Source organism: Ensifer sp. CCNWLY38, assembly GCF_037120565.1.
Lineage (GTDB): Bacteria > Pseudomonadota > Alphaproteobacteria > Rhizobiales > Rhizobiaceae > Ensifer > Ensifer adhaerens_H.
In genome coordinates this window covers 729652-786404 of sequence record NZ_JBBBBO010000001.1, presented here as the reverse complement: position 1 = coordinate 786404, position 56753 = coordinate 729652, and the positions used below count along the sequence as shown (strand labels likewise).

Sequence of the window (56753 nt, the reverse complement as noted above, 5' to 3'; positions counted from 1 at the left end):
GTTGATCGTCGTCGCGCGCACGTCGAGCGCGCCGCGGAAGATGTAGGGGAAGCCGAGCACGTTGTTGACTTGGTTCGGATAGTCCGAGCGGCCGGTGGCGACGATCGCGTCATCGCGGATACGGGCGACTTCCTCGGGCGTGATTTCCGGATCCGGGTTGGCCATCGCGAAGATGATCGGCCGCGCTGCCATCGAGCGCACCATGTCCTCGGAAAGCGCGCCCTTGGCGGAAAGGCCGAAGACGACGTCGGCGCCTTCGAGCGCCTCGGCGAGCGTGCGGCGGTCGGTCTTGACCGCATGCGCCGACTTCCATTGGTTCATGCCCTCGGTGCGACCCTCGAAGATCACGCCTTTGGTGTCGCAAAGGATGATGTTTTCCGAGTTGAAGCCCATCGACTTGATGAGCTCGATGCAGGCGATGGCAGCCGCACCCGCGCCGTTGCAGACGAGCTTCGTCGTCTTGAAGTCGCGGCCGGTCAAAGCGAGCGCGTTGATCAGGCCTGCTGCGGCGATGATCGCGGTGCCGTGCTGGTCGTCGTGGAACACCGGGATGTCCATGACCTCGCGCAGCTTCTGCTCGATGATGAAACAGTCCGGCGCCTTGATGTCTTCAAGATTGATGCCGCCGAAGGATGGCCCAAGGAAGCGCACGCAGTTGATGAACTCGTCGACGTTCTCGGTATCGACTTCGAGGTCGATCGAATCGACGTCGGCAAAGCGCTTGAACAGCACCGCCTTGCCTTCCATGACCGGCTTGGAGGCAAGCGCCCCGAGGTTGCCGAGGCCGAGGATGGCGGTGCCGTTCGAGATGACGGCGACCATGTTGCCACGCGTCGTGTAGTCATAGGCGGTGTTGGGGTCCTCGGCGATGGCCTTCACCGGCACCGCGACACCCGGCGAATAGGCAAGCGACAGGTCGCGCTGGGTCGCCATGGCCTTGGTGGGGGAAATCTCCAGCTTTCCGGGACGACCCTGCGAGTGAAAATCGAGCGCTTCTTGCGCGGTGACGCTCGTCATTGTGCGATCGGTCTTGTCGGTGGCCGGCATGTTTCCTCTATCCTCCTGTGGGCGAGCCTTGCGGCGCGCCTCTTTATGGTTGTCGTCTACAATTGCTTGGGGATAGTGTGCCATCTCTTTTTTCGGAACAATCATGAATTTCGTGACAGACCATTCGAACCGCGCCGGGGAGGTGTTGTCCGCAGCCGAACTGGCGACGGAGGAGAGCCGTTCCACCGCAACGCCGATGATGGAACAGTTCATCGAGATCAAGGCGAACAACCCGGATTCGCTGCTGTTCTACCGCATGGGCGACTTCTACGAGCTGTTCTTCCAGGACGCGGTCGAGGCCTCGCGCGCACTCGGCATCACGCTGACGAAGCGCGGCCAGCACATGGGACAGGAAATTCCGATGTGCGGCGTGCCGGTGCATGCCGCCGACGATTACCTGCAGAAGCTGATCGGGCTCGGCTTCCGTGTCGCCGTCTGCGAGCAGGTCGAGGACCCGGCGGAAGCGAAGAAGCGCGGCAGCAAATCGGTGGTGCGCCGCGACGTGGTGCGCCTGGTGACGCCGGGCACGATCACCGAAGAGAAGCTGCTGTCGCCGTCGGAGACCAACTATCTGATGGCGCTGGCGCGCATCAAGAGCGGCTCCGAACCCGCTTATGCGCTTGCCTGGATCGATATCTCCACGGGCATCTTCCGGCTGGCCGAGACCGGCGAAAGCCGTTTGCTTGCCGATATCCTGCGCATCGAGCCGCGCGAACTGATCCTTGCAGATACCGTCTTCCATGATCCGGAACTAAGGCCCGTCTTCGACGTGCTCGGCCGCGTTGCCGTGCCGCAGCCGGCGGTCTTGTTCGACAGCGCCACGGCGGAAGGGCGCATCAGCCGCTACTTCGGCGTCAAGACGCTTGATGGCTTCGGCACGTTTTCCCGTGCGGAACTCGCAGCCGCTTCCGCGGCGATCTCCTATGTCGAGAAGACCCAGCTTGCCGAACGCCCGGCACTCGGCACGCCGGAGCGCGAAAGTGCCGCCTCGACCTTGTTCATCGATCCGGCGACCCGCGGCAATCTCGAACTGGTGAAGACGCTGTCCGGCGCGCGCGAGGGCACGCTGCTGAAGGCGCTCGACCGCACCGTGACAAGCGGCGGCGCCCGCCTACTTGCCGAGCGGCTGATGTCGCCGCTGACCGATCCGGACCGTATCAACCAGAGGCTCGACTCGATCGAGATTTTGGCGGACCAGCCGTCCTTTGCCGGCGACCTGCGCGATGCGCTACGTCGCGCGCCGGATATGCCGCGCGCCCTGTCGCGGCTGGCGCTCGGCCGTGGTGGCCCTCGCGATCTCGGCGCAATTCAGGCCGGCTTGCATGCATCCGCGTCCATTTCACGGCTGATGGCCGCAGGAACGCTCTCGGACGAACTGAAAGAGGCGCGCGCCGCGATCGATGCGCTTCCTGCCGGCCTGCTCGGCCTGCTCGATGCCACCCTTGGCGAGGAATTGCCGCTGCTGAAGCGTGACGGCGGTTTCGTATGCGAAGGTGCCAATGCCGAGCTCGACGAAGTCCGGGCGCTGCGTGACCAGTCGCGCCGGGTGATCGCCGGGCTGCAGCTGCAATATTCCGAAGAGACCGGCATCAAGTCGCTGAAGATCAAGCACAACAACGTGCTTGGCTATTTCATCGAGGTCACCGCAGGCAATGCCGGCTCGATGACCGATACGGATGCCGGCCGCGCGCGCTTCATCCATCGCCAGACCATGGCCAATGCCATGCGCTTCACCACGACGGAGCTGGCCGAACTCGAAAGCAAGATTGCCAACGCCGCCGACCGGGCACTATCGATCGAGATCGAGGCTTTCGACCAGATGACGGCCGAGGTCGTCGCCGCTGCCGAAACGCTCAAGGCGGCGGCATTGGCGCTTGCGACCGTCGATGTATCGGTCGGCCTTGCCGTGCTCGCCGAGGAGCAGGCCTATGCACGCCCCACCGTCGACCGCTCGCGCATGTTCGCGATCGACGGCGGACGCCATCCTGTCGTCGAGCAGGCGCTGAAGCGCCAGGCAAGCAATGCCTTCGTCGCCAATGGCTGCGATCTCTCACCGCCGGAGGGCGAGGAGGGCGGCGCGATCTGGCTGCTCACCGGTCCCAACATGGGCGGTAAATCGACCTTCCTGCGCCAGAATGCGCTGATCGCGATCATGGCGCAGATGGGCACTTTCGTTCCCGCCGCGAGCGCCCATATCGGCATCGTCGACCGGCTCTTCTCCCGCGTCGGCGCTTCCGACGATCTGGCGCGCGGCCGCTCGACCTTCATGGTCGAGATGGTCGAGACGGCGGCGATTCTCAACCAGGCGACCGACCGCTCGCTGGTAATCCTCGACGAGATCGGTCGCGGCACGGCCACCTTCGACGGCCTGTCGATCGCCTGGGCGGCGGTCGAGCACCTGCATGAGGCGAACCGCTGCCGCGGCCTCTTCGCCACCCATTTCCACGAACTGACGGTGCTTTCGGAAAAGCTCGGCCGTCTCTCGAACGCGACCATGCGCGTCAAGGAATGGCATGGGGACGTGATCTTCCTGCACGAGGTGGGGCCGGGCGCTGCCGACCGCTCCTACGGCATCCAGGTTGCTCGTCTCGCCGGCCTGCCGGCCTCGGTCGTCGCGCGCGCCAAGGATGTGCTCGCCAAGCTTGAGGATGCCGACCGCAAGAATCCGGCGAGCCAGTTGATCGACGATCTGCCGCTCTTCCAGGTGGCGATCCGCCGCGAAGAGGCCAAGCCCGCCGGAAACTCCAGGGTTGACGAGGCGCTGAAGGCGCTCAACCCCGACGACATGACGCCGCGCGAGGCGCTCGACGCCCTCTATGCGCTGAAGAAGGAGCTGAGCGCCGCCAAGGCGGGATGAGCAAAAGTGTGTGCGGTTTTCCGCCCGCATCCCGCCAACCGTTGGCTAAGGCGGCGCGCGCCTTTTTCCTGTGCAGCGGTCGGTAAAAAGGCTATACAGCGCCGCGCGCCTTTGCCGGCGCGGCGATCGAAATGCTGTGTGGTCTTGGTTCGGCCTCGGTCGTAAGGATCATGCAGGAGCGCTCGATCGCGAGCGACCACGCAACCAGTCGGACAGGACGCCCCTCGGCACTACATGGGCAGACAAGACATTTCCTTTCCCGAAATCCTCGACGTCGCGGCACTCCGGGCGAAATGCGACTTCATCGCTTCGGCCCATGCCGAACAGCGCGAGCCGATGCGCCAGGCGCTGCTCGCCGCCTTCAAGCAGGCAAACATCGCCGGCCGGGCCAAGGCGCGCGAGTTGTTCAACGCCGACGGTGCAGGCATTCTCTGCGCCGAGCGCATCTCCTGGCTGCAGGATCAGTTGATCACCGTGCTGCACGATTTCGTGCTGAACGAGATCTTCGACGCCGCCAATGCGCCGCCGGCCTCGCGCATCGCGGTGGCTGCGGTCGGCGGTTATGGCCGCGGCACGCTGGCTCCGGGCTCGGACATCGATCTTCTGTTCCTGCTGCCGGTCAAGAAGACCGTGTGGGCGGAGCCGGCGATCGAGTTCATGCTCTATATCCTCTGGGATCTGGGCTTCAAGGTCGGCCACGCCACCCGCACTGTCGACGAATGCATTCGGCTCTCGCGCGCCGACATGACCATCCGCACCGCCATTCTCGAGACGCGCTACATCTGCGGCTCCGAGACGCTGAGCGCCGAACTTGAAACCCGCTTCGACCATGAGATCGTGCGCAACACCGGCCCGGAGTTCATCGCGGCCAAACTTGCCGAGCGCGACGAGCGCCACCGCAAGGCCGGCGACACGCGCTATCTCGTCGAGCCGAACGTCAAGGAAGGCAAGGGCGGGCTTCGCGACCTGCACACGCTGTTCTGGATCGCCAAATATTTCTACCGCCTCAAGGACACCGCCGATCTCGTCAAGCTCGGCGTCCTGTCGCGGCAGGAGTACCAACTCTTCCAGAAGGCTGAGGATTTCCTCTGGGCCGTGCGCTGCCACATGCATTTCCTGACCGGAAAGGCGGAGGAACGGCTGTCCTTCGACATCCAGCGCGAGATCGCCGAAGCGCTGGGCTACCACGACCATCCGGGGCTTTCCGCCGTCGAGCGCTTCATGAAGCACTTCTTCCTGGTGGCGAAGGACGTCGGCGATCTGACGCGCATCTTCTGCGCCGCGCTCGAAGACCAGCAGGCGAAGGATGCCCCTGGTATATCCGGCATTATCGGCCGCTTCACCCATCGTAGCCGCAAGATCGCCGGCACGCTCGATTTCGTCGATGACGGCGGTCGCATTGCGCTCGCAAGCCCCGATGTCTTCAAGCGCGATCCGGTCAACCTGCTGCGTTTCTTCCACATCGCCGATATCAACGGGCTCGAGTTCCATCCGGCGGCCCTGCGCCAGGTGACGCGGTCGCTGGGGCTGATCAAGCCGGCGCTGCGCGAAAACGAGGAGGCAAACCGTCTCTTCCTGTCGATCCTCACCTCGCGCCGCAAGCCGGAACTCATCCTCAGGCGCATGAACGAGGCGGGCGTGCTCGGCCGTTTCATTCCGGATTTCGGCAAGATCGTCTCGATGATGCAGTTCAACATGTATCATCACTATACGGTGGACGAGCATCTGCTGCGCACCGTCGACGTGCTCTCGCGCATCGAGGGCGGCATCGAGGAGGAGGCCCATCCGCTGGTCGCCAAGCTGATGCCGGGGATCGAGGAGCGCGAGGCGCTCTACGTCGCTGTGCTGCTGCACGATATCGCCAAGGGCAGGCCCGAGAATCACTCGACCGCCGGCGCAAAGGTTGCGCGCAAGCTCTGCCCGCGCTTCGGGCTGTCGCCAAAGCAGACCGAACTCGTGGCCTGGCTCATCGAGGAGCATCTGTTGATGTCGATGGTCGCCCAGACGCGCGACCTCAACGACCGCAAGACCATCGTCGACTTCGCCGAACGGGTGCAGTCGCTCGACCGGCTGAAGATGCTGCTGGTCCTGACCGTTTGCGATATCCGGGCCGTCGGTCCGGGCGTCTGGAACGGCTGGAAGGGGCAGCTGTTGCGCACGCTGTATTACGAGACCGAGCTGCTGCTGTCGGGCGGCTTCTCGGAACTGTCGCGCAAGGAGCGCGCTGCGCATGCCGCGATCATGCTCGGCGAGGCGTTGACGGACTGGTCCGAGAAGCAGCGCGACGACTATGTGCGCCTGCATTATCAGCCCTATCTCCTGACCGTCGCGCTTGAGGATCAAGTGCGCCACGCGCGCTTCATCCGCGAAGCGGACGCCGCCGACAAGGCGCTGGCGACGATGGTGCGCACCCACCAGTTCCATGCGATCACCGAAATCACCGTGCTTTCGCCCGACCATCCGCGTCTCCTGACCGTGATCGCCGGCGCCTGCGCTGCCGCCGGTGCCAACATCGTCGACGCCCAGATCTTCACGACCTCTGACGGACGGGCACTGGACACGATCCTGATCAACCGCGAGTTCGCCGTCGACGGGGATGAGATGCGGCGAGCGGGCAGCATCGGCAAGCTGATCGAGGACGTGCTTGCCGGCCGAAAGCGCCTGCCCGAAGTGATTGCCAGCCGGACGAAGGTGAAGAAGCGCACCAAGGCGTTTACCGTGACGCCGGAAGTGACGATCAGCAACACATTGTCGAACAAGTTTACGGTGATCGAGGTCGAGGGTCTCGACCGTCCGGGCCTGCTCTCCGAAATCACCGCGGTGCTTTCCGATCTCTCGCTCGATATCGCCTCGGCGCACATCACCACCTTCGGTGAGAAGGTGATCGACACCTTCTACGTCACCGACCTCGTCGGTCAGAAGGTGACGAGCGAGAACCGTCAGATGAACATTGCCGCCCGCCTCAAGGCCGTCATGGCCGGTGAGGGTGACGAAGCCCGCGACCGCATGCCCTCCGGCATCATCGCGCCGCCACCGGGTGTCTCCTCCGCTCAAAGAACGACAAAAGCCGAAACATGAGTCTGGTCAAGAAATTTGCAACCGTCGGCGGCGCGACGCTCGGAAGCCGGCTCTTCGGCTTCATCCGCGAAACCTTCATGGCCGCCGCCCTCGGCACCGGCCCGGTCGCCGATGCCTTCAACACGGCCTTCCGCTTGCCGAACACCTTCCGCCGACTGTTTGCCGAAGGGGCCTTCAACTCCGCCTTCGTGCCGCTCTTTGCCAAGGAGATCGAGGCGAACGGCATGGAGGGCGCGCGGCGCTTTTCCGAGGAAGTCTTCGGCGTTCTCTTCACTGTCCTGTTGTTCCTGACGATCGCGATGGAACTGACGATGCCCTTCATCGTCAGCAACCTGATCGCCCCCGGTTTTGCCGACGATCCGGAAAAGCTCGGCAATACCATCGTCTTTGCAGGCATCATGTTCCCTTATCTCGCCTGCATGTCGCTGGCGGCGATGATGGGCGGCATGCTGAACTCGCTGCATCGCTTCTTCGCGGCAGCGATTGCGCCGGTGTTCCTCAATATCATCCTGATCGGGGTGCTGGCCTACGCCTGGTATGCCGGGCAGGACCCGGTGGCAGTCGGCTACGCGCTGTCCTGGGGGGTCATGGCGGCGGGTCTGGTGCAGCTTGCGATCGTCTGGATCGCCGTGCGCGACGCCGGCATCAAGATCGGCCTCCGCCGGCCGAGGATGACCGCCAGTGTCAGGCGCCTGCTGGTGCTGGCCCTGCCGGCGGCGATCACCGGCGGCATCACCCAGATCAACCTCCTGATCAATACCAATATCGCTTCGGCGAGCGAAGGCGCGGTCTCGTCGCTGGTCTACGCTGACCGCATCTACCAGCTTCCGCTTGGCGTCGTCGGCATCGCGGTGGCAACCGTGTTGCTGCCGGAACTTGCCCGGGCGTTGCGCTCCGGCAATGTCAACGAAGCGTCGAACCTGCAGAACCGCTCGGTCGAGTTCACGTTGTTCCTGACGCTTCCGGCGGCAGCAGCACTTCTGGTCATGTCCGAGCCGATCGTTCGGCTGCTCTTCGAGCGCGGCAAGTTCTCGCCGGAATCGACCGTCATCGTCGGTCACATCCTGGCAATTTACGGTCTCGGCCTGCCGGCATTCGTGCTGATCAAGGCCTTCATTCCCGGCTTCTTCGCGCGCGAGGATACCCGCACGCCGATGATCTTCGCCGCCATTTCCGTCGTCGCGAACGTCTCCCTGGCGCTGACCCTGTTTCCGCGGCTCGGCGCAAGCGGTATCGCCACCGCCGAGATCGTAGCCGGGTGGGTCAACGCCGTCCTGCTCTTCGCAACGCTCGTCTGGCGCGGCCATTGGGGCAGGGACATCCCGTTGCTGACCCGCATTCCGCGCCTCGTCATCGCGGCGGCCGGTATGGCTGCGGCGCTGTATTTCGCGATCGACTGGTTCGCCTTCGAGCTCTCTTCCGCCGCGCCGCTGGTGACGCGGGCAGTAACCCTGCTCGGTCTGGTCACGGCGGCGATGGTGATCTACTTCGCGCTCGCCTTCGGTCTCGGCGGCGCCAGCCTCGGCATGATCCGCCGCAGCATCAAACGCAACGCCAAAGCACCGGCAGAACCCGCTGCAGCACCGGAGGCGAGTGACTGATGCGCCAGACGATCGCACGCATTGCACTGGTCGTGCCGGATTACGATGCCGGCATCGCCTTCTATTGCGGCAAGCTCGGCTTCGACCTCGTGGAAGACACGAGGCTCGACGACAGCAAGCGCTGGGTCGTCGTCCGTCCCAGGGGCGCGGTCGAGACTTCGCTGCTGCTTGCCAAGGCCGACGGCGAACGCCAGCAGGCGGCGATCGGCAACCAGACCGGCGGCCGCGTCGGCTTCTTCCTCTTCACCGACGATTTCGCTCGCGACCATGCGGCGATGCTGGCCGAGGGCGTCGCCTTTCTGGAGGCGCCGCGTCACGAGCCCTATGGCGTCGTTGCCGTCTTCAGCGACCCGTTCGGCAACCATTGGGATCTGCTGCAACCGGCAGTGTGAATGCGCCTCTCGCAACCCCTTGATTGCCTCTCATCCCGCGTGCATAAGCCAAGCCGTTAGCAACATGGGCGACAAAAAGCCCTGGGGCCCTCCACCAGCCTATTGAGGACGACATGAACGAATTCAAGCCGCTCGTATTTTCCGGCGTTCAGCCGACGGGCAACCTCCATCTCGGCAACTATCTCGGCGCGATCCGCAAGTTCGTGGCGCTGCAGGAAAACAACGACTGCATCTATTGCGTCGTTGACCTGCACTCGATCACCGCTCAGCTCGTGCATGAGGACCTGAAGGGGCAGATCCGCTCGATCGCCGCTGCCTTCATCGCTTCGGGCATCGATCCGAAGAAGCATATCGTCTTCAATCAGTCGGCGGTGCCGCAGCACGCCGAACTCGCCTGGATCTTCAATTGCGTCGCCCGCATCGGCTGGATGAGCCGCATGACGCAGTTCAAGGACAAGGCCGGCAAGGACCGCGAGAACGCCTCGCTCGGTCTGCTCGCCTATCCGAGCCTGATGGCGGCCGACATTCTCGTCTATCGCGCCACCCATGTTCCTGTCGGAGACGACCAGAAGCAGCATCTGGAGCTGACGCGCGACATCGCCCAGAAGTTCAACATCGACTTCATGGAGCACATCCGCGGCCGCGGCTACGGCGTCGACATCGTCGTCGGCGAGGAGCCGATCCACGCCTACTTCCCGCCGGTCGAGCCGCTGATCGGCGGCGCCACGACGCGCGTCATGTCGCTGCGCGACGGCACCAAGAAGATGTCGAAGTCCGATCCGTCCGACCTGTCGCGCATCAACCTGATGGACGATGCCGAGACGATCTCGAAGAAGATCCGCAAGGCCAAGACCGACCCCGACGCGCTACCAAGCGAACTCGACGGCCTGAAGGGACGCCCGGAAGCGGAAAACCTCGTCGGCATCTATGCGGCGCTGTCGGACAAGACCAAGGAGCAGGTGCTCGCCGAATTCGGCGGGCAGCAGTTCTCGGTCTTCAAGCCGGCGCTCGTCGATCTCGCGGTCGAGGTTCTTTCGCCGATCACTGGCGAAATGCGCCGCCTGATGGGCGACACCGCCCATATCGATGCCATTCTGCGGGATGGCGGCGAGCGTGCGCGGACGCGTGCGGAAAAAACGATGCGCGAAGTGCGCGAGATCATCGGCTTCCTGCAGTAAGTCGGCTGGGTCCGGGCAATCCCGGACCCAGATTCACTTCGGTGTTCGGCCCTCACCGGTCGAAGGGAAGACGGACGGAGAACCTCGGGCACTTTTCCGTGTCCCGCTCCGAAACGCCAAAATGAGACCTTGCGGCGGCTCGCCCGGGATGTAATGTTCACCCTATGGTCTCGACCCGACTCTCTCGACTTGAAGGTCACCGCCGCAAGTTCATGGCGGTGATAGACGATACCCCGGAATGCGGGCGCGCCGTGCACTATGCGGGCATGCGCGCCAAGAACTCCAATGGCGGTCTCGTCCTGCTCTATGTGATCGCCGATGGCGACTTCCAGCAATGGCTGGGGGTCGAGGAAATCATGCGTGCGGAAGCGCGCGAGGAAGCCGAGGCGACCCTCGCCAAGGTGGCCCAGTCGGTCCGCGAGCGGATCGGCATCGAGCCTGAGATCGTTATCCGCGAGGGAACCGCCACGGAGCAGATCCATGCGGCGATCGAAGAGGACCGCGACATCGCCATTCTGGTGCTCGCCGCCGGATCGGCAAAAGAGGGCCCGGGCCCCCTGGTGTCGTCGATCGCGGGCAAGGCAGCCGCCTTCCCGATCCCCGTCACGGTCATCCCCGATGCCCTGACGGACGAGGAGATCGACGCGCTCAGCTGACCTGCGTCGCTTCATGGGGTAAGCGGGATGCGGGCGGAAAACCGCTCACACTTTTCCTCATCCCGCTTTATGTACTCTTGCGACCAGAGGGCCATGCCCCTATATTCTTTTGAATTATTCTAAAGAGCTGGGCGAATGACGCTCCCGGCGAACGGAGACAGACATGTTCATTCAGACCGAAGCCACGCCGAACCCGGCAACGCTGAAGTTTTTGCCGGGCAAGGTTGTTATGGAAAACGGCACTGCCGAGTTCCGCGACGAGGAAGAAGCACGCGCCGGCTCGCCGCTGGCGGCACGGCTGTTTTCGATCCCGGGCGTCACCGGCGTCTATTTCGGCTACGATTTCATCACCGTCAGCAAGGAAAACCAGGAGTGGCAGCACCTCAAGCCAGCGATCCTCGGTTCGATCATGGAGCATTTCATGTCGGGCCAGGCGATCATGGCTGGCAGCGGCCGCGCCGAGCAGTCGGATCAGGAAGACGAGTTCTTCGACGAGGGTGACGAGACGATCGTTGCCACCATCAAGGAGCTTCTGGAAACCCGCGTGCGCCCGGCCGTTGCACAGGACGGTGGCGACATCACCTTCCGAGGCTTCAAGGACGGCACCGTTTTCCTCAACATGAAGGGCGCCTGCTCGGGCTGCCCGTCGTCCACCGCGACGCTGAAACATGGTGTGCAGAACCTGCTGCGCCATTTCGTTCCCGAGGTGCAAGCCGTCGAGGCCGTCTAATACCGGGCGCCGTCCGGCGCGCAGGTCTGCGTATTGATTTTGCCGCAAAGCCCTTCGGCTTTGCGGCTCGTGGCGTCTCAAAGATCACAGCGTTGAAATGATTGTACTTGCGATCGACACGTCCGGTTCCGGCTGCTCCGCCGCCGTCTATGACAGCGAAGCGGCTGCCGTGCTCGGCCGCTCCGGTGCCGATCTCGGCAAGGGCCACGCCGAGCGGCTGATGGAATTCGTCGACGAGGCGCTGGCCGCGGCTGGCCGATCGCTTGCCGATATCGACCGCATCGCGGTCACCGTCGGTCCGGGCTCGTTCACCGGCATTCGTGTCGGCGTGGCCGCCGCTCGTGGCCTGGCGCTGGCGCTCGGCAAGTCTGCGGTCGGCGTCTCGACGCTCGCGGTCCTGGCAGAAGGCATACGTGCTGCAGCGCCCGGGAGGGACATCCTCGTGGCCATCGATGCCAAGCGGGACGAAGTTTATGTCCAGGCTTTCGGCGCGACCGGTGCTGCCATAAGTGAGCCCGAAGCGCTCTGTGTCGAGGTGGCGCGCGAGCGCTTCTCCGGCTTTGATGGCGTCATCGGCGGTTCCGGCGCGGCTCTCGTTGTCCAGGATGCCCCTGCCAAGCCCCCCGAACTCATCGATGTTGCCTTCGTCGCCGCGCTCGGCGCCGCGGCTGATCCAGCCTCGGCCAAGCCGCGACCGCTATATCTCCGAGGCCCCGACGCCAAGCCGCAGGCGGGCTTCGCGATTGCCCGAGCGTAGACCGAGATGAGCTTTACCGATTATTTCACCCGCCGCACCGAGTTCGACATCTTCCCTCTGGAGGAGGCCGACTTGCTTGCTGCTGCGGCGCTGCATCGCCAGCGGTTCGCGTCGCCGTGGAGCGATGGTGAGATCCACGCGCTGCTGATGCAGGAGACGGTGTTCGGTTTTGTCGCCCGGCAAACCAATGGCAGCTTCCGTCCGGCCTTTGGCGGTTTCGTCCTGTCGCGCGCCGTCGCCGGCGAGGCCGAAATCCTGACGATCGGCGTCGAGCCCCGTTATGCCCGCTCCGGTCTCGGCTGGCGGCTGATGCAGGCGGCAATGCGCGAGGCCCTGGTCAAGGGCTCCGAGGCATTGTTCCTCGAAGTGGACGAGACCAATCAACCGGCGATCGGGCTTTACCGTAAGCTCGGCTTCAACAAGGTCGGCGAACGCCGCGCCTATTACCAGGACAAGGCCGGTCAGCGGACCGCCGCGCTTGTCATGCGGCTCGATCTTCGCTAGTCCCAAGCGCCGATTAGCGCGGGGTGAGGAAAAGTGTATGCGGTTTTCCGCCCGCATCCCGCGCTAACTTTTCAAGGATGCGCGCGGGAACTCTTTCCGGATGATCAATTGGCTACGGATTGCGATCTTCGCAGCGCTTCTGGCGCTGGTTTCGCTCGTTCTGATGCCGATCCAGATCGTCTGTCTCTGGCTTGATCTGAAACCCCGGCGCCATCTCCCGCGATACTGGCATCGGCTAGCCTGCTACCTTCTCGGCATCAAGGTGCGTGTTCATGGCACGGCGGATCGGCGGCCGCCGCTGCTGATTTGCGCCAATCATGCTTCCTGGAAAGACATTCTGGTGCTCTCCTCGATCGCCGACGTCGTCTTCGTCGCCAAGTCCGAGGTGAAGGGCTGGCCGGTCTTCGGCCACCTCGCACGATTGCAGGCGTCGATCTTCGTCGAGCGCGAGCAGAAACGCTCGACCGGCAAGCAGGTGAGCGAAATCGGTCAGCGCATGGCGTCGGGCGAGATCGTCGTGCTCTTTCCGGAGGGAACGACCTCGGATGGCAACCGCCTGCTGGAGATCAAGACCTCGCTTTTCGGTGCCGCCGCGTCCGCCGTGCCGCATTCGCCGACCGGGCTCGTGCATGTCCAGCCGGTGGCTATCTCCTATACGGGCATCCATGGCATGCCGATGGGCCGCTTCAACCGGCCGATTGCCGCATGGCCGGGCGACACCGAACTGGTGCCGCACCTGCTCGGCATCCTGCGCGAAGGGGCGATCGAGGTTGACGTCGATTTCGGTGAAGCCATCGACTACGATCGGCACACCAATCGCAAGGAAGTGAGCCGCAAAGTCGAGCAGCGCATCCGCGGCATGCTGTCGGACCGGTTGCGCGGACGGGCCTGACGCCTACCGGCAAAGGCAGTAGTGCCGAAAATACTTCAACTTCGGGCCGCTTTGCACTAAGTAAGCCGCCATGACCCAGGATACAGCCCTTCTGTCGACAACGCCCGTAACGGGCGACGAACGCGCGCCGGCCCGCAAGGTCTTCGTCAAGACCTATGGCTGCCAGATGAACGTCTATGATTCCGACCGCATGTCGGATGCCTTGTCGCGCGATGGCTATGTCTCGACCGACGTGCTGGAGGATGCCGACTTCGTGCTCCTCAACACCTGTCATATCAGGGAGAAGGCGGCGGAGAAGGTCTATTCCGAGCTTGGCCGCCTGCGCGACCTGAAGAAGGCGAAGGCCAAGGAAGGCCGCGAGATGGTGATCGGCGTCGCCGGCTGCGTCGCACAGGCCGAAGGCGACGAGATCCTCAGGCGTGCGCCGGCGGTCGATCTGGTGATCGGCCCAACCACCTATCACCGCCTGCCGGAAGCACTGAAGCGTGCCCGCGGCGGCGAGCGCGTCGTCCAGACGGACTATGCCGTCGAGGACAAGTTCGAACACCTGCCGGCGCCCGACAAGGCGAGGACCCGCGCCCGCGGCGTCACGGCCTTCCTGACGGTGCAGGAGGGTTGCGACAAGTTCTGCACTTTCTGTGTCGTGCCCTATACGCGCGGCTCGGAAGTCTCGCGCCCGGTTGCGCAGATCGTCTCTGAAGCGGAAAAGCTGGTCGATGGCGGCGTCCGCGAAATCACCCTGCTCGGCCAGAACGTCAACGCCTGGCACGGCGTCGGACCCGATGGCCGCGAATGGGGGCTTGGCGACCTGCTCACGCGTCTCGGCGAGATCGAAGGCCTTGCCCGGCTCCGCTACACGACGAGCCACCCGCGCGACATGGACGACAGCCTGATCGAAGCGCATCGCTCGATGGCGAAGTTGATGCCTTACCTGCACCTGCCCGTGCAGTCCGGCTCCGACCGCATCCTGAAGGCGATGAACCGGAGGCACACCGCGGCCGAATATCTGGCGCTGATCGAGCGTATCCGCGCGGTCCAGCCGGACCTCGCCCTGTCGGGCGATTTCATCGTCGGCTTCCCGGGCGAGACCGACGAGGACTTCGAAGACACCATGCACCTGGTCGAGGCCGTGGGTTATGCACAGGCATTTTCGTTCAAATATTCGACACGTCCCGGTACGCCCGGCGCCGAGCTCGGCGACCAGGTTCCCGAGGACGTAAAAGCCAAGCGCTTGGAAAAATTGCAGGCTTTGCTGTTTTCGCAGCAGCGCGCCTTCGCCGAATCCTGTGTCGGTCGCGAAATCGACCTGCTCTTGGAGAAGGAAGGACGCATGCCGGGCCAGCTCGTCGGGCGTTCCCCTTGGCTGCAGCCCGTGAATGTTGATGCAAAAGCATCGCAAATCGGTGACATTATCAAGGTGCGAATCATCAAGGCCGGGCCGAACAGCCTGTTTGCGGAGATGATCGGGTAAGGACCGAACACAAGGAGCCTGAACCGCTTGAACGGACACGAACTGATCTCTTCATCATCGCGCCAGTCGAAAACAACTGCGACAGACGCCAATCACTTCGTGCTCACGTTCGAGAACAACCGGTTCGCCAGCGAACTCTTCGGGCAGTTCGACCAGAATCTGAAGCTCCTCGAAGAGCGGCTCCGGATCGAAGCGCACCCGCGCGGTAATTCCGTTGCGATCTCAGGTGATGTCGTCGCCACCAATCAGGCGCGGCGCGCTCTCGATTTTCTCTATGGACGGTTGCAGAGCGGCGGATCGATCGATACGTCGGATGTGGAAGGCGCGATCCGGATGGCGGTCGCTGCCGACGATCAGCTACAATTGCCGACCATGGAGAAAAAAGCCAAATTGACGATGGCGCAGATTTCGACGCGCAAGAAGACGATCGTCGCCCGCACGCCGACGCAGGATGCCTATATCCGCGCGCTCGAGCGTTCCGAGCTCGTCTTCGGTGTCGGTCCGGCTGGTACCGGCAAGACCTATCTTGCCGTCGCCCACGCCGCACAGCTGCTGGAGCGCGGCGCCGTCGACCGCATCGTGCTTTCGCGCCCTGCCGTCGAGGCGGGCGAGCGCCTGGGCTTCCTGCCCGGCGACATGAAGGAGAAGGTCGACCCCTATCTCCGGCCGCTCTACGACGCGCTCTATGACATGATGCCGGGCGACAAGGTCGAACGGGCGATTACCGCCGGCGTCATCGAAATCGCGCCGCTCGCCTTCATGCGCGGCCGCACCCTCGCCAATGCTGCCGTCATCCTCGACGAGGCGCAGAACACGACATCGATGCAGATGAAGATGTTCCTGACGCGTCTCGGCGAAAACGGCCGCATGATCGTCACCGGCGATCCGAGCCAGGTCGACCTGCCGCGCGGCGTCAAGTCGGGCCTGGTCGAGGCCCTCCAGATCCTGAGGGGCGTCGAGGGCGTTTCGGTGGTCCGCTTCAAGGATGTCGACGTCGTTCGTCATCCGATGGTGGCGCGTATCGTCAGGGCTTACGAGTCCCACACGGCCGTTCACGACGAAAGCGAGCAGAGCGACCGCTGATCGGCGGTCGTTGCGATCATGACGGCATTGGACATCCAGATCAGTGTGGAAGAAGGCAATTGGCCCGAGGAAGAGGCCTTGCTTGCCTTCTCAACGCCCGTGCTCGAAGCGGCTGCAGCCTATCTCGCGGCCGAAGAGAAGCAGCCGCTGCCGAAGATGCCGCCGGAACTTTCCCTTGTCTTCACCGACGACGCTTCCATGCGGGTGATCAACGCCGAATGGCGCAACCAGGACAAGCCGACCAACGTGCTGTCCTTCCCCGCTTTCCCGGTGAAACCGGGCGCGATGCCGGGACCGATGCTGGGTGACATCATCGTCGCCCGCGAGACGCTCGAGCGCGAAGCCGTGGAACTCGAGAAATCCTTCGATGCGCATCTGACGCATCTTCTCGTGCATGGATTCCTGCATCTTTTCGGTTATGATCATATGGAAGATGACGAAGCCGAAAGAATGGAGAGCCTGGAGACTCGCATTTTGGCGCGTCTTGGCTTATCTGACCCCTACGGGGATCGTACCCCGGATTAACAGTTTGGACCGATGAGCGATTACAAAACACAGCCCGTCGCGCTGGCGACCGAGGAGGCAGAAGCCTCCGGAGAGGCGGAGGCGGGCAGTAGTAGCACCGCCACTCGACACGAGGGCACGAAATCCACTTCTACCTTCTGGAGCCGGGCCGCGCGCCTGCTGCGCGGCGCAAGTCCGTCGAGCCTGCGCGAGGATCTTGCCGACGCGCTTCAGACCGATGCCGACAGCAACACGGCCTTCTCGCCCGGCGAACGGGCGATGCTCAACAATATCCTGCGCTTTCGCGAGATCCGGGTCGAGGACGTCATGGTCCCGCGTGCCGACATCGAAGCGGTCGACCAGAGCATCACCATCGGCGAGCTGATGGTGATCTTCGAGGAGTCCGGCCGCTCGCGCATGCCGGTCTATAACGAAGGCCTCGATGATCCCCGCGGCATGGTGCACATCCGCGACCTGCTTTCCTACGTCACCAAGCAGGCCCGCAACCGGCGCCGCAACGGCAAGGCGCCGGCTGCCGTGACGGCCACGGGTGAAAAGACCGAGAAGGCGCCCCGATCGCCGAAGGCGAGCTTCGACCTCTCCCGCGTCGATCTCGGCAAGTCGCTGGAAGAGGCGGGCATCGTCCGCCAGCTCCTGTTCGTGCCGCCTTCGATGCTGGCTTCGGACCTGATGCAGCGCATGCAGGCCGCCCGTATCCAGATGGCGCTCGTCATCGACGAGTACGGCGGCACCGATGGTCTCGTTTCGCTCGAAGACATCGTCGAGATGGTCGTTGGCGATATCGAGGACGAGCACGACGATGACGAAGTCATGTTCGCCCGCACCTCGGACGATGTTTTCCTCGCCGACGCTCGCGTCGAGCTGGAAGAGATCGCCGCGGCGATCGGCCCCGATTTTGACGTGCGTGAGCAACTCGAAGACGTCGATACGCTCGGCGGCCTGATCTTCGCCTCGCTCGGCCGCATTCCGGTGCGCGGCGAAGTCGTCCAGGCCATTCCGGGCTTCGAGTTCCAGATCCTCGACGCCGACCCGCGCCGCGTGAAACGCGTTCGCATCATGCGCAAGCGTCCGCCGGCTCGCCGTCGCCCGTTGCGGCCCGAGGGTGAAACCGCTCCGGAGACGGTTATGGTCAATCGTGCCAACGGCGCAGCACCTTCCGAAGCAGCGGCCGACGAGCAATAATCGTTCGGCCCCCGTGCACGTTTCCATGTGCGCGGGGCAGAGTGCGCGGGGCAGATGCCCCGCCATCCGCTTGACGTCTCCCGGCTTGAACGAGTTCGTGAGGACCCGTGGCCTATTGCCGACCCAAGCCGCAGCACATGCCTTCCGCATCCAAATCCGCCCCTGAAGGGGACAAGCAGCCGGTTTTTTGGAACACTGGCGCCGATTGATTCGGTTGTTGTTTCGCTCCGGCGCCGCGGCTAGCGGCCGGGATCGACTGGAGGCTGCATGGTAAGACTGGCTGGCAGGGTGATGCTTCTCTCCGGTTTCCCGAGGGTATTGCTCGCGTTCTTTGCGGGGCTTCTCGCGGTTCTGGCGCAACCGCCCTTCGGCATCTTCGCCTTTGCTTTCGTCGCTTTCCCGATCCTCGTCTGGCTGCTCGACGGCGCGACCGGAAATCCGGATGGCGGCATCGTCAGGCGGCTCTGGCCGGCGGCGGCGATCGGCTGGTGTTTCGGCTTCGGTTACTTCCTCGGCGGTCTCTGGTGGCTCGGCAACGCGCTTCTGGTGGAGGCCGACGACTTCGCCTGGGCGTTGCCGCTCGCTGTCGTCGGTCTCCCGGCCTTCCTGGCGCTCTTTTATGCACTCGCGACGCTGATCGCGCGCCTATTCTGGTCCGATGGTGTCGGGCGGATCGCGGCGCTTGCGCTGGCCTTCGGCCTTTGCGAGTGGCTGCGCAGCTTCCTCTTCAGCGGGTTTCCCTGGAATGCCATCGGCTATGCGGCGATGCCGATGCCGCTGATGATGCAGTCTGCAAGCGTCGTCAATCTTGCGACCATCAACATGCTGGCGGTCTTCGTCTTCGCGGCACCCGCACTCATTGCCACCGGCAGGGGGAGCCGGATTGGCCTTGCGGCCGCACTCGTGCTCCTCACGGCTCACGTCGGCTTCGGTTTCTATCGCCTGGCACAGCCGGCGCCCGCTGCGGCCAAGCCGCCGCTGACGGTCCGTCTCGTCCAGCCGGTGATCGATCAGGCGAAAAAGCTCGACGACCGCGAGCGTGCGGCGGTCTTCGAGGAACATCTTTCGCTCACCACCGCCGCGCCCGAAAACGGCGGCAAACGCCCGGACATCGTCGTCTGGCCCGAGACGTCGATCCCGTTCATCCTCACCGACAATCCGGATGCCCTGGCGCGCATCGCCGAGGTGCTCGACGACGATCAGATCCTCATCGCCGGTGCGGTGCGCGCCGAGGACGCGGGCGCCGGCCTGCCGCCGCGCTACTACAACTCGATCTATGTCATCGATGGCCGCGGTCAGATCCTTGGCGCCGCCGACAAGGTGCATCTCGTCCCGTTTGGCGAGTATCTGCCGTTCGAGGAGGTGCTGTCGTCCTGGGGCCTGAGCTCCGTCGCCGCTTCGATGCCAGGCGGGTTTTCGGCGGCTAAAAGCCGATCGCTGCTGACACTGCCCGGCGGCAGGACGCTCTATCCGCTGGTCTGCTACGAGGCGATCTTCCCCGACGAGATCGACGGGGCTGCGCGCGGCGCGGATGCGCTTCTCAACATCACCAACGATGCCTGGTTCGGCGACACGCCCGGTCCGCGCCAGCATTTCCATCAGGCTCAACTGCGCGCCATCGAAACCGGAACACCTCTTATCCGCGCAGCCAACAGCGGTATATCAGCAATTGTTGATGCACGTGGGGTTTTAATGGTAGGATTGTCCTACAATTATAGGGGAGTGGTCGACACACTTCTGCCGGGAAAGATGCCTACGCCTTTGGACGACGCTATGCGAAGCCGAATCTTCGGGCTGAGTGCACTCTTCCTCCTTCTGGTTGCAGTGTTTTCGCGTGTTGGTTTTAATATTAGGAAGAATTGACCTAAAACCCCTAAAATTGCATAGTGGTCCGCACCATCGTCCTTGTTGTGGCGGCTTTGTCGTATCACCGTGGCGGTCGCCTCGGTGAGCGTCGCTTCATGCCGGGCGGTGGATCAAACGAAACAGCGTGTTTGGGAACGCAGATATGATTGAAAACAAAAAGAAGCCGAACCCGATCGACATTCATGTCGGCAGTCGGATTCGTCTTCGCCGCACGATGCTTGGCATGAGCCAGGAGAAGCTCGGCGAAAGTCTGGGGATCACCTTTCAGCAGATTCAGAAGTACGAGAAGGGCACGAACCGCGTCGGCGCGAGCCGGTTGCAGAACATCTCGGGCATTCTGAACGTTCCGGTTTCCTTCTTCTTCGAAGATGCCCCGGGCGATAGCGGTACCGGTCAGCCCGGCATGGCAGAAGCGTCCAGTTCCAACTACGTTGTCGATTTCCTGTCGTCCTCCGAGGGGCTGCAACTCAACCGCGCTTTCGTCAAGATCACCGATCCGAAGGTTCGCCGCCGCCTCGTCGATCTCGTCAAGGCTCTCGCTGCGGAAGCAGAAAGCGAATAGTTCCAACGTTCCCCGTCGGGACTTGAAAACAAAGCGGCCTTTGTGCCGCTTTTTTCATGCGCGCTTTTCTCCGGGCGCGCCAAAGTGATTGGCCCTGATAGTGATATAAAGATATATTTATGTCGTTGTGCGCTTGTTTTTCGGGCGCAAAACCACTAACACCATGCCAGCGCTTTTTCTTCATTGAGGGGACTTCCCGCATGCGTGCAAACTACCTGTTCACGAGTGAATCCGTAGCCGAAGGTCATCCGGACAAGGTGTGTGACCGTATCTCCGACGAGATCGTGGATCTGGTCTACCGCGAAGCGGCCAAGACCGGTGTCGACCCGTGGGGCGTTCGCATCGCTTGCGAAACCCTGGCGACCACCAACCGCGTCGTCATCGCCGGCGAAGTGCGCCTGCCGCCGAGCCTTCTGAAGAAGGACAAGGACGGCAACGACGTCATCAACCCCTCGAAGTTCAAGTCCGCCGCCCGCAAGGCGATCCGCGAGATCGGCTATGAACAGGACGGCTTCCACTGGAAGACGGCTAAGATCGACGTGCTTCTGCACTTCCAGTCCGCCCACATCGCTCAGGGCGTCGACAGCGCTGCCGACAATCAGGGCGAAGAAGGTGCCGGCGACCAGGGGATCATGTTCGGCTACGCCTGCCGCGAGACCGCCGAACTCATGCCGGCGCCGATCTACTACTCGCACCGCATCCTCAATCTGCTCGCCGCCGCCCGCAAGAAGGGCGAAGGCGAAGTCGCCAAGCTCGGTCCGGACGCCAAGAGCCAGGTCACCGTCCGCTACGTCGACGGCAAGCCGGCGGAAGTCACCTCGATCGTTCTGTCGACGCAGCATCTCGATGACACCTGGGATTCGGCCAAGGTTCGCTCGGTTGTCGAGCCCTATATCCGCGAAGCGCTCGATGATCTGAAGATCGCCGACGATTGCACCTGGTACATCAACCCGACCGGCAAGTTCGTTATCGGTGGCCCGGACGGCGACGCCGGCCTCACCGGCCGCAAGATCATCGTCGACACCTATGGTGGTGCTGCGCCCCATGGCGGCGGCGCCTTCTCGGGCAAGGACACGACCAAGGTCGACCGTTCGGCTGCCTATGCTGCGCGCTACCTGGCAAAGAACGTCGTTGCCGCCGGTCTTGCCGATCGTTGCACGATCCAGCTCTCCTATGCCATCGGCGTTGCCCAGCCGCTGTCGATCTATGTCGACCTGCACGGCACCGGCAAGGTCTCGGAAGACCAGGTCGAGCAGGCCATCCGCAAGACCATGGACCTGTCGCCGTCGGGCATCCGCCGTCACCTCGACCTCAACAAGCCGATCTACGCCAAGACGTCTGCCTATGGCCACTTCGGCCGCAAGGCTGGTCGCGACGGCTCCTTCTCCTGGGAGAAGCTCGATCTGGTGAAGCCGCTGAAGGCGGCGATCGAGCAGAGCGGTGCAGTCAACGGCCGGGCCGCCGCCTAATCCTGCGATTGGCGTGGCGTGTAACGCCGCGCATTGAAGATAGCGCAGCGGCCTGCTATCAGGCGCTTGCGAAATTCAGGGCGGGCGCTCCGGCAAGGAGCGCCCGCTTCGTTCATTTTGATCTTGGATCGGCGTGATCCGGGATCAGCGTGACCAAGGGACAAACGACATGACCGAACCGCGCCGTGCCAGAGCAACCGAGGCCTTTTTCGGCCGCCGCAAGGGCAAGCCGTTGCGCGAGCGGCAGGCGGCGCATCTGGAAACCGTGCTGCCGACCCTGAAGCTCGATCTGTCGAGCCCGTCTCCGGCGGAACTGAAGACGTTGTTTCCTCAGGGCGTCGATCGTATCCGGCTGGAAATCGGCTTCGGCGGCGGCGAACATCTGATCCACCGCGCCGCCGAAACGCCTTCGACAGGCTTTATCGGCGTCGAGCCCTTCGTCAATTCCATGGCCAAGCTCGTCGGCCACATCGAGGATCGCGGCGTCAGCAACATCCGCCTTTATGACGACGACGCCACCCAGGTTCTCGACTGGTTGCCGGCCTCATCCGTGGACCAGGTCGACCTGCTCTATCCGGATCCGTGGCCGAAGCGCAAACACTGGAAGCGCCGCTTCGTCTCCAAGGTCAATCTCGACCGGTTCGCGCGCGTGCTGAAGCCGGGCGGGCATTTCTGCTTCGCCTCGGATATCGACACCTATGTCAATTGGACGCTGTTGCATTGCCGCGATCACGCGGCCTTCGAATGGACTGCGGAGAAGGCAGCCGACTGGCTGACGCCGTACGAGGGGTGGCCGAGCACACGCTACGAGGCCAAGGCACGCAGGGAAGGCCGGAGCTCCGCCTATCTCACTTTCCGCCGAGCCTAGCAATTCCAGGAAAAGTGCGAAGCGGTTTTCCGTTCGGAATTGCGGCACTGCGAAGTCAATTCCAGGAAAAGTGCGAAGCGGTTTTCCGTTCGGAATTGCGGCACTCCAAAATCAATTCCAGGAAAAGTGCAAAGCGGTTTTCCGTCCGGAATTGCATCGTTCCATACAGAGCGGCAGCTTCAATTTCAGCACTAGATCGCTGCCGTCATCGTCGGCAGCCTGCATCAATGCAGGGTGACCGTCTTCAGGTCATCCTCGGCAGCCTTGAAAAAGGTGCTGGAACGATTGTCGGTCAGGAGGATCGGCGTGCCGTCAGCGCCGAACAGGGCCCAGAGATCGATGCCCGGTCCCATCTCGGGTGCTTCCGGGAAGCAGCGCGAGACTTCTTCCGAACGCATTTTCCGGATGTAGCCGATTTCGCCTTCGCCGAGATGTGCGAGGTCGTTCTTCGACAGTGACGAGCTGATGGATTTCAGTCCCATGGTGATACTCCGTGGTCGCCGGCCAGGGGAAAATCCCGCCGGTTATCCTACTCTGGGACTGAAATGTTAATTTTCTTTACCATACGCACCGGTTCGGGACGGACGAGGTCGACGGAGAGCAAGCCGTTGCGCAGCTCGGCGCCGAGAACTTTCATGCCATCGGCCAGAACGAAGGTGCGTTGAAACTGGCGCGCAGCGATACCGCGATGCAGGTACTCGCGGTCGCCGTTGTCGACCTGGCGGCCGCGGATGACGAGCTGATTCTCTTCGGTGGTGACTTCGAGGTCTTCATCGGAAAACCCGGCCACGGCAAGCGTGATTCTGAGCCGCTCGGGTGCGTCAACGGCTTCATCGCCGCGGATCCGCTCGATGTTGTAGGGCGGGTATCCGTCATTGCCCTTGGCGATGCGCTCAAGGGTCTTTTCCATTGTGTCGAAACCCAGCAGAAGCGGGCTCGTAAAGGGGGTAATTCGGCTCATTCTTCAAGTCCTTGCGAGATCAAGCGACCGATGTTCGGACCTGCCCAGCAGCATCCTTGCCGCAATATGGTAGCTGTGCGCAATGAGTGCAAGCCGCTTGCCTCGGACGTGCACGCAAATCATAGTCCGCTCTCGCAGAATCCGAGAGTGAGGCGAGGAGGGCGCGTGCGACGCTACCTCGTATCCGCTCCGGTGCATTGAAATCGATCGCGCCTGGCTTTGGGTCGGGTCGACCCAGCCAAACGTGATCCAGGGAGGACGAGAGAGTGCCCGTGCCGAGAAAGATAATCATAGACACCGATCCCGGGCAGGACGATGCCGCCGCCATCATGCTCGCTTTCGGCAGTCCGGAAGAGATCGACCTGCTCGGCATCACCACGGTTGCCGGCAACGTGCCGCTGGCCTTGACGGCCCGCAATGCGCGCATTCTCTGCGAGCTCTGCGACCGGCCGAAGGTTCGCGTTTTTTCCGGCGCCGACAAGCCGATCGCCCGCCCGCTGGTAACCGCCGAGCACGTGCACGGCAAGACCGGCCTCGACGGACCGACGCTCGACGAGCCCAGGATGAACCTCGAGGAGCAGCACGCGGTCGACTTCATCGTTGAAACGCTCCGCAACGAGGCAGAGGGCACGGTGACGCTCTGCACGCTCGGACCACTCACCAACATCGCGCTCGCGCTCCAGAAGGCGCCTGAGATTGCGCCGCGGGTGAAGGAACTGGTGATGATGGGCGGCGGCTTCTTCGAAGGCGGCAACATCACGCCGGCGGCCGAGTTCAACATCTATGTCGATCCGGAAGCCGCCGATATCGTCTTCCGTTCGGGCATTCCGATCGTGATGATGCCGCTCGACGTCACCCATCGCGTGCTCACCCACAAGGCGCGGGTGCAGAAGATCCGCGACATCGGCAGCCGCCCGGCGATCGCCATGGCCGAGATGCTCGAATTCTACGAACGCTTCGACATCGAGAAATACGGCACCGATGGCGGCCCGCTGCACGACCCGACCGTCATTGCCTATCTGCTGCGCCCCGAGCTTTTCACCGGTCGGGATTGCAACGTCGAGATCGAAACCAAGTCGCCGCTGACGGCGGGCATGACGGTTGTCGACTGGTGGCAGGTCACCGGCCGCCCGCACAATGCCAAGGTCATGCGCTTCGTCGACGACCAGGGCTTTTTCGATCTGTTGACCGAGCGCCTGTCGCGCATCTGAGCCTACGTTCGATCATCATGCTTCAAACAAAAACGGCGCCCCGAGAGGCGCCGTTTCTTTTCTCGATCTGCTGATCAGAACTCTTCCCAATTGTCCTGGGCAAGCGCGTTGGCGCCCGAGGTCTGGGTGAGCACCCGCTGCGTCGAAGCCGAGTAGCTGCTTCGTGCCGGGCTCGCCGCCGGAGCCGGCCGCGCCTCGCGGGCAGGTGCCGGTGCCGGGCGTTCGGCCGCACGCATGCGTTCGGCGGTGCCACGCAGCATCTCCGACGAGGAAGGCTGGGCCGACGCCGAGGACTGGGCGACGCGGAAGCGGGCAACCAGGGCGTTGAGCGTGCGGGCCTCTTCGTTGAGCGCCATGCCGGCGGCCGTCGTCTCTTCGACCATGGCGGCGTTCTGCTGGGTCACCTGGTCCATCTGGTTGACGGCCGAGTTGATCTCCTTGAGGCCGACGGCCTGCTCGGAGGCCGAGCTCGAGATCTGGCGGATGAGGCCGTTGATCTGAACGACCTGCTCGGCGATCTTCTCAAGCGCGCCGCCGGCCTTGCCGACGAGGTCGACCCCTTCGCGCACCTGGCCGGCCGAAGTGTTGATCAGCGTCTTGATCTCCTTGGCGGCATTGGCGGAGCGCTGGGCAAGCTCGCGTACTTCCTGGGCGACGACGGCAAACCCCTTGCCGGCTTCACCCGCGCGGGCCGCTTCGACGCCGGCGTTGAGCGCCAAAAGGTTGGTCTGGAAGGCGATTTCGTCGATGACGCCGATGATGCGGCTGACCTCGTGCGACGACTGTTCGATACCCTTCATCGCGGCGATGGCCTTCTGCACCACTTCGCCCGACTGTCCGGCATCGCTGCTGGCCACTTCCACCGATTTCGCGGCGACCTTGGCGTTTTCGGCACTGGCGTTGACCTGCGAGGTCAGCTCGTCGAGCGCCGCCGCTGTTTCTTCGAGGCTCGCCGCCTGCTGTTCGGTGCGGTGCGACAGGTCGTTGGCGGCGCTGCTGATTTCGCTTGTGCCGTTGCCGATGTTGACGACCGAATGGTTGACGGTGCGGATCGTCTCTTCGAGGCTTTCCATCGTCGCGTTGAAGTCGCGCTTGAGCTGGGCATATTCGCCCGGGAACTCGTCGGTGATGCGGAAGGCGAGATCGCCTGACGAGAGATGCGACAGGCCCTTGCCGAGGCGGGCGACGATGTCGCGCTGCAAGGCGCTGCTCTCGGCACGCTCGGTTTCCGACCGGCCGCGTTCGCGCTCGGCCTGTTCGCGCTCATGGCGAGCTTCGCCTTCGAGGCGCTTGGTGTCGGCCAGCTGGTGGCGGAAGCCTTCCAGCGCCTTGGCGACTTCACCGGTTTCGTCGGAGCGATCCTGTCCGGCGATCGCCTTGGTATAGTCGCCGTGGCTGAGGCCTTTGACGTCGTTGACGAGGGCGGCGAGAGGCTTCTGCACGAAGCCGCGGACGGCGAGATAGAGACCGAGCAGAACGGCGCCGAGCACGACGAGGCCTCCGACGATCATCATGTAGGTCTGGTCCTTGACCGGGGCATTGATCGCAGTGCGCGGCACGTCGACGAGCACGACCCAGCTGGTGTTCACGCCCGAAAGCGCGAACGGATAGACGAGGCGGTCGAAGGGTTCGTTGCCGTCATAGGAAAGGTTGGAAATGACGCCAGGCTTGCCGGAAGCAAGCGCGTCCTTGACGATGTCGTTGCCTTCGCCGTCATAGGCCTTGAGCAGCAGTTCCGGGATCGGCGCGACGAGCCACTTGCCGCTCTGCGACAGCAGGTAGACGCGGCCGGTTTCGAACGGCTTCAACTTCGCAAGGCCCTCGGCGAGCGACGCGAGCGAGATGTCGACGCCGGAGACGCCGATCAGCTTGCCGCCTGACATGACCGGATAGGCGATCGAGCTCATCGCGGTCGGAATGTCGGTACCCTCGGCAGTATAGGGCTGGGTGATCGCGCCCTTGCCGCTCTTTGCCGCAAGGCTGTACCACTCGGCCGGATAGTCGGCACGGAAGGTGGAGTACTGGATTTCGTTGGTGCGCGTCTTCGACCAGTAGGGCGTGAAGATGCCGAGCTCGTTACCGCCCAGTTCCTTGTTGTTGACGACATCTTCCTGGCGGCCGTCGAAGGCCTTGGGCTCTTCCGCGAACCAGCTGCCGAAGGCGAAGGGGTTCTGCTCGAGGTTCGCCCTGAGGACATTGATCACCCCGGTGCGCTCCATCGACTTTTCCGCATGTGCCCGGCCGAGAACGCCGGCCATCGAGCGGGCAGCGCTCGCAAGCTCGCCGACGTCGCCGGCGATGTCGGAGGCGATCGCGCGGGCTTCACCGTTTGCCTGTTCAAGGACCAGCGTTTCGACGCGATCCTGGGTCTGGGAGATGAGAACGAAATTCGAGGCGAGCAGGACAAGTGCAATCGTGCCGCCTGTCACCGCGATCAGTTTGGTCGCCAGCGATTTGGCTTGGAACTTGAACATGAAATCCTCACGTGCTGGGAGGTCCGCCGGCTCTCGCCTGCGGTGGACGCATTTCGCAATGGGGGTGAACTCCATCATGGAGCGTCAGATGCCGACCGGCATGTTGGAGGCAACCGGGTCGCTTCGACCGGCCTTCTCAGGCTCCTGAATAGACTGGAGATTCTTAAAATAGGCCCAACGCGGACGCTGTTTTACCGGTTGCTTCGATAAAATTGCGCGCGGAGTTTTATCTCCGCGACATCGGCTGTCCGGATTGCGCAAGGGGCATCTCACGGCGAGGGAAGGCGTTCGGTAGCGCGAAACGAAAAGGACGCGGGCAGTTCTTCGCCCGCGTCCCGCACGATCTCAAAGACGTGACGATTGCCAGATCTAAAGGCGCGACGCCACTTCCGAGGAAAGCGGGATCGAGGGCTGGGCGCCGCTCTTCAGGCAGGCGAGCGAGCCGGCGATGGCTGCACGGCGCAGCGCATCGGGAAAGGCAATGCCGGCGTCGAGGCTGGCTGCAAGATAGCCGCAGAACGTGTCGCCGGCGCCGACGGTATCGACCGGCTCGATCTTCAGGCCCTTCGCGCGCTGGATCTCGCCTTCGTGCACGGCGACGACGCCTTCGGCGCCGAGCGTGACGATGACCGTCTGGCCGGTCTCGGCGTGAAGCGCCTTCATCGCGTCTTCGCGTTCCGCGCTGCTGATGCCGCTCCTGCCGGCAAGCAGCTCGAATTCGGTCTCATTGGCAATGACGATATCGGCCATGCGGCCGAGGCGCGCGGCATCCGGCGTCAGCGGCGCGATGTTGATGACCGAGCGCACGCCCTTCTGTTTCGCTGCGTTCAGGGCCTTCTCGACGGAGGCTGCCGGAATTTCGAGCTGCAGCATCAGCGTGTCGCCACGGTTCATGCCGTCGACGGCTTTCACCGCATCGGCCTCATTGACAGTTGAATTGGCACTGGCGACGACGACGATGACGTTCTCGCCGTCACCGCCGACCAAGATATGCGCGGTGCCAGTCGGCTCATTCACCGTCTTGGTCAGCGACAGGTCGGCACCTGCGCCCTTCAGCAGTTCCAGCGCGCCATCGGCAAAGCTGTCCTTTCCGACTGCGCCCGCCATCTTAACCGTCGCGCCGGCGCGCCGTGCAGCAAGCGCCTGGTTTGCGCCCTTGCCGCCGGCGGCGGTCGAAAAGCCCGTACCGGCGACGGTTTCGCCCGGCTTCGGGAGGCGTGCCGTGGTGGCGATCAGGTCCATGTTGATAGACCCAAAAACAGTGATCATGTGAAAATATCCCGTCGGATTGCAAAGTGGGCCGGAGAGTGCCCGACAGCCTCAGTCCTCGTCAACCACCCGCAGGCGCAATTGCCCGACGCGGTTGTCGACGGCGGCACGCGGGTCGCTTGCTTCTTGCGTCCCGCCTTCGGCTTGAAGTTCGAGCGCCTCGATCTTGGCGCCGCGCCGCGTGAGCTTGCTAGACGAAATCAGAATATCCTCGACGTCCTTCTGGCTCATGGCGAAGTGCCCCTGAAGCTTGCGCACGCGCTCGTCGAGACGACTGAGGTCCTCCATCAGCCTGGCCACTTCACCCTGGATCAGATGCGCCTGTTCGCGCATCCGCGCATCCTTGAGGATCGCCTGGATCACCTGGATCGACAAGAGCAGCAGCGACGGCGAGACGATGACGATCCGCTGGCGATGCGCCTTCTGCACGATCGCTTCGAAATGCTCGTGGATTTCGGCGAAGATCGATTCCGATGGCACGAACAGGAATGCGGTGTCCTGCGTCTCTCCCGAGATCAGGTACTTGCTGGCGATATCGCGCACATGCCCTTCCATGTCGCGGCGGAAAAGTTGCGCGATCTGTTGGCGGCGTTCCGCATTCGGGGCATCCCGCATCGCGTTCCAGGCTTCCAGCGGAAATTTCGCGTCGATGACGAGCGCCGGCTGGCCGTTCGGCATGCGGATGGTGCAATCGGGCCGAGCGCCGTTCGACAGCGTCGTCTGAAATTCAAAGGCGCCCATCGGCAGCCCATCGGCGATGATCGCCTCCATGCGCGACTGGCCGAAGGCGCCGCGCGTCTGCTTGTTGGATAGGATCGCCTGCAACCCGGCCATGTCCTTGGCCAGCGACTGGATGTTGTTCTGGGCATTGTCGATGACCGCCAGGCGCTCTTGCAGCCGCCTGAGGTTTTCGTGCGTCGCCTTGGTCTGTTCGGTGATCGATGCGCCGATGCGGTGGGTCATGCCGTCGATACGCTGGCTGAGCGTCTGGTTGAGCTCCGCCTGCCGCGCGCCGAAAACCTCGGCCATGGCGGCGACCCGCCCCTGCATCTCCGTCTGGGCCGCAAGCAGCATCGCCATCTGCTCCTGCCGTTCTTCGGCGCGAGTATCCCGACGCCGCGAAAGCGCCATCAGCAGCGCGACTGCCACCATCAGACCGCCGGCGATGGCGAGATGGCCCAGCGTGACCGGCAGAGTGCCGATGAAAAACAATGGCTGGGAAAGGTCGATGGGCGCTGGTTCCATGGTGTAAGCCTAACAGATTCGCAGATGTTTTATAGATCAAAGCATGAACATCTGTACCGTGCGGTTAACGCCGGCCGATGCCGGAAGGGCCGCTGCGGGTGGCAAGGCAATTTTCTTGCACGCCGATGGAAAGATCGGCTATGGGAGCAGCATGACGATCAAGCCGCTTATCATCCTTCCCGATCCTGTGCTTCGCCAGGTTTCCACGCCGATCGAAACCATCGACGCGGACATCCGCCGTCTGGCCGACGATATGCTCGAAACCATGTATGACGCGCCCGGCATCGGCCTTGCCGCGATCCAGATCGGCGTTGCCAAACGCATGCTGGTGCTCGACGTTTCGAAAGAAGGCGACGACAAGACCCCGCTCGTTTTCATCAATCCCGAGATCGTTGCTTCGTCCGATGAGCGCTCGGTCTACGAGGAAGGCTGCCTGTCGATCCCAGACTTTTACGCCGAGGTCGAGCGCCCCGCGGCGATCACCGTCAAGCATCTCGACCGTGACGGCAAGGAACAGATGATCGAGGCCGATGGCCTGCTCGCGACCTGCCTGCAGCATGAGATCGATCACCTGAACGGCGTCCTGTTCATCGATCACATCTCCAAGCTCAAGCGCGACATGGTGATCCGCAAGTTCACCAAGGCCGCCAAGACGCGCGGTGCGAAGGCGATCTGACGCCGACCACGCAAGCGGTCGCAAACAGATCGCGCGAAGGGCACGATTTGAGGGCGGGGATCCACTGTGCAATCCCAGGAAAGCGTGAAACGGTTTTCCGCCTGGGGTTGTCCTGTTTCAGAGAATGAGATCATTTCGCCGTTTCCCGCATGAAGTGATCTGAAAGGACGGAGTTACCGCCTTGTCACTTCGCATCATCTTCATGGGTACGCCGGAATTTTCGGTGCCGACGCTGGCGGCCCTCGCCGAGGCTGGCCACCAGATCGTCGCCGCCTATACTCAGCCTCCGCGACCGGGCGGCCGACGCGGGCTCGATCTGCAGAAGTCGCCGGTGCATCAGGCGGCCGAGCTGCTCGGCATTCCCGTGCTGACGCCGGTCAACTTCAAGGACGAGGCGGATCGCCAGACCTTCCGCGACTTCGACGCCGATGTCGCCGTCGTCGTCGCCTATGGCCTGCTTCTGCCCGAGGCGATCCTCACCGGCACCAAATACGGTTGCTACAACGGCCATGCTTCGCTGCTGCCGCGCTGGCGTGGTGCTGCCCCCATCCAGCGCGCCATCATGGCCGGCGATCATGAGACCGGCATGATGGTGATGAAGATGGACAAGGGGCTTGATACCGGCCCCGTCGCCCTCACCAAGGCCGTCCAGATCGGCGCGACGATGACGGCGGGCGAGTTGCACGACCGGCTGATGCAGGTCGGCGCGACGTTGATGCGGGAGGCGATGGCCAAGCTCGAAGCTGACGATCTGCCGCTGGCGGCGCAGCCGGAGGAGGGCATCGTCTACGCCCAAAAGATCAGCAAGACGGAAACCCGCATCGACTTCGCCCGTCCTGCCCGCGAGGTGCACGACCATATCCGCGGCCTGTCGCCGTTCCCTGGCGCCTGGTTCGAGCTTGAAATTGCCGGCAAGCCGGAACGTATCAAGGTTCTGAATTCCGAGCCGGCCTCGGGTGCCGGCGAGCCCGGCACGGTGCTCGACGACAATCTGACGATTGCCTGCGGCGAGAGCGCGGTGCGGCTCACGCGCCTGCAGCGCGCCGGCGGCAAGGCGCTCGGCGCCGCCGACTTCCTGCGTGGAACGCCGGTGGCTACCGGCACGAGGGTCGGCTGATGCCGCGGTTCAAGCTGACCGTCGAATATGACGGCTCGGACTATGTCGGCTGGCAGCGACAGGACAATGGCCAATCCGTGCAAGGGGCAATCGAAAAAGCGATCCTGTCGCTGACCGGAGAGACCGTGTCGATCCGCGGCGCGGGCCGCACCGATTCCGGCGTGCATGCCAGCGGCCAGGTCATGCATGTCGATCTGACGCGCCCGTGGAAGCCCTATACGTTGCGCAACGCGCTGAACGCCCATCTGGGGCTTGCGGGCGAGCGTGTGGCGATCCTCGAAGCCGAGGAAACGTCGCCGGAGTTCGACGCGCGTTTCTCGGCGCTGCGCCGGCACTATCTCTACCGCATCATCTCACGGCCGGCGCCGCTGGCGCTGGAAGCCAGGCGCGCCTGGTGGGTGCCGAAGCCGCTCGATCACGCGGCAATGCATGAAGGCGCGCAGCGCCTCGTCGGCCATCACGATTTTACCACGTTCCGTTCCGCCCATTGCCAGGCGACGAGCCCGGTGCGCACCCTCGATCGGCTGGATGTCGCGCTCGTCGCCGGCGTCATCGAAATCCGCGCGACGGCGCAGAGCTTCCTGCACAACCAGATCCGGTCCTTTGCCGGTTCGCTGAAGCTGGTGGGCGAGGGGAAGTGGGCACCGGACGACCTGCAGGCCGCACTCGAAGCGCGCGATCGCAAGGCCTGTGGTCCCGTGGCCCCGCCCGACGGGCTCTACTTCCTGCAAGTGGATTACTGATCGCGGGGAGATCCCGGGCTCCAAAGCGTGTCTCGATCTTTCAGATTCGCTCGCGCTTTGAGTCCTTGAAATTCCGCATGTCGTTATCGCAAAACCGCTCCGCACTTTTGCGCGACATGCGCTAGCCCGGAATCAGGCCGAAGAAGCGCTGCAAGAGATCACCGATCATCATCGACGGCAGCAGAAAGAGCGCCGTCAGCGCCGAGGCCAGCAGCATCTGGTTGCCCGTTATCATGCGCAAGAGCCGGAAGAGGACCGCGACGCTGACGACGAGCAGCGCCAGCCAGATCAGGCTCGTCAGGCCCTGGCTTCCCGGAATGATCAGGCGCATGGCGGCGGGAATGGCCATCGCGTAGGAAAGCGGGACCGAGAGCCAGTTGGTGGTGACGACGATGGGCACCACGGCCCCGGCAAAACCGAGCGGGCGCGACAGTATGGCAATCAGCACCAGCGGCAGCAGCCAGCTGACGAGATCGACGACCAGAAGCTTGAAGATGAAACCGAAGCCGATGGTCGTTCCGGCGGGCATCACCGAGAGATAGTAGAACCGCCAGGACGCCCATGTGACGGCGATCGCCGGCAGGCACCAGAGCATGGAGGTGAAGGAGCGCCAGAGGCCGCTCTCACTGAAATCGAGCCAGCGGAATCCCTCCTCGTTGCCCTGTGCCAAGAGCCAGAGGCCCTTGATATAGGCAAGCACCTCATCAAGCAGCGGCATGGCCGAACCAGCTGAAGATGAAGGTTTCGTAGATGTTCGTCAGCGTCTCGAGGTCGGCGACGGCCACGCGCTCGTCGACCATGTGCATGGTCTGGCCGACCAGGCCGAATTCGACCACCGGGCAGTAGTCCTTGATGAAACGCGCATCCGAAGTGCCGCCCGTGGTCGACAGCTTCGGCTGCCGGCCGGTGACAGCCTCCACTGCGCCCGAAAGCGAATCGATCAGCGCATTGTTGCGCGTAAGGAAGACGTGGCTCGGACGCTCGGCCCAGGTAATCTCGTAGCGAACAGGTGCGCGGTCCGGGCGCAGCCTGCCGCTAGCTGCGGCGCGATCGAGCCGCGCGACGATCTCCGCCATCAGGCTTTCGGCCGTCCAGGTGTCGTTGAAACGGATGTTGAAGGCGGCACTCGCCTTGGCCGGAATGACGTTGACGGCGCCATTGCCGACATCGATCGTCGTCACCTCCAGGTTCGATGCCTGGAAACTCTCCGTGCCGTTGTCGAAGGGCGGATCCATCAGCGCCTGCGTCAGTTGCAGGATGCCGCGCACGGGATTGTCGGCGAGATGCGGATAGGCGGCATGGCCCTGCACGCCGTTGACGGTGACGCGACCGGAGAGCGAGCCGCGCCGGCCGATCTTGATCATGTCGCCGAGATGATCCGGATTGGTCGGCTCACCAACCAGGCATGCATCCCAGCGCTCGCCCTTGTCTGCGGCCCATTGCAAGAGCTTGGTGGTGCCATTGATCGCCGGCCCCTCTTCGTCACCGGTGATGAGGAAGGAAACCGAACCCGTCGGGAGCCCATGCTTTTCGATATGGCGGGCGACTGCGGCGACGAAGCAGGCGATGCCGCCCTTCATGTCGACCGCGCCGCGGCCGTACATTTCGCCGCTGGCGATGTCGGCGGAGAACGGGCCGTGGCTCCAGGCGGCCTCGTCGCCGACCGGAACGACATCGGTATGGCCGGCGAACATCAGGTGCGGGCCTTCGCTTCCGAGCCGCGCATAGAGGTTTTCGATATCGGGCGTGCCGACGTCCTTCGCCATCACGCGATCGACCGTGAAGCCGAGCGGTTTCAGCATCGCCTCCAGGGCGGAAAGCGCTCCGCCTTCGGCCGGGGTGACCGAGGGGCAGCGAATGAGGGTGGCGAGATTGGCGATCGGATCGGTGGGGGTCATCTAACGCTATGCCGTCTGCTTGGCCGCTGGGGCCAATGGAATGGAGGCTGCTGGTTTATCCGATCGCCAGCGAACTGTCACGCGGGATGCAATGCGGCGCCGCGCCTGGGCGGAGGCGCGACGCCGCAGCGTCAGCGGGCCGGGATGGATCCGGCCCGCGTGAAGAGTGTAACGGGGTAGAAGGGCCCTATTCTCCGGGTGCGAGATGCGGCGCTTCGATATGGGCTCCGGCGTGCTTCAGCGGCCGCTCGCCGGTGAGCTTGCGGATCAGCACGTAGAACACCGGCGTCATGAAGATGCCGAAGGCGGTAACGCCGATCATCCCGGCAAAGACCGCGACACCCATGGCCGAGCGCATTTCCGCACCGGCGCCGGTGGACGTGACCAGCGGCACCACGCCCATGATGAAGGCCATCGAGGTCATCAGGATCGGGCGCAGACGCAGCCGGCTCGCCTCGATCGCGGCCTTGACCGGGGTGCTGCCCGACAGTTCGAGTTCGCGGGCGAACTCGACGATCAGGATGGCGTTCTTCGCCGACAGGCCGACCAGCACAATCAGCCCGATCTGGGTGAAGACGTTGTTGTCGCCTCCCGTCAGCCAGACGCCCACCAGCGCCGCCATGATACCCATCGGCACGATCAGGATGATCGAGATCGGCAGCGTCAGGCTTTCATACTGAGCCGCGAGCACGAGATAGACGAGCAGCAGCGCCAGCGGGAAGACCAGGATACCGGAATTGCCGGCCAGGATCTGCTGGTAGGTGAGATCGGTCCACTCGTAGCCGATGCCCGGTGGCAGCGTTTCGGCGGCGATCTTCTCGATGGCTGCCTGCGCCTGGCCGGACGAGAAGCCCGGTGCCGGGCCGCCGTTGATGTCGGCCGACAGGAAGCCGTTGTAGCGGATCGCCCGTTCGGCACCAACGGTCTGCTCGACCTTCAACAGCGCCGACAGCGGGATCATCTCGCCGGTCTGCGAACGCACCTTCAGCTTACCGATGTCGTCGGCATGGCTGCGGTAGTTGGCATCCGCCTGGATGCGCACGCTGTAGGTGCGGCCGAAGGCGTTGAAGTCGTTGACGTAGAGCGAGCCCAAATAGATCTGCAGGGTCTCGAAGACGTCGGTGACCGCCACGCCGAGCTGGCGCGCCTTGACGCGGTCGAGGTCGGCATAGAGCTGCGGCACGTTGATCTGGAAGCTCGAATAGAGCCCGGCCAGCTCAGGCGTCTGGTAGGCCTTGGCAAGGAACGCCTTGGTCGCCTCGTCGAGCGCCTGGTAGCCGAGGCCGTTCTTGTCCTCGAGCTGCAGCTTGAAGCCGCCTGTTGTGCCGAGGCCCTGCACGGGCGGCGGCGGGAACATGGCGATGAAGGCATCCTGGATCGCGCCGAATTCCTGATTGAGCTGCATGGCGATCGCGCCGCCTGACAGTTCGGGCGTCGTACGTTCCTCGAAGGGTTTCAGGGCGACGAAGACGATGCCGGAGTTCGACGAATTGGTGAAGCCGTTGATCGACAGGCCCGGGAAGGCGATGGCGTTCTTGACGCCCGGATGCTTGAGCGCGATCTCGCTCATGCGCTTGATCACGTCTTCCGAGCGGTCGAGCGTTGCTCCATCAGGAAGCTGGGCGAAGCCGATCAGGTACTGCTTGTCCTGGGCCGGCACGAAGCCGCCGGGGATGGCGCGGAACAGCGTGAAGGTGACGCCGAGCAGCAGGACATAGACGACCATGATCAGCGACTTGCGCGTCAGGATCCGGCCGACGCCGCGGCCATAGGCCTCCGAGCTTGCCCCGAAGAAGCGGTTGAAGCCACGGAAGAACCAGCCGAAGGCCTTGTCCATCGCCCGCGTCAGCCAGTCCTTCGGCGCGTGATGGTCCTTCAGGAGAAGGGCGGCCAGCGCCGGAGACAGCGTCAGCGAGTTGAGGGCAGAGATGACCGTCGAGATTGCGATCGTCAGCGCGAACTGGCGATAGAACTGGCCGGTGAGGCCGGTGATGAAGGCGAGCGGCACGAAGACGGCGACGAGCACCAGCGCAATCGCGATGATCGGGCCGGAGACTTCCTGCATGGCGCGATAGGTCGCCTGGACGGGTGACAGGCCCTGCTCGATGTTGCGTTCGACGTTTTCCACCACCACGATCGCGTCGTCGACGACGATGCCGATCGCAAGCACCAGGCCGAAAAGGCTGAGCGCGTTGATCGAGAAGCCGAAGACATACATCACAGCGAAGGTGCCGACGATCGAGACCGGCACGGCGACGAGCGGGATGATCGAGACGCGCCACGTCTGCAGGAAGATGATGACGACGAGCACGACGAGGGCGATCGCTTCGAGCAGGGTATGGATGACCGACTCGATCGAGGCGCGCACGAACTGGGTCGTGTCGTAGACGATCTCGTAGTCGACGCCCTCGGGCATGGTGAGCTTCAGCTCGGCCATGGCCTTGTGCACCTCTTCGGAAATCTGGATCGCGTTTGAGCCCGGCGCCTGGAAGATACCCATGCCGACGGCCGGCTTGTTGTCGAGCAGCGAGCGCAGCGAGTAGTCGGCAGCGCCCATCTCGACGCGGGCGACGTCGCCAAGGCGGGTCACTTCGCCCTCGGCGCCGGATTTGACGACGATGTTGGCGAAATCCTCGGGCGTCTGCAGGCGCCCTTGAGCGTTGACGGAAAGCTGCAGGTCGAGGCCGGGCACGGAGGGCGAGGCGCCGATGACGCCGGCGGCCGCCTGGACGTTCTGACCGCGCACCGCATTGGCGATGTCGCTTGCCGCAAGGCCGCGCTCGGCGGCCTTCTGCGGGTCGATCCAGACGCGCATCGAATAGTCGCCGCCGCCGAAGATCTGCACCTGGCCGACGCCGTCGATGCGGGCCAGCCGATCCTTGACGTTCAGCACACCGTAGTTGCGTAGATAGTTGATGTCATATTGCCCGTTCGGCGAGATCAGGTGCACGACCAGCGTCAGGTCTGGCGAGCTCTTGACGGTGGTGACGCCGAGGCGGCGCACCTCTTCGGGCAACCGCGGCTCGGCCTGCGAGACGCGGTTCTGCACGAGTTGCTGGGCCTGGTCGGGATCGGTGCCGAGTTCGAAGGTGACGGTCAGCGTCATCAGGCCATCGGCGGTCGCCTGGCTCTGCATGTAGAGCATGCCTTCGACGCCGTTGATCTGTTCTTCGAGCGGTGTCGCCACCGTCTCGGCGATAACGGCCGGGTTGGCGCCCGGATACTGCGCGCGCACGACGATCTGAGGCGGCACGACTTCGGGATATTCGGAGATCGGCAGACCGGTCATGCCGATCAGGCCGGCCACGAAGATCAGGACCGAAAGAACGCCCGCGAAGACCGGACGGTCGACGAAGAAGCGTGAGAAATTCATGGTATCCCCCTTGGGACGAGTTCGGGCAGACGGCGGGTGTTCCGCGGCGAAAGGTGTCGCCGCGCGGCGCTGTCTGCTGAGTGATGCCTAGGCCGGCCGCCTCTTCACACCAGGCAAAGAGGCACCTGATTACTTGGCGATCGAGGCAGTCGTTTCCTCGACCTGCTGCGGCGCCACGACGACGCCGGGGCGAACCCGCTGCAGGCCGTTGACGACAATGTTCTCGCCGGACTTCAGGCCGCTTTCGACGATCCGCAGACCGTCGGAATTCGGCCCGAGTTTCACCTGGCGATACTCGACCTTGTTGTCGGTACCGACGACGAAGACGAACTTCTTGTCCTGGTCGGAGCCGATGGCGCGGTCGCTGATCACGAGCTTTTCCTCGGGATCCGGCTCGCCGATGCGGATGCGGACGAACTGGCCGGAGATCAGCCTACCGTCGGCGTTTTCGAGCGCTGCACGCACCCGGATCGTGCCGGTTGCCGCATCCACCTCGTTGTTGATGAGCTGGATATGGCCCGTGATCGGCGTACCCTCGTCGGCGGCGGTGCCGACCTGGACCGGAAGGCGCTCGATCGCGTCGCCGCCTGCCGAGGCGGCAAGCTTGGCGAGTGCGGTCGTGACCACCTCTTCGCTGGCGTTGAAGCTCGCATAGATCGGATCGACCGAGACGAGTGTCGTCAGCACCGGCGAGGCAGAGCCTGCGGCGACCAGGTTGCCGGCGGTGACGTCAAGCCGGCCGACGCGGCCGGAAATCGGCGCCCGCACCTCGGTATATTGCAGGTCGAGTTCGGCTGTGCGCAGCGCCGCCTTGGCCGAGCGCACTTCGGCTTGCGCTTCGTCATAGGCGCTGGAGCGCTGGTCGACGCTGCTCTGCGGCACGGCACTGGTGGTCACCAGCTTGCGTCCACGGTCGAGTTCGATCTTGGCGAGCGCGACGCGCGCTTCCGCTGCCTCGACCTGGGCCTTCGCCCGTTCGACGGCCGCGGCATAGGGCTCGGGATCGATCGTCACCAGGAGATCGCCCTGCCTGACGAGCGCGCCTTCGCGGAAATGCGCCTTGAGAATGGCGCCGCCGACGCGCGGGCGAACCTCGACGCGCTCGATCGCTTCGAGCCGGCCGGAGAATTCCTCCCAGGTGGTGATACGCTTGGACTGCGCCCGCGACACCGAGACCGGCACGGCCGGAGGTGGCGCCGCGGCGGTCTCGGTTGCGGCGTCGGCCTCGAAATGCTGCGGCAGGCCGAGCATGACGGCACCACCGCCGGCGACAGACAAAAGGATACTCAGGCCGGCGCCCCAGAGGGCCCGACGGGTCATTGTCGATGTCATTTTTTCTCTCCTTGCCGGTTGGGAGCCGGCGCTTTGCTTTCGATGTCAGACAAGGCGAAGGGGCTGGGGACCGCCGCTCTCGTCTAACGCACCGTCATTTCCGCCGGCTTCGCCCCCGTCTTCTGGAAGAATCGGGAGAAGATGCCGGTAATTTCTTCCTGCTGCGCCGCCCAGTTTTCCTTGGCGACCGTATTCTGCGGCAGCCATCCGGCGCGTCCCGGCAGGACGTGAGATTCAACCGATACGCCCGCCTGACGCAGGCGTTTGGCATAGGCTTCGGTTTCGTCGCGCATCGGACACTCCTCGCTGGTCAGGATCAGCGAAGGCACGAGGCCGGTGAGCCGCGTGCAGTGGGCCGGCGCAGCGTAAGGATGCGTGAAGCCGCCGCTTTGCCCGAGGTAGCGCTGCCAGCCATCGGCGATCGATTGCGCCGAGGACTGCGGACAGTATTGCCGGAACGATTCCGTCGCCAGGCAAGGGTCGAGCATCGGCGACAAAAGGATCTGGCCCTTGAGGTCGGTCAGATACTGGTCACGCGCCATCAGCGCGGCGCCGGCGGCAACATTGCCGCCCGCCTCTTCGCCGGCTACGAACAGCGACGATTTCTTATGCGCGAACTGTGGGCAGCGCGAGCGCATCGACGACAGCATGGCGTAGGCGACATCAAGCGCCGCGGGAAACGGATTGAGGCAAGCTGCGGAATATTCCGGCGAGATCACCACGGCTCCAGCCGCCGCAAGCGCCTCGGCGACGCGCTCACCGGCGGCGATCGTTCCGCCCATGAAGGAGCCGCCATGCAGGTGCAGCACGACCGGCGGCGGATTGAGCAAAGCTTCGCCGCGGTAGACGCGTGCCGTGCAGCAGCCTTGGCCGGTCTGCATCGTCTCCACTTTGAACAGTTCGCCCATCTCTCTTGCCTTCGGCCCGAGCTCAACCCACATGTGGCGACAACACGCCACGATAGGAGAATAACATTGTCTTCTGTCTGGAATAGTCTTTTCAAACTGACTACACTATTCGTATTCTCGAACAATTATGGCTCTTGAAAATGGACCAGCTCACGGCCATGCGTGCGTTCCTCCGGGTCGTCGAAACCGGAAATTTTACCCGTGCTTCCGCTTCGCTGAATATGCCCAAGGCGACCCTCACCAATCTCATTCAGGGGTTGGAGGCGCATCTGCGCACAAAACTTTTGAACCGCACCACGCGCCGCGTGCTGGTGACGCCCGACGGTGCGCTCTACTACGAACGGGCCGCTCGGTTGCTGACCGACCTCGATGAACTCGACGGTAGCCTGTCGAGCGCCCAAACCCTGCCGAAGGGGCGCCTGCGGGTGGAGATGGCGAGCGCGATTGCCAACCTGATCGTCATTCCGGCCCTGCCGGAGTTTCACAAGCGCTATCCCGATATTCAGATCGACCTCGGGGTCTCGGACAGGACGGTCGACTACGTGGCCGAGAATGTCGATTGCGCCATTCGAGTCGGCACGCTCACGGACCAGTCGCTGATCGCGCGCCGCATCACCGAGATGAGCTTTGTCGCCTGCGCAGCACCCGATTACCTCTCGCGCCATGCGATGCCGCAGCACCCCTCGGATCTTTCGAAGAACTGCTATGTCGTCGGTTATTTCCGGTCGCAGACCGGGCAGCAGATGCCGTTCTACTTCAAACGCGGCAACGAGGAGATCGAGGTGAACGGCCGCTATGCCGTCGCCGCCAATGAATCCACCACCTATCTCGCGGCCGCCCGTGCCGGTCTCGGCGTGATCCAGGCGCCGCGTTTCATGGTGCGTGACGATCTCGTGTCCGGAGCGATGCGCCCGGTGCTTGAGGATTGGGAGGTCGAATCCATGCCGATCTACCTCGTCTACCCGCCGAACCGGCACCTGAGCAGCCGCCTTCGCGTCTTTGCCGATTGGGTGGTCAAGGTCGTCGCCCAGTCGCAGCTCGATGCCTGAGGCTCACCGGCTCCGTTCGGCATCGTAGCGCTCGCGCGCCGCATCCAGCGCGCCGAAATGCGTTTCCGCCCAGCGATCGAGCACCAGCAGGGTTTCGCTGAGCGAGCGGCCGACCGGGCTCAGGCTGTATTCCACATGCGGCGGCACGGTCTTCATATCCTTGCGGACAACCAGGCCGTTGCGTTCCAGGTCCTTCAGCGTCTGCGTCAGCATCTTCTGCGAGATGTCGCCGAGGCGGCGCATCAGCGCGGCATTGCGCATCGGCCCGCCTTCGAGCGCCGAGATGATCAGCATCGGCCACTTGCCGGCGATCAGTTCCAGCGCATGGCGTGACGAACAGGTCGGATCGAAGACGTCAGGGACGGACGTCGCGGTCGCTGGTTTGTCGGGATTTTCCATAGTTACCAAAAGGTGCGTAATTGTCATTCGGTGCCTATGCTACCAGCTTGTTCGTCATGTGAGAATTCCGATGGAGACGAACATGGCATGGATCATTCTGATAGCGGCGAGCCTCATCGAGATCGTCATGGGGCTGGCGCTGAAATATGCGGAGGGCTGGACGAAGCTGGTGCCGAGTGTGATCGGTATCGCCGCAGCGCTCGGCAGCGTCTATCTCCTGACGATCGCGATGCGGGACCTGCCGGCAGGCACGGCCTATGCCGCCTGGACCGGCATCGGCTCTGTCGGCATCACCGTGCTCGGCATCGTGCTCTTCGGCGACCCGGTCTCTTGGATGCGCATCACCTGCATCGCGATGATCATCGTCGCCGTCGCCGGCCTTCGCTTCCTCGAGGCCTGAGACGAGCATCGCTCGCAACCATGCTCACGAAAAAAGCGCCGCGATCGGATCGCGGCGCTTTTTTGACTGACTGTGAACTCTGCCGGTGTCGGCTTAGCCCTGGCGGTTCTTGGCGTTGCCCTTGGGCTTGGTTTTGGGCTTGAAGCCGCCGTCCTTGCCGGCGTCCGGCTTGCCCTTCTTCTTGTTGCTCCAGGGCTTGTCTGCAGCCTTGGCCGGCGGCCGGTCCTCGGTATGGGCCGGTCCATCGGAATAGGCGGCCTTCTTTTCGAACTTCCGCTTCGGCTTGAAGTCGCCGCGATCATCGCTCCGCACAGCATCGTCGGAATAGGGGCGCTTCTTGGCAAAGGCCGGCTTGTCCTTGGAGAAGTTCGGTTTGTCCTTGGAGTAGCTCGGCTTTTCCTGACGCTGCTGCGAAAGGTCAGGCGCGCCGGCGAGCGGCTTCACCCGGATGCCTTTCTCCAGCATCTTGTCCTTGCCGATGGCCGACAGGAACCGCTCGGCGCCCTCGGCGGTCATCTCGACGAAGGTTTCTTCCTGCTGCATGCGGATCGCGCCGATGTCGCGCTTCGTCAGCTTGCCGTGGCGGCAGAGCATCGGGATCAGCCAGCGCGGTTCGGCGCTCTGCTTGCGCCCGACCGAGAGCGAGAACCAGCTGCCGTCGCTGAAATCGGCCCGATCGGCGCCGAAGTCCTCGCGCGGTGCACGATCATCGCGCGGTGCGCGTTCGTCGCGGCGCGGCTTGGCGCCAACGGTAACCTCGATCAGGTCTTCCGGCGCCGACCGTCCCGAACGGAACTGGCGCACGAAGGCGGCGGCCATCTGCTCGGCGCCGTGGCGCTCGAGAAGTGCCGCGACGATCGCCTGTTCGTCCTCGCGGATCGGCTCGGCAAAGCTCGTGTCGGCAAGCAGGCGCTCGTCGTCACGCTGGCTGACTTCGTCGGCCGACGGCGGGCGAGCCCAGGTCGCGGTGATCCGGCCGCCGTCGAGCAGACGCTCGGCCTTGCGGCGCTGGTTGACCGGCACGATCAGCGCGCTCACGCCCTTCTGGCCGGCGCGCCCGGTGCGACCGCTGCGGTGCAGCAGCGTTTCCGAGTTGGTCGGCAGGTCGGCATGGATGACCAGTTCGAGGCCCGGCAGGTCGATGCCGCGGGCGGCGACGTCGGTGGCGATGCAGACACGGGCGCGACCGTCGCGCATGGCCTGCAACGCGTGGGTGCGCTCGTTCTGGCTGAGTTCGCCCGAGAGCGCCACCACCGAGAAGCCGCGGTTGTTGAAGCGCGCGGTCAGATGGTTGACGGCCGCGCGGGTCGAACAGAAGACGATCGCGTTTCTGGCCTCGTAGTAGCGCAGCACGTTGATGATCGCGTTTTCGCGATCGTTCGGCGCCACCGTCAGAGCGCGATACTCGATGTCGACATGCTGCTTCTGTTCGGAAGCGGTGCTGATACGCACGGCGTCGCGCTGGTAGTTCTTGGCAAGTGTCGCGATCGATTTCGGCACGGTTGCCGAGAACATCAGCGTACGGCGGTCATCGGGGGATTCCTCGAGAATGAATTCGAGGTCCTCGCGGAAGCCGAGGTCGAGCATCTCGTCGGCCTCGTCGAGCACGATGGCGCGCAGCGAGGAAATGTCGAGCGAGTTGCGGCGGATATGGTCGCAGAGGCGTCCGGGCGTGCCGACGACGATGTGCGCGCCGCGTTCCAGCGCGCGCTTCTCGGTACGCATGTCCATGCCGCCAACACAGGAAGCGATGGTCGCGCCGGTCTGTTCGTAGAGCCATTCGAGCTCGCGCTTCACCTGCAGCGCCAATTCGCGCGTCGGGGCGATCGCCAGCGCCAGCGGTGCGCCGGCCGGGCCGAAGCGGCGCTCGTCACCCAGCAAGGTCGGCGCGAGCGCAAGGCCGAAGGCGACGGTCTTGCCGGAACCGGTCTGCGCCGAGACCAGCGCGTCCCTGCCGGCCAGCTCCGGGTCGCGCATCGCCTTTTGAACCGGCGTCAATTCGTTGTAACCGCGTTTTGCCAACGCCTCGGCGATCGCAGGCGCGATCCCTTCGAATTCAGTCATATCGTGTCTTTCGGATTTCGGTCGTCATGCCCAGGACGATCGGATCGTCATTGGCGCGAATTGCCGTGGCCAGCACGTCGCGGGCCTGTCATGGCGCGCTACATACGCGCTCGCACGGTTCTTGTACAGGGGCGAAGGGTCCAGAGCGGGATGAGGAAAGGTGTGCACGGTTTTCCGCCCACATCCCGCTCCAACTTACAGGAAACGATCACGTTTGTGGTTTTGGGTCGATCCGATCCAAAATCATCGTGTCTATAATCCCGGTTGGTCGCTGCGCGCGCCGAATTCGTTGGGTCCCGGCTCACCCGGCCACAGGCAAAGCGCGATGAAAACCACCGGGCTGAGGACGGGAATGAACAGACAGAGCGAGAGCGGTCCGGGATAGCCGATATCGTGCAGGCGCTTGATCGCCAGCATGGCGATCGAAGGCAGAGAGACGATCGCCGAGATGGCGAAGGCCAGTGTCCAGAGGGCCAGCGCCGTCTCGTGTTCTTCGTTGGCAACCATCCTGGCGACGATGAAGCCGCCGATTAGGAACCAGAACAGCCAGGACAGGAAGAAGGGCAGGCGACCGATGCGACCGGAGGGGCTGAAGAACAGCCAGGTCATGCTCGGCTGCGGCCCCTCCGGTGTCATCTCATCAGTCCCGAAGCAGTTCGTTGATGCCGGTCTTCGAGCGGGTCTTCTCGTCGACGCGCTTGACGATGACGGCGCAATAGAGGTTCGGTGCCGGCTGGCCGTTGCCCATGGTCGAGCCTGATGGCATCGAGCCTGCGACGACGACGGAATAGGGCGGCACTTCGCCATAGGTCACTTCGCCGGTGGCGCGGTCGACGATCTTGGTCGACTTGCCGATGAAGACGCCCATGCCGAGGACCGAGCCTTCGCGCACGATGCAGCCTTCGACGACTTCCGAACGGGCGCCGATGAAGCAATTGTCCTCGATGATCGTCGGGCCGGCCTGCATCGGCTCCAGTACGCCGCCGATGCCGACGCCGCCCGAAAGGTGCACGTGCTTGCCGATCTGGGCGCAGGAGCCGACGGTTGCCCAGGTATCGACCATCGTCCCTTCGCCGACATAGGCGCCGAGGTTGACGAAGGACGGCATCAGGATCGCGTTGGGGGCGATGTAGGCAGAGCGGCGCACGACACAGTTCGGCACAGCGCGGAAGCCGGCCTTCTCGAATTCGTTGACGCTCCAGCCGTCGAACTTCGACGGCACCTTGTCCCACCAGACGGACTGGCCCGGTCCACCCTTGACGATTTCCATCGGGTTGAGGCGGAAGGACAGTAGCACCGCCTTCTTCAGCCATTGATTGACCGTCCATACGCCATCCTCGCCGCGCTGGGCAACGCGGACCTTACCGCTGTCGAGCAGATTGAGCGCTGTCTCGACGGCATCGCGCACTGCGCCGCGCGTTCCGGTGTTGACGGAATCGCGGTCTTCAAAGGCGGTCTCGATCGTCTGCGACAGGGAGGTGAGGTCGTGGTTCGTCATCGGAATTCCTTAAAGTTCGGCGGTTATCCTGCGAAAGCTCTACTGCATAATTCCTCAAATCGGAATCGATTTAAGGACAAAAATACGCAGCAGATCTAGGTGCTGCAGCGATCTTGACACGCCTCGGATGACGGGCGTCGCTGTACGAACACGATCCTGAAAAGTTGAAGGGCTTTTCAGGCCGATGCGCTTGCCCGGGGTTGGCAAATCCGGGCGATTCCTGCACTACAGCGCCGCGCACCCGTTCGGGACGCGCAAGGGGCGCGCAGCGCATTGGTGCGCTTGCGACCTTCATGATCGAGAACTGAGGATAGGACGCGTCTGGACGAGATGCCGATTGTCCGGAACGCGACGGGAAAGACGACACGATGGCACGCATGAAGAAGCGCGCACTGCGCCGTAAGGACGGGGTCTGGGATCCACTGGCCGACAGCTCGCAGAGCCGGCAGCGAGCGCAGACGGTTCCGATCACGCCGCAATCGGCATCGCCCTCCTATCGCCTCGCCTATATCGACGACGATTTCCTTTGCCGCGAGGAACTGCGCCCGGTCCGGCTGCAGCTCGAACTCATGAAGACCGAGATGATGCTGGAAGAACGCGGCATCAATTCCACCGTAGTGATGTTCGGCGGCGCCCGCATCCCTGAGCCCGGCGGCGATGCCTGGGCGGCAAAGAACGAGACGCAGCGCAAGAACCTCGAGGCGGCTTCGGTCTATTACGAGGAAGCGCGCAAGTTCGCGCGGCTCTGCTCCGAGCATTCGGCCAAGCTGCACCACAAGGAATATGTGGTCGTCACCGGCGGCGGACCTGGCGTGATGGAGGCGGGCAACCGCGGCGCTCACGATGTCGGTGCACCGTCGATCGGGCTGAACATCGTGCTGCCGCATGAGCAGGCGCCGAACCGCTTCGTGACGCCGGAACTGTCGTTCAACTTCCACTACTTCGCCATCCGCAAGATGCACTTCCTCTTGCGTGCCAAGGCCGTCACCGTCTTCCCGGGCGGTTTCGGCACGCTCGACGAGCTCTTTGAAACGATGACGCTGATGCAGACCGGACGTCTGGCGCTGGTGCCGCTCATTCTCTTCGGCGAAAAGTTCTGGCGTTCGATCGTCAACTTCGAGGCGCTTTCCGAGTTTGGCACGATCGCACCCAATGACATCGATCTGGTACACTTTGTCGAAACGGCGGATGAGGCTTGGGAGATCATTGCCCGCTTCTACGAAACCGTCGATCCGAAGTCGGTGCCGATGGCGAACGGGCGGCGCTAGGCGCGGCGTTCAAAAATACACATAGCCCCTTGCGCGAGTTGCAAGGGGCTATGGGCTACTGCATGTTTCCTTAAATCGTAGCCGATTTAAGGATAAAAACATGCAGCAATTCAAAGTGCTACAGCGACCTTTGCGCGTCTGATTAAGACGCGCGGCGCTGTAGGCAGGAGCCTCTCCACCGGGCGGTGGAAAGAGGGGGGATGCTCCCGTCAGATCTTCTTGGTGAAGTCGGCTGCGTCGATGACGCCGTCACCGTTCTTGTCTCGCCGCTTGAACATGGTCTCGGCGGCGCTCGAAACTTCGCTCGCGCTTAGGGAGCCATTGCCATCGGTGTCGATGCGCTTGAAGGCCTTCGGCCTGAGACCCGGCAGCATCGCGGGACGGGCTTCCTTGACCTTGGCAAGGGCCGCTTCGCGCTCGGTGCCGGTCTCGTCCTTGGCCTCTTTCCAGGCCTTGCGTGCCTCGCGGAAGGCTTCGCGTTTTGCCTTCATCTCATCGGCACTGATCTGGCCATCGCCATTGGCGTCGAAGGTTTTGAAGTTGTTGGAGATCCGCGCCTGGAACTCGGTGAGCGAAACCTTCTGGTCCTTGTCGGTGTCGAGCCGCTGGATCATGCGCTCGCCCCGTTGCTCGGGCGTCATCTTTTCGCGCGCGGCAAAAGAGGGGCCGGCCATGCCGGTGACGGCGACTGAGAGCGCGGTCACGGTAAGGATCAGGATCTTGTTCGGCATCATGCTTCCTTTCGATCGGGTTTTCCCTGATCGAAAGGATAGCCGGTGAAGCGCGCCGTTCCAGTTAAACTTTGGTAATTTAAGTCATTGGCCGGAAAGAGGTTTTTTGCCGGCCAAATTGTGTCGGTCAGAGATCGGAGAGGACGTGGCGCAGGAAGCCGGTGAGGTCCTCCGTCACGTAGTCGATCTGCTCGTCGGTATCGTTCGACTTCTCCCAGGACTCCGCAAACGTGTATTCCAGGTTGTGCGGCACCAGCAGCACCGTCTTCATGCCGAGCGCCTTCGGCACCAGGAGATTTCGCGGCAGGTCCTCGAACATCACGGCGTTCCGGGTGTCGACCCGGTGCAGGCTCATGAACTTGTCATAGGTCTCACCAGCCGGCTTCGGCACGAAATCGGCCGCGACGATGTCGAAGATGTCGTCGAAATGGTCGAGGACCCCGAGCGCGCGCGCCGTCATCTGCGCATGCGCGACACTGCCGTTGGTGAAGATGAACTTGCGGCCCGGAAGCGACTTGATGGCTTCGCCGAGTGCCGGATCCGGCGGCACGATCGAGTAGTCGATCGCATGCGCCTGCTCGAGGAACTCGTTCGGGTCGATGCCGTGGTGGATCATCAGACCTTTGAGCGTCGTGCCGTGGTCGCGGTAGTAGTCTTTCTGCAGCTTTTTCGCATCGGCCGGGTCCAGCGACAAAAGCTTCGCCACATAGGCCGTCATGTTGCGGTCGATCTGCGCAAACAGGTTGACGTGGTGCGGATAGAGCGTGTTGTCGAGGTCGAAGACCCAGTCGGTGACATGGGCGAAGTCGGAATGGTTCGGCAGGCGGTTGAGTTTTTTCATGACCGCCTTATGACATGGGGAAAGGTGGCGGCAAATGAGAAAAATGCAAATCGCCGCTCGGGCCGCAATGCTGGCGCATAGAATTCCACTTTGAATTGTCAAACCGGCGTGGCATCTTCCGGCACGCGGTTTTGGCTCGGGGGAATGCAGTGCCAATGTCGGACGAACTGTTCTATCTGCTGTTTCTATTCGGATTCTACTCGTTCACCGTGGTGACCTATTTCGCGCTCGGTTACGGCATCACCTGGCTCAACGAGCGCAATCCCGAGCGAAAGATCCAGAAGGGCCGCGGCTCCGACAAGCGGCGCAAGGCGGAGATCCGCCAGAGCCTGGCATCGATGTTCAGCGCCTGCCTGCCGCTGACGATCGGCCTCTATGCGCAGCAGAAAGGCTGGGCGCCGGCACCCTGGGATTTCAGCTGGTGGTGGGCTGTGCCGCTCTTCGTGCTCAGCATGATCCTCTACGATGCCTGGTTCTATTTCATGCACCGGCTGCTGCACACCAAGTGGCTCTATCCGCTGCATGCCCTGCATCATAAAAGCGTCGCGCCGACGATCTGGAGCACCTATTCGGAAGATGTCTTCGACAACTTCCTGCTTCAGAGCTTTTCCGCCGTCGTCGTTTTCGTCGTGCCGTTTCCTGCGGCGATCCTCATCGGGCATAGGCTGTTCGAGCATTTCAATGGCATGATCGGGCATTGTGGCTTCGAGTATTTCGCCACGTCGACGGCCCGTTATCCGTCTCCCCTGTTGTGCACGACGTTCCATGACCAGCACCATTCAGGCTTCAAATACAACTACGCCAACTATTTCTCGTTCTGGGATCGTGTGCTCGGTACGCTCGCACCCAACTACGATCAGCGCGTGAAGACGTTTGAGGACGAGGCGCCGCGGATCGCGATCAGTCCGTCCGTTGTGCTCGCCGAGGCTCAGGAAAAGGCGGACTGAAACGCTGGAGAGTGCGGGGCCTTGGCAATGCCGGGACCCGCGTGCTAGCTCGCAGCCATGGAAACCTGGGTCCTTATCACCGTTGCCGCGGCATTCCTTCAGAATGTCCGCTCGGCCATGCAGAAACACCTGAAAGGCGTCATGGGCACGACGGGCGCGACCTTCGTGCGCTTCGGCTTCGGCCTGCCTTTCGCCTTTCTCTATCTGTTTCTGCTCTGGCAGGTGGCCGGTCGTCCGCTTCCAGTGCCGAACGGCACCTTCTTCCTCTGGGCTATCATCGGCGGGCTGGCGCAGATCGCTGCGACCTTCCTGCTCGTCCACCTCTTCTCGTTCCGCAACTTTGCTGTCGGCACCGCCTATTCCCGCACGGAGCCGGCGCAGGCGGCGGTGTTTGGCCTTATCTTCCTCGGTGAAAAGGCGAGCCAGGGAACCCTCGTGGCAATCGCCATCTCGGTCGTCGGCGTGATGCTGATCTCGGTGGCGCGCACGACACTCAGCCCACGCGCGCTCGTGACCTCGGTGTTCAGTCGCACGGCCGGCATAGGTTTGCTGTCAGGCACGTTCTTCGGTCTTTCAGCCGTTTCCTATCGTTCGGCCTCACTGGCGCTCGCGCCGAGCCTTCCGGCGCCCGACTACATCATGCAGGCGAGCTATACGCTCGGATTCGTCATCCTGCTGCAGACCGTGGTCATGCTGATCTGGATCGTGCTTCGCGAGCGTGACGAGCTGCCACGCATCGCCGCCGCCTGGAAGCCCGCCTTCGTCGTCGGCTTCGTCGGCGCATCCGCCTCCTTCGGCTGGTTCATGGCGATGACGCTGCAGCAGGCCGCCGTCGTCAAGGTCGTAGCGCAGGTGGAAATGCTCTTCACCTTCGCCTCGTCCTTCTTCATCTTCCGCGAATGGATCAACCGCCTCGAACTTTTCGGCTGCCTGCTGATCGTGCTCGGCGTGGTGATGCTCGTCCTGATCTGAAAACGCGTGCTGATCTGAAAAATAGGCGCCCGAAAACCGGCGCCTTCGCGCATGCGGGCGTGGTAGAACGCCTGCATGTTGTTCGATCTTCCCTCCGATGAAACGCTCTACGACGCGCTGATCGCGCGAAGCAGCGAATACGAAGGTGCTGCCTTCGTTTGCGTCAAGACGACAGGCGTCTTCTGCCGCCTGTCCTGCCCCGCCCGCAAACCGAAGCGCGAGAACACGATCTTCGTGGGCTCTATCGGGACCTGCCTGGAGACGGGTTTCCGTCCATGCCAGCGCTGCCGGCCGCTCGCGACGTTCGGCGCCAAGGACCCGCTCGTCGAGGACCTGCTGCAGGCGCTGGAAGCGGCACCGGAACGGCGCTGGAGCGAGGACGATATCGTTCGTCGCGGCCTCGATCCCTCGACGGTGCGGCGCGCTTTCAAGCGCAGCCTCGGCATCACCTTTCTCGATCTGGCGCGTCATCGTCGTCTGGGGCTGGCTGCCCGCCAGCTTGCCGCCGGCGGTCGGGTGATCGATGCCCAGCTCGAAGCCGGATACGAATCGCCAAGCGGCTTTCGTGCCGCATTCCAGAATTTGCTTGGCGACGCACCGGCGGCGGCGCAGGGGAGGGCCCTGCTTTTCTCCGACTGGATCGAAACGCCGCTCGGGCCGATGGTCGCCGTTGCCGATGCCACGCATCTGCATCTGCTCGAGTTCCATGACCGCAAGGCGCTGCCGACCGAACTGGAGAAACTGAAAAAAGGCACACGCTCGGCCATCGTTCCCGGCAGGACGGCGCCGATCGACCAGATCGAAAGCGAGCTCAACGCCTATTTCGCGGGCAAAACGGGCGCTTTCGAAACGCCGCTCGCACCGGGCGGTACGGCCTTCGAACGCAACGTTTGGGCGCAGCTTGCAAAAATTCCCGTCGGCGAGACGCGATCCTATGGTGACATTGCCCGCGAGGTCGATACGATCCAGGCCGCGCGTGCCGTGGCCAAGGCCAACGGTTCCAACCGGATCGCCATTGTCATCCCCTGCCACCGTTGCATCGGCTCGGATGGGGCTTTGACGGGCTATGGCGGCGGGATCTGGCGGAAGCAGTGGCTGCTACGGCACGAAGGAAAACTGAAATCCAAGGGATTGTTCGTGGAGGAAATGCAATGAGCCAGAAGGAAAAGGCACTCGCCTTTGCTGCCCTGCATCGGAAGGGCGACCCGGTGGTGCTCTATAACATCTGGGACGCCGGCAGCGCCAAGGCCGTGGCCGAAGCCGGTGCCAAGGCGCTTGCCACCGGAAGCTGGTCGGTGGCGGCCGCCCATGGGTTTGGCGATGGCGAGAAGGTGCCGATGGCGTGGCTCGCCGATGTCTCGCGGCTGATCGTTGCCTCGACGGAGCTGCCCGTCACCGTTGACTTCGAAGGCGCCTATTCCGACGATCCGGCGACCGGCGCTGCCAATGTCGCCCGCATTCTCGATGTCGGTGCCATCGGCATCAACTTCGAGGACCAGGTGGTCGGCAAGGGCGGCGTGCATGCGGTCGAAAAGCAGGCGGCGCGCATCCGTGCGATCCGCGAAATGGCCGATAGGCGGGGCATCCCGCTGTTCATCAACGCCCGCACGGATCTCTTCCTGCAGGAGAGCGACGAGACGCGGCACGCCGGCCTCGTCGACGAGGCGATCGCGCGCGGCAAGGCCTATGCCGAAGCCGGCGCCAGCGGCTTCTTCGTGCCGTGGCTGGTCGACGAAGGGCTGATTGCCAAGGTCTGTGCTGCCTCCAGCCTGCCGGTCAACATCATGATGCGGCCGGCCGCACCGGATCTGAAGTCACTCGCCCGCGCCGGCGTCGCGCGCGTCAGCTATGGCCCGTTCCCATACCGCGCGATGATGGAAAAGCTGAAAGCCGCAGCGACCGAGATCTACAAGGGCTGATCGGGCATCGCCCTCAAAAGAAAAGCGGGAGAAGGCCGATGCCGTCTCCCGCTTCTTTGTTGCTACGACACAGGTCGTTGCGGCTGATCAGGGCACGATCAGCGTGCCGGCGCCGCGCTCGGTGAAGATTTCGAGCAGCACCGAGTGGGCTGTCTTGCCGTTGAGGATGACGACGCCCTGGACGCCCGCCTTGATCGCGTCGATGCAGGTCTCGACCTTGGGGATCATGCCGCCGGAGATCGTGCCGTCGGCGATCAGCGCGCGGGCCTGGGAAACCGAGAGCTCCTTGATCAGGTTGCCCTGTTTATCGAGAACCCCGGGAACATCCGTCAGGAACAGGAGGCGCGTGGCGTTCAGCGCACCGGCGATGGCGCCGGCGAAGGTGTCGGCGTTGATGTTGTAGGTGTGGCCGTCGCGGCCAGGCGCCACCGGTGCGATGACCGGGATCATCTCCGAGCGGGCGAGCAGGTCGATCAGCGTGCGGTCGACTTCGACCACTTCGCCGACGAAGCCGAGATCGAGGACGCGTTCGATGTTGCTATCCGGATCCTTGATGGTCTTGCGCGCCTTTTCGGCGAAGACCATGTTGCCGTCCTTGCCGCAAAGGCCGATCGCCCATTCGCCCGTCTGGTTGATGAGCGCGACGATCTCCTTGTTGATCGAGCCGGCAAGCACCATCTCGACGATCTCGACCGTCTTCTCGTCGGTGACGCGCAGGCCGCCCTCGAACTTCGATTCGATGCCCATCTTCGTCAGCATCGCGCCGATCTGCGGGCCGCCGCCGTGCACGACGATCGGGTTGACGCCTGACTGCTTCAGAAGCGCGATGTCGCTGGCAAAGGCGCGGCCGAGCTCGCTGTTGCCCATGGCATGGCCGCCATATTTGACGACGATCGTCTTGTTTTCGTAGCGCTGCATATAGGGCAGGGCCTGGGTGAGCAGGCGTGCCTGGATTTCACTTTCATTGGCGGACATGACGGACCCTCGAAAAATACCGGCTGCTGTTTAGCGCAAGTTCCGGACCGATGGAATGATCGGCGAGCAATATAAAGCCGGAATGACGGAGATGGCTGGTGCATTGTGATCCGCGCCCTATCTCTGTTTACGGACGAGATTTTGGGGCGCACGCTGAATGATCGAGGAGGATGTAGCCGAGTTGCTTGGTCGCGTCTCGCTTGGCGATCGCGACGCCTTCGCCGAACTCTACCGGCAAACGAGCCCGAAACTCTTCGGCATCTGCCTTCGTATCCTCGGAAATCGGGGTGAAGCGGAAGAAGCGCTGCAGGAAATCTACGTCAAGATCTGGCAGCGGGCTGACCGATTTTCCCAAGGACAGGCGGCGGCGACGTCCTGGCTGGCGGCCATTGCACGCAATCAGGCGATCGACGTCGTCAGGGCGCGAAAACCGGCCGCCAACGCGATTGACGAAGCCTACGATTTGGCTGATCCTGCTGCCGATCCGGAAAAATCGGCGGTTGTCAGAGGAGAGGGCAGGCGGATCGATGCCTGCATGGAGGAGCTTGAAAAGGACCGCGCGGAGGCGGTTCGGCGTGCCTATGTCGAAGGTCTGAGTTACCAGGAACTGGCGGATACCTTCGCTGTGCCGCTGAACACGATGCGGACTTGGTTGAGGCGTAGCCTCATGAAGTTGCGAGAGTGTATGGAGCGATGACGACACCAACCCCAGAGGGCCGAGACTTCCGCCGCGATGAGGTGATCGCCGGCGAATATGTGCTTGGCGTGTTGTCTGCTGACGACCGACGCAAGGTCGAGGCCCGTCTTGCTTCCGATCGCAACTTCGCCGCAATGGTCGACCGCTGGCAGAGCAATCTCTCCTCTTTCGACGAGGCCTATGACGCGGTGGTGCCTCCACCCAGGAGCTTTTCCGCAATCGAGCGGCGGCTCTTCGAAACGGCCCGGCCCGAGCCGGTCGCGCCGCGCCGCGGGCTCTGGCATTCGCTGGCGCTTTGGCGTGGCCTGGCACTGGCTTCGCTGGCCGCTGTCATGGTCATGGGCGCTTCGCTCGCCGGCCTGTTCGAAGCGCCTTCGGCCGGCACCTCGCTCGTCGCGGAGCTCGCCGGCAAAGGCACTGCCATCGATCTCGTCGCCCACTTCGATCGGGCATCGGGGCGGCTGAAGGTAACGCCGGTTGCAGCAAGGCAGGCGGAGCAGAAATCGCTCGAGCTTTGGCTCATCAATGGCAGCAATCCGGCGATCTCGCTCGGCGTGCTGCCGCAGTCCGGCGAAGGCGAGATCGCCGTTCCATCGGCCTTCCAGTCGAGAATTTCGGCAGGCTCGGTTCTTGCCGTCAGCGTCGAACCGCTGGGCGGATCGCCGACCGGGTCGGCGACCGGGCCGATCATCGCACTCGGCAAGGCACGAAACCTCTAATCCGCCACCGAACAGAAATTCCCATTTTCTATCAGATAGATACGTTTCAGGAAAATTCCTGAAACTCTTTCTCTCGCCCTTCCGTTGCTTGTTTTGTTCCCACGGTGGGAACGGCAGCTTCGGCGGGGCGACTCACGCGTCGCCTCCCTCAACAGGAAGGAAGAGAAAGATGTTCACGTCTGCTATCCGCACTCTGGCGACAGCGTCCCTTCTTGCGGCAAGCGCACTTGCCGCCCATGCAGAAAATCCCATGGTCGGTGGGGCGCCGATGTATGCGGAGAAAAACATCGTCGAAAACGCCGTCAATTCGAAGGACCACACCACCCTGGTCGCCGCTGTCAAAGCAGCCGGTCTGGTAGAAACCTTGGAGGGCAAGGGCCCGTTCACGGTGTTTGCTCCGACGAACGCCGCCTTCGACGCGCTGCCCGCGGGCACGGTCGAGACACTTCTGAAACCGGAAAACAAGGAGAAGCTCACCAAGATTCTGACTTGCCACGTTGTTGCCGCCGACGCGATGTCTTCGGCGATATCAGGCATGATCAAGGACGACGGTGGCGAACATGACGTGAAGACCGTCGGCGGTTGCGTTCTCAAGGCCAAGGAGGATGGCGGCAAGCTGATGCTGACCGACGAGACCGGCGGCACGGCGACGGTAACGATCGCCGACGTCCAGCAGTCGAACGGCGTCATTCACGTGATCGACAAGGTGCTGCTGCCGAAGGGCTGACGAGCTTGCGCCGAGGCGGCGGTTCGTCGCCCCGGCGCTTTGCCAGCGGCCAGATGGCCGCTGGCCTTTTCGAGCCGCGCCTCACGGTGCTTTGATCCGCATTGTTTTGCCGTCGTTGTGGCCGGTCGCTATGCTCGCGCAAGGACCGGCAGGGGAGGCTTTCATGATCAACCGGCGCGTCTTCCTGATGGCGGGCTCTGCATTCGCCGCAGCAATCGCGTTCCGCGGTCTGACGCCTCTAGCGCGGGCGGCCGGTGGCGAATCCTTCGAGATCGTTAGGAGTGATGAGGAGTGGCGGGCGGTTCTGACCGACGACCAATACCGAATCCTGCGGCATGAGGATACGGAGCGCCCCTTCACCAGCGCGCTCAACAACGAGAAGCGCAAGGGTATCTTCCAATGCGCCGGCTGTGCGCTTCCGCTCTATTCGTCCGAGGCGAAGTATGACAGCGGCACCGGCTGGCCGAGCTTCTGGCAGTCATTGCCCGGCGCCGTGGCAACACGTGAGGACACTTCCCTGTCCATGACCCGCACGGAGTGCCATTGCCGACGCTGCGGCGGGCACCTCGGCCATATTTTCGATGACGGTCCACCGCCGACCGGCAAGCGCCATTGCATCAATGGCCTTGCGCTTGCCTTCGTGCCGGCGGCCAAATCCAGCTAGGCGCTCCGGCGGGAGCGCTAGCATCGGACCGCCGAATGTTCAGAACGACCCGGCTGGCGGCGAGGCAGCCGCCGCGCCGGAGAGTGCTGCCTGCAGCTTCTGCTCCTGTTCCGGTGAAAGCGACGTCTTCAGGACACGGCCGCGCAGGTCCGGGAATTCGGCGAGCACTTTCTCAGGCTGAACCTTGCGCACGAGGATGAACAGCGCCGAGGAATTGTTCGGAATGGTGTTGCCGAGCGATTTGATGAACTCGTCGTCGATGCCGTAGTCGGTCAGCGACCCGGAAAGGGCGCCGGCACCGGCGCCGAGCGCGCCGCCGATCGCAAAGCCCGCCAGCGGGTTGAGGAAAAGAAGGCCGACGAGCCCGCCCCAGATCGAACCGGAAAGCAACCCGGACGTGGCACCGACGGCCGTCAGGTTCAGGCTCTGCTTGAGATGAACCTTGCCTTCCGCGTCGCGCACGACCACGACCGCGTCCTCGAGGTCGATCAGGTATTCCTTCTTCAGCCCGGCGAGCCGGACCAGAACCCTATCGGCTTCCTCAGGGGAATCGAACCCGACAACGATCAAATCGGACATGACTTTCTCCTATCTCTGGCCGCGCCACCGATGTGGACGCAACGCAGAGATAGAGCGGATTGCATGTCGGGGTAGTGACAGAGATCAAAGACTTTGGGTCGATCGACCCCGTGCGGAGCGCGCGGTTCAAGACGCGCTTCGAACGCTTTCCAGGATCCCCTTAGCGGGCGATCGCCGTGCCGATCGCGGCACGCAGTTCGTCGATCCCCTGGCCCTCTTCCGAGGAGGTCGAGAGAACCTCCGGGAAGGCTGCGGGATGCTTCTTGATCTTCTCGAGCGTCTCGGCGATCAGCCGCGGCACGCCGGCGGCCTTAATCTTGTCGGTCTTGGTGAGCACGACCTGGTAGGAAACAGCCGCCTTGTCGAGCAGGGCGAGCAC

53 protein-coding genes (2 of these 53 only partly in view) are annotated in these 56753 nt (G+C 63.3%); 33 read left to right on the top strand and 20 right to left on the bottom strand.

The window, feature by feature from the left end; genetic code table 11:
• Positions 1-1047 carry the start of an NADP-dependent malic enzyme gene (locus V7S54_RS03825; RefSeq protein WP_065372223.1) on the bottom strand. 1239 nt of this gene lie to the left of the window's left edge, so the window shows 1047 of its 2286 coding nt (coding positions 1-1047); its start codon is at positions 1045-1047; its stop codon lies beyond the left edge, outside the window.
• 103 nt (positions 1048-1150) lie between these two features.
• Between V7S54_RS03825 and mutS the strand changes: the two genes are divergently transcribed.
• From mutS to trmB, 18 genes are all read left to right on the top strand, one after another.
• Positions 1151-3904 (top strand): DNA mismatch repair protein MutS, encoded by a 2754-nt coding sequence (gene mutS, locus V7S54_RS03820; protein WP_065372224.1) that lies wholly within the window; start codon positions 1151-1153, stop codon positions 3902-3904.
• A 234-nt stretch (positions 3905-4138) separates the two neighbouring features.
• Entirely contained in the window at positions 4139-6982 is a 2844-nt protein-coding gene (locus V7S54_RS03815; RefSeq protein WP_065372225.1) for a [protein-PII] uridylyltransferase, read from the top strand.
• On the top strand, positions 6979-8583 hold the full coding sequence (gene murJ, locus V7S54_RS03810) for a murein biosynthesis integral membrane protein MurJ (protein ID WP_065372226.1): 1605 nt from the start codon (positions 6979-6981) through the stop codon (positions 8581-8583). Before V7S54_RS03815 ends, murJ begins: the two co-directional genes overlap by 4 nt.
• A complete protein-coding gene (locus tag V7S54_RS03805; RefSeq protein ID WP_065372227.1) occupies positions 8583-8975 on the top strand; it encodes a VOC family protein in 393 nt (130 codons plus the stop codon). The genes murJ and V7S54_RS03805 overlap by 1 nt, the downstream gene beginning before the upstream one ends.
• 113 nt (positions 8976-9088) lie before the next feature.
• Positions 9089-10153, top strand: coding sequence for a tryptophan--tRNA ligase (trpS, locus tag V7S54_RS03800; RefSeq protein ID WP_065372228.1), 1065 nt, complete (start codon positions 9089-9091; stop codon positions 10151-10153).
• Between the two features lie 164 nt (positions 10154-10317).
• Positions 10318-10809 carry a universal stress protein gene (locus tag V7S54_RS03795; protein WP_057248011.1) on the top strand — a complete coding sequence of 164 codons (492 nt, stop codon included), beginning with the start codon at positions 10318-10320 and terminating at the stop codon, positions 10807-10809.
• 163 nt (positions 10810-10972) lie between these two features.
• On the top strand, positions 10973-11539 hold the full coding sequence (locus V7S54_RS03790; RefSeq protein WP_065372229.1) for a NifU family protein: 567 nt from the start codon (positions 10973-10975) through the stop codon (positions 11537-11539).
• Between the two features lie 97 nt (positions 11540-11636).
• Complete coding sequence (gene tsaB, locus V7S54_RS03785) at positions 11637-12296, top strand: tRNA (adenosine(37)-N6)-threonylcarbamoyltransferase complex dimerization subunit type 1 TsaB (protein WP_065372230.1); 660 nt, start codon at positions 11637-11639, stop codon at positions 12294-12296.
• 6 nt (positions 12297-12302) lie between these two features.
• Positions 12303-12800, top strand: a complete 498-nt coding sequence (locus V7S54_RS03780) for a GNAT family N-acetyltransferase (RefSeq protein ID WP_065372231.1) — start codon at positions 12303-12305, stop codon at positions 12798-12800.
• Positions 12801-12900: 100 nt separating this feature from the next.
• Positions 12901-13692, top strand: coding sequence for a lysophospholipid acyltransferase family protein (locus tag V7S54_RS03775; RefSeq protein ID WP_065372232.1), 792 nt, complete (start codon positions 12901-12903; stop codon positions 13690-13692).
• Between the two features lie 70 nt (positions 13693-13762).
• Positions 13763-15163 carry a tRNA (N6-isopentenyl adenosine(37)-C2)-methylthiotransferase MiaB gene (gene miaB, locus V7S54_RS03770; RefSeq protein ID WP_336408053.1) on the top strand — a complete coding sequence of 467 codons (1401 nt, stop codon included), beginning with the start codon at positions 13763-13765 and terminating at the stop codon, positions 15161-15163.
• Between the two features lie 27 nt (positions 15164-15190).
• The gene (locus V7S54_RS03765; RefSeq protein ID WP_057248017.1) at positions 15191-16246 is read left to right on the top strand and encodes a PhoH family protein; all 1056 of its coding nucleotides are present in this window, start codon (positions 15191-15193) and stop codon (positions 16244-16246) included.
• An 18-nt stretch (positions 16247-16264) separates the two neighbouring features.
• Entirely contained in the window at positions 16265-16771 is a 507-nt protein-coding gene (ybeY, locus tag V7S54_RS03760) for an rRNA maturation RNase YbeY (protein ID WP_065372234.1), read from the top strand.
• A 12-nt stretch (positions 16772-16783) separates the two neighbouring features.
• Complete coding sequence (locus V7S54_RS03755; protein WP_065372235.1) at positions 16784-17953, top strand: hemolysin family protein; 1170 nt, start codon at positions 16784-16786, stop codon at positions 17951-17953.
• A gap of 267 nt (positions 17954-18220) precedes the next feature.
• Positions 18221-19816, top strand: a complete 1596-nt coding sequence (lnt, locus tag V7S54_RS03750) for an apolipoprotein N-acyltransferase (protein WP_065372236.1) — start codon at positions 18221-18223, stop codon at positions 19814-19816.
• A gap of 145 nt (positions 19817-19961) precedes the next feature.
• Positions 19962-20381, top strand: coding sequence for a helix-turn-helix domain-containing protein (locus V7S54_RS03745; protein ID WP_057248021.1), 420 nt, complete (start codon positions 19962-19964; stop codon positions 20379-20381).
• Positions 20382-20581: 200 nt separating this feature from the next.
• Positions 20582-21850, top strand: coding sequence for a methionine adenosyltransferase (gene metK / locus V7S54_RS03740; protein ID WP_065372237.1), 1269 nt, complete (start codon positions 20582-20584; stop codon positions 21848-21850).
• 169 nt (positions 21851-22019) lie between these two features.
• Positions 22020-22718, top strand: a complete 699-nt coding sequence (gene trmB, locus V7S54_RS03735; protein WP_065372238.1) for a tRNA (guanine(46)-N(7))-methyltransferase TrmB — start codon at positions 22020-22022, stop codon at positions 22716-22718.
• 224 nt (positions 22719-22942) lie between these two features.
• Here the strand turns inward: trmB and V7S54_RS03730 are convergent, their stop codons facing one another.
• The gene (locus tag V7S54_RS03730) at positions 22943-23200 is read right to left on the bottom strand and encodes a DUF1150 family protein (RefSeq protein WP_058323647.1); all 258 of its coding nucleotides are present in this window, start codon (positions 23198-23200) and stop codon (positions 22943-22945) included.
• Between the two features lie 47 nt (positions 23201-23247).
• On the bottom strand, positions 23248-23679 hold the full coding sequence (locus V7S54_RS03725) for an Hsp20 family protein (protein WP_065372239.1): 432 nt from the start codon (positions 23677-23679) through the stop codon (positions 23248-23250).
• A 266-nt stretch (positions 23680-23945) separates the two neighbouring features.
• Here V7S54_RS03725 and V7S54_RS03720 point away from each other — a divergent pair, with 266 nt between their 5' ends.
• Complete coding sequence (locus V7S54_RS03720; RefSeq protein WP_065372240.1) at positions 23946-24890, top strand: nucleoside hydrolase; 945 nt, start codon at positions 23946-23948, stop codon at positions 24888-24890.
• 74 nt (positions 24891-24964) lie between these two features.
• Here the strand turns inward: V7S54_RS03720 and V7S54_RS03715 are convergent, their stop codons facing one another.
• The 3 genes from V7S54_RS03715 to V7S54_RS03705 all read right to left on the bottom strand — a co-directional run bounded on the left by V7S54_RS03715 (position 24965) and on the right by V7S54_RS03705 (position 29878).
• Positions 24965-27364, bottom strand: a complete 2400-nt coding sequence (locus V7S54_RS03715) for a methyl-accepting chemotaxis protein (protein WP_336408052.1) — start codon at positions 27362-27364, stop codon at positions 24965-24967.
• A gap of 369 nt (positions 27365-27733) precedes the next feature.
• On the bottom strand, positions 27734-28633 hold the full coding sequence (locus V7S54_RS03710; RefSeq protein WP_065372242.1) for a ribokinase: 900 nt from the start codon (positions 28631-28633) through the stop codon (positions 27734-27736).
• A gap of 51 nt (positions 28634-28684) precedes the next feature.
• On the bottom strand, positions 28685-29878 hold the full coding sequence (locus tag V7S54_RS03705; RefSeq protein WP_065372243.1) for a DNA recombination protein RmuC: 1194 nt from the start codon (positions 29876-29878) through the stop codon (positions 28685-28687).
• 151 nt (positions 29879-30029) lie between these two features.
• Here V7S54_RS03705 and def point away from each other — a divergent pair, with 151 nt between their 5' ends.
• From def to truA, 3 genes are all read left to right on the top strand, one after another.
• Entirely contained in the window at positions 30030-30554 is a 525-nt protein-coding gene (gene def, locus V7S54_RS03700) for a peptide deformylase (RefSeq protein WP_058329133.1), read from the top strand.
• A gap of 181 nt (positions 30555-30735) precedes the next feature.
• Complete coding sequence (fmt, locus tag V7S54_RS03695; RefSeq protein ID WP_065372244.1) at positions 30736-31671, top strand: methionyl-tRNA formyltransferase; 936 nt, start codon at positions 30736-30738, stop codon at positions 31669-31671.
• Positions 31671-32414: a tRNA pseudouridine(38-40) synthase TruA gene (gene truA / locus V7S54_RS03690; protein ID WP_065372245.1), complete on the top strand. Its 744-nt coding sequence runs from the start codon at positions 31671-31673 to the stop codon at positions 32412-32414. Before fmt ends, truA begins: the two co-directional genes overlap by 1 nt.
• Before the next feature lie 121 nt (positions 32415-32535).
• Here the strand turns inward: truA and V7S54_RS03685 are convergent, their stop codons facing one another.
• From V7S54_RS03685 to V7S54_RS03665, 5 genes are all read right to left on the bottom strand, one after another.
• A complete protein-coding gene (locus tag V7S54_RS03685) occupies positions 32536-33132 on the bottom strand; it encodes a hypothetical protein (RefSeq protein ID WP_336408051.1) in 597 nt (198 codons plus the stop codon).
• Positions 33119-34312 carry a succinyl-diaminopimelate desuccinylase gene (dapE, locus tag V7S54_RS03680; protein WP_065372247.1) on the bottom strand — a complete coding sequence of 398 codons (1194 nt, stop codon included), beginning with the start codon at positions 34310-34312 and terminating at the stop codon, positions 33119-33121. The genes V7S54_RS03685 and dapE overlap by 14 nt, the downstream gene beginning before the upstream one ends.
• A gap of 187 nt (positions 34313-34499) precedes the next feature.
• Positions 34500-37685 (bottom strand): efflux RND transporter permease subunit, encoded by a 3186-nt coding sequence (locus V7S54_RS03675; protein WP_336408050.1) that lies wholly within the window; start codon positions 37683-37685, stop codon positions 34500-34502.
• A gap of 129 nt (positions 37686-37814) precedes the next feature.
• The gene (locus V7S54_RS03670) at positions 37815-39017 is read right to left on the bottom strand and encodes an efflux RND transporter periplasmic adaptor subunit (RefSeq protein ID WP_065372249.1); all 1203 of its coding nucleotides are present in this window, start codon (positions 39015-39017) and stop codon (positions 37815-37817) included.
• 83 nt (positions 39018-39100) lie between these two features.
• Entirely contained in the window at positions 39101-39925 is an 825-nt protein-coding gene (locus V7S54_RS03665; RefSeq protein ID WP_065372250.1) for an alpha/beta hydrolase fold domain-containing protein, read from the bottom strand.
• A 140-nt stretch (positions 39926-40065) separates the two neighbouring features.
• Between V7S54_RS03665 and V7S54_RS03660 the strand changes: the two genes are divergently transcribed.
• The gene (locus V7S54_RS03660; RefSeq protein ID WP_065372251.1) at positions 40066-40974 is read left to right on the top strand and encodes a LysR family transcriptional regulator; all 909 of its coding nucleotides are present in this window, start codon (positions 40066-40068) and stop codon (positions 40972-40974) included.
• A gap of 3 nt (positions 40975-40977) precedes the next feature.
• Here the strand turns inward: V7S54_RS03660 and V7S54_RS03655 are convergent, their stop codons facing one another.
• Positions 40978-41400 carry a winged helix-turn-helix transcriptional regulator gene (locus V7S54_RS03655; protein WP_234792856.1) on the bottom strand — a complete coding sequence of 141 codons (423 nt, stop codon included), beginning with the start codon at positions 41398-41400 and terminating at the stop codon, positions 40978-40980.
• A 55-nt stretch (positions 41401-41455) separates the two neighbouring features.
• On the opposite strand from V7S54_RS03655, the gene V7S54_RS03650 reads away from it, so the two are divergent.
• Positions 41456-41773, top strand: coding sequence for a DMT family transporter (locus V7S54_RS03650; protein ID WP_065372447.1), 318 nt, complete (start codon positions 41456-41458; stop codon positions 41771-41773).
• Between the two features lie 93 nt (positions 41774-41866).
• Here the strand turns inward: V7S54_RS03650 and V7S54_RS03645 are convergent, their stop codons facing one another.
• The 3 genes from V7S54_RS03645 to dapD form a co-directional block, all read right to left on the bottom strand.
• The gene (locus V7S54_RS03645; RefSeq protein ID WP_065372253.1) at positions 41867-43837 is read right to left on the bottom strand and encodes a DEAD/DEAH box helicase; all 1971 of its coding nucleotides are present in this window, start codon (positions 43835-43837) and stop codon (positions 41867-41869) included.
• A 252-nt stretch (positions 43838-44089) separates the two neighbouring features.
• Positions 44090-44473 (bottom strand): DUF805 domain-containing protein, encoded by a 384-nt coding sequence (locus V7S54_RS03640; protein ID WP_058329084.1) that lies wholly within the window; start codon positions 44471-44473, stop codon positions 44090-44092.
• Positions 44474-44477: 4 nt separating this feature from the next.
• Positions 44478-45335 carry a 2,3,4,5-tetrahydropyridine-2,6-dicarboxylate N-succinyltransferase gene (gene dapD / locus V7S54_RS03635; RefSeq protein ID WP_065372254.1) on the bottom strand — a complete coding sequence of 286 codons (858 nt, stop codon included), beginning with the start codon at positions 45333-45335 and terminating at the stop codon, positions 44478-44480.
• A gap of 368 nt (positions 45336-45703) precedes the next feature.
• Here dapD and V7S54_RS03630 point away from each other — a divergent pair, with 368 nt between their 5' ends.
• Positions 45704-46603: an LOG family protein gene (locus tag V7S54_RS03630; protein WP_065372255.1), complete on the top strand. Its 900-nt coding sequence runs from the start codon at positions 45704-45706 to the stop codon at positions 46601-46603.
• Positions 46604-46812: 209 nt separating this feature from the next.
• Here V7S54_RS03630 and V7S54_RS03625 read toward each other — a convergent pair whose 3' ends face one another.
• Positions 46813-47334 (bottom strand): EF-hand domain-containing protein, encoded by a 522-nt coding sequence (locus V7S54_RS03625; RefSeq protein ID WP_210183779.1) that lies wholly within the window; start codon positions 47332-47334, stop codon positions 46813-46815.
• 127 nt (positions 47335-47461) lie between these two features.
• A complete protein-coding gene (locus V7S54_RS03620) occupies positions 47462-48175 on the bottom strand; it encodes a pyrimidine 5'-nucleotidase (protein ID WP_083203445.1) in 714 nt (237 codons plus the stop codon).
• Between the two features lie 155 nt (positions 48176-48330).
• Between V7S54_RS03620 and V7S54_RS03615 the strand changes: the two genes are divergently transcribed.
• The 4 genes from V7S54_RS03615 (at position 48331) to V7S54_RS03600 (ending at position 52013) form a co-directional block, all read left to right on the top strand.
• Positions 48331-49122, top strand: coding sequence for a sterol desaturase family protein (locus V7S54_RS03615; RefSeq protein ID WP_065372257.1), 792 nt, complete (start codon positions 48331-48333; stop codon positions 49120-49122).
• 57 nt (positions 49123-49179) lie between these two features.
• Entirely contained in the window at positions 49180-50094 is a 915-nt protein-coding gene (locus V7S54_RS03610; RefSeq protein ID WP_336408049.1) for a DMT family transporter, read from the top strand.
• 75 nt (positions 50095-50169) lie between these two features.
• A complete protein-coding gene (locus V7S54_RS03605; RefSeq protein WP_336408048.1) occupies positions 50170-51249 on the top strand; it encodes a bifunctional transcriptional activator/DNA repair enzyme AdaA in 1080 nt (359 codons plus the stop codon).
• Positions 51246-52013 carry an isocitrate lyase/PEP mutase family protein gene (locus tag V7S54_RS03600; RefSeq protein WP_065372259.1) on the top strand — a complete coding sequence of 256 codons (768 nt, stop codon included), beginning with the start codon at positions 51246-51248 and terminating at the stop codon, positions 52011-52013. Before V7S54_RS03605 ends, V7S54_RS03600 begins: the two co-directional genes overlap by 4 nt.
• Before the next feature lie 87 nt (positions 52014-52100).
• Here V7S54_RS03600 and argB read toward each other — a convergent pair whose 3' ends face one another.
• Entirely contained in the window at positions 52101-52988 is an 888-nt protein-coding gene (gene argB, locus V7S54_RS03595; protein ID WP_065372260.1) for an acetylglutamate kinase, read from the bottom strand.
• A gap of 157 nt (positions 52989-53145) precedes the next feature.
• Between argB and V7S54_RS03590 the strand changes: the two genes are divergently transcribed.
• The 4 genes from V7S54_RS03590 to msrB all read left to right on the top strand — a co-directional run bounded on the left by V7S54_RS03590 (position 53146) and on the right by msrB (position 55795).
• On the top strand, positions 53146-53685 hold the full coding sequence (locus V7S54_RS03590) for a sigma-70 family RNA polymerase sigma factor (protein ID WP_065372261.1): 540 nt from the start codon (positions 53146-53148) through the stop codon (positions 53683-53685).
• A complete protein-coding gene (locus V7S54_RS03585) occupies positions 53682-54404 on the top strand; it encodes an anti-sigma factor (protein WP_065372262.1) in 723 nt (240 codons plus the stop codon). Before V7S54_RS03590 ends, V7S54_RS03585 begins: the two co-directional genes overlap by 4 nt.
• 169 nt (positions 54405-54573) lie before the next feature.
• Complete coding sequence (locus tag V7S54_RS03580) at positions 54574-55131, top strand: fasciclin domain-containing protein (RefSeq protein WP_065372263.1); 558 nt, start codon at positions 54574-54576, stop codon at positions 55129-55131.
• A 163-nt stretch (positions 55132-55294) separates the two neighbouring features.
• On the top strand, positions 55295-55795 hold the full coding sequence (gene msrB, locus V7S54_RS03575) for a peptide-methionine (R)-S-oxide reductase MsrB (protein WP_065372264.1): 501 nt from the start codon (positions 55295-55297) through the stop codon (positions 55793-55795).
• 39 nt (positions 55796-55834) lie between these two features.
• On the opposite strand, the gene V7S54_RS03570 is transcribed toward msrB, so the two are convergent.
• The gene (locus tag V7S54_RS03570; RefSeq protein WP_065372265.1) at positions 55835-56374 is read right to left on the bottom strand and encodes a DUF1269 domain-containing protein; all 540 of its coding nucleotides are present in this window, start codon (positions 56372-56374) and stop codon (positions 55835-55837) included.
• A 160-nt stretch (positions 56375-56534) separates the two neighbouring features.
• Positions 56535-56753, bottom strand: the end of a protein-coding gene (yihA, locus tag V7S54_RS03565; RefSeq protein ID WP_065372449.1) for a ribosome biogenesis GTP-binding protein YihA/YsxC. It continues 435 nt past the right edge of the window; 219 of the gene's 654 nt are visible here — the last part of the coding sequence; its start codon lies beyond the right edge, outside the window; the stop codon is at positions 56535-56537.

Bases quoted from the DNA above. Each gene is read 5' to 3' on its own strand.
- trmB (WP_065372238.1), top strand. From the start codon at position 22,020: ATGACCGAACCGCGCCGTGCCAGAGCAACCGAGGCCTTTTTCGGCCGC.
- V7S54_RS03640 (WP_058329084.1), bottom strand. From the start codon at position 44,473: ATGACACCGGAGGGGCCGCAGCCGAGCATGACCTGGCTGTTCTTCAGC.
- V7S54_RS03805 (WP_065372227.1), top strand. From the start codon at position 8,583: ATGCGCCAGACGATCGCACGCATTGCACTGGTCGTGCCGGATTACGAT.
- V7S54_RS03715 (WP_336408052.1), bottom strand. From the start codon at position 27,364: ATGTTCAAGTTCCAAGCCAAATCGCTGGCGACCAAACTGATCGCGGTG.
- V7S54_RS03605 (WP_336408048.1), top strand. From the start codon at position 50,170: ATGTTGTTCGATCTTCCCTCCGATGAAACGCTCTACGACGCGCTGATC.
- argB (WP_065372260.1), bottom strand. From the start codon at position 52,988: ATGTCCGCCAATGAAAGTGAAATCCAGGCACGCCTGCTCACCCAGGCC.
- V7S54_RS03790 (WP_065372229.1), top strand. From the start codon at position 10,973: ATGTTCATTCAGACCGAAGCCACGCCGAACCCGGCAACGCTGAAGTTT.
- V7S54_RS03580 (WP_065372263.1), top strand. From the start codon at position 54,574: ATGTTCACGTCTGCTATCCGCACTCTGGCGACAGCGTCCCTTCTTGCG.
- trpS (WP_065372228.1), top strand. From the start codon at position 9,089: ATGAACGAATTCAAGCCGCTCGTATTTTCCGGCGTTCAGCCGACGGGC.
- V7S54_RS03675 (WP_336408050.1), bottom strand. From the start codon at position 37,685: ATGAATTTCTCACGCTTCTTCGTCGACCGTCCGGTCTTCGCGGGCGTT.
- V7S54_RS03610 (WP_336408049.1), top strand. From the start codon at position 49,180: ATGGAAACCTGGGTCCTTATCACCGTTGCCGCGGCATTCCTTCAGAAT.
- V7S54_RS03570 (WP_065372265.1), bottom strand. From the start codon at position 56,374: ATGTCCGATTTGATCGTTGTCGGGTTCGATTCCCCTGAGGAAGCCGAT.
- tsaB (WP_065372230.1), top strand. From the start codon at position 11,637: ATGATTGTACTTGCGATCGACACGTCCGGTTCCGGCTGCTCCGCCGCC.
- V7S54_RS03745 (WP_057248021.1), top strand. From the start codon at position 19,962: ATGATTGAAAACAAAAAGAAGCCGAACCCGATCGACATTCATGTCGGC.
- V7S54_RS03710 (WP_065372242.1), bottom strand. From the start codon at position 28,633: ATGATCACTGTTTTTGGGTCTATCAACATGGACCTGATCGCCACCACG.
- miaB (WP_336408053.1), top strand. From the start codon at position 13,763: ATGACCCAGGATACAGCCCTTCTGTCGACAACGCCCGTAACGGGCGAC.
- V7S54_RS03585 (WP_065372262.1), top strand. From the start codon at position 53,682: ATGACGACACCAACCCCAGAGGGCCGAGACTTCCGCCGCGATGAGGTG.
- V7S54_RS03650 (WP_065372447.1), top strand. From the start codon at position 41,456: ATGGCATGGATCATTCTGATAGCGGCGAGCCTCATCGAGATCGTCATG.
- V7S54_RS03645 (WP_065372253.1), bottom strand. From the start codon at position 43,837: ATGACTGAATTCGAAGGGATCGCGCCTGCGATCGCCGAGGCGTTGGCA.
- msrB (WP_065372264.1), top strand. From the start codon at position 55,295: ATGATCAACCGGCGCGTCTTCCTGATGGCGGGCTCTGCATTCGCCGCA.
- metK (WP_065372237.1), top strand. From the start codon at position 20,582: ATGCGTGCAAACTACCTGTTCACGAGTGAATCCGTAGCCGAAGGTCAT.
- V7S54_RS03600 (WP_065372259.1), top strand. From the start codon at position 51,246: ATGAGCCAGAAGGAAAAGGCACTCGCCTTTGCTGCCCTGCATCGGAAG.
- V7S54_RS03660 (WP_065372251.1), top strand. From the start codon at position 40,066: ATGGACCAGCTCACGGCCATGCGTGCGTTCCTCCGGGTCGTCGAAACC.
- mutS (WP_065372224.1), top strand. From the start codon at position 1,151: ATGAATTTCGTGACAGACCATTCGAACCGCGCCGGGGAGGTGTTGTCC.
- V7S54_RS03815 (WP_065372225.1), top strand. From the start codon at position 4,139: ATGGGCAGACAAGACATTTCCTTTCCCGAAATCCTCGACGTCGCGGCA.
- V7S54_RS03670 (WP_065372249.1), bottom strand. From the start codon at position 39,017: ATGACATCGACAATGACCCGTCGGGCCCTCTGGGGCGCCGGCCTGAGT.
- V7S54_RS03625 (WP_210183779.1), bottom strand. From the start codon at position 47,334: ATGCCGAACAAGATCCTGATCCTTACCGTGACCGCGCTCTCAGTCGCC.
- V7S54_RS03590 (WP_065372261.1), top strand. From the start codon at position 53,146: ATGATCGAGGAGGATGTAGCCGAGTTGCTTGGTCGCGTCTCGCTTGGC.
- V7S54_RS03705 (WP_065372243.1), bottom strand. From the start codon at position 29,878: ATGGAACCAGCGCCCATCGACCTTTCCCAGCCATTGTTTTTCATCGGC.
- V7S54_RS03780 (WP_065372231.1), top strand. From the start codon at position 12,303: ATGAGCTTTACCGATTATTTCACCCGCCGCACCGAGTTCGACATCTTC.
- V7S54_RS03730 (WP_058323647.1), bottom strand. From the start codon at position 23,200: ATGGGACTGAAATCCATCAGCTCGTCACTGTCGAAGAACGACCTCGCA.
- V7S54_RS03665 (WP_065372250.1), bottom strand. From the start codon at position 39,925: ATGGGCGAACTGTTCAAAGTGGAGACGATGCAGACCGGCCAAGGCTGC.
- V7S54_RS03775 (WP_065372232.1), top strand. From the start codon at position 12,901: ATGATCAATTGGCTACGGATTGCGATCTTCGCAGCGCTTCTGGCGCTG.
- V7S54_RS03655 (WP_234792856.1), bottom strand. From the start codon at position 41,400: ATGACAATTACGCACCTTTTGGTAACTATGGAAAATCCCGACAAACCA.
- V7S54_RS03795 (WP_057248011.1), top strand. From the start codon at position 10,318: ATGGTCTCGACCCGACTCTCTCGACTTGAAGGTCACCGCCGCAAGTTC.
- V7S54_RS03685 (WP_336408051.1), bottom strand. From the start codon at position 33,132: ATGCCGCTGCTTGATGAGGTGCTTGCCTATATCAAGGGCCTCTGGCTC.
- lnt (WP_065372236.1), top strand. From the start codon at position 18,221: ATGGTAAGACTGGCTGGCAGGGTGATGCTTCTCTCCGGTTTCCCGAGG.
- dapE (WP_065372247.1), bottom strand. From the start codon at position 34,312: ATGACCCCCACCGATCCGATCGCCAATCTCGCCACCCTCATTCGCTGC.
- V7S54_RS03630 (WP_065372255.1), top strand. From the start codon at position 45,704: ATGGCACGCATGAAGAAGCGCGCACTGCGCCGTAAGGACGGGGTCTGG.
- ybeY (WP_065372234.1), top strand. From the start codon at position 16,265: ATGACGGCATTGGACATCCAGATCAGTGTGGAAGAAGGCAATTGGCCC.
- dapD (WP_065372254.1), bottom strand. From the start codon at position 45,335: ATGACGAACCACGACCTCACCTCCCTGTCGCAGACGATCGAGACCGCC.
- V7S54_RS03615 (WP_065372257.1), top strand. From the start codon at position 48,331: ATGTCGGACGAACTGTTCTATCTGCTGTTTCTATTCGGATTCTACTCG.
- V7S54_RS03755 (WP_065372235.1), top strand. From the start codon at position 16,784: ATGAGCGATTACAAAACACAGCCCGTCGCGCTGGCGACCGAGGAGGCA.
- truA (WP_065372245.1), top strand. From the start codon at position 31,671: ATGCCGCGGTTCAAGCTGACCGTCGAATATGACGGCTCGGACTATGTC.
- V7S54_RS03620 (WP_083203445.1), bottom strand. From the start codon at position 48,175: ATGAAAAAACTCAACCGCCTGCCGAACCATTCCGACTTCGCCCATGTC.
- V7S54_RS03725 (WP_065372239.1), bottom strand. From the start codon at position 23,679: ATGAGCCGAATTACCCCCTTTACGAGCCCGCTTCTGCTGGGTTTCGAC.
- def (WP_058329133.1), top strand. From the start codon at position 30,030: ATGACGATCAAGCCGCTTATCATCCTTCCCGATCCTGTGCTTCGCCAG.
- murJ (WP_065372226.1), top strand. From the start codon at position 6,979: ATGAGTCTGGTCAAGAAATTTGCAACCGTCGGCGGCGCGACGCTCGGA.